This is a genomic window from Flammeovirga sp. SJP92, assembly GCF_001583495.1.
Classification (GTDB): Bacteria; Bacteroidota; Bacteroidia; order Cytophagales; family Flammeovirgaceae; genus Flammeovirga.
In genome coordinates, this window is the sequence record NZ_LQAQ01000042.1 from 115,343 (window position 1) to 173,013 (window position 57,671).

Consider the following 57,671-nt stretch of genomic DNA (forward strand, 5'->3'; position numbering starts at 1 on the left):
CCTATCGAAAATAACCTTTCAGAATTATGGAACCTCTTCCAATTCATTAATCCTGGGTTATTAGGTTCATGGGAGTCTTTCAATAAAAACTTTGTTTTGAGAATTGATTCTGGAGATCAACATCATTCCAAATCAGCTAAAAAAGTATTGCGTAAGCTGATCACTCCATTTATTTTAAGGAGAAAGAAAAGTGAAGTATTGGATGAACTTCCATCAAAAACAGAATCAGTATTAAGCGTGAATTTATCTGAAGATGAAATGACGCTTTATGAGGCACACAGAAGAACAGCCTTGGAGGAAATTGAAGGGGTATTGGAGAAAAATAAAGATCAGAATGTACAGCTTCAAGTACTTGCCGAATTGACGAAGTTACGTCAGTTATGTTGTCACCCAAGTTTGGTGGATCATGAATTCCAGCTGATGGGAAGTAAAATCAGTTTACTTTTAGAAACGCTTCATGAATTAAAAGAAGGAGGGCACCGTGCTTTAATTTTCAGTCAGTTTGTTGGCTTCTTAAGTATCATAAGAAAGTATTTAGAAAGGGAAGGTATTTCTTACCAATACCTTGATGGATCGACCACTTTAAAAAATAGAGAGAAAGGTATCAATGCTTTCCAATCTGGTGAGGGTGACGTATTCTTGATTTCACTAAAAGCAGGAGGAACAGGATTAAATTTAACAGCAGCCGATTACGTGATTCATATGGACCCTTGGTGGAACCCGGCTGTAGAAGATCAGGCCACTGACCGTGCACATAGAATGGGGCAGAAAAGACCCGTTACCGTTTACCGCTTAATTTGTAAAGATACATTGGAGGAAAGGATGATACAGTTGCACGCTGACAAACGTGAATTGGCTGATGATTTATTGAGTGGTACAAATCAAGCAACGAAACTGAATACCAGTGAATTGTTGAAGTTGTTACAGAAAAACGAGACAATATTAGAACCTTAAGAAAAATCAAAGAGAAATGGATGAAATCTATATTCAGTAAAATGATTTTTCTTAGTAATTTCTTGAATATAAAGTGTGTTTTTGAGGTATTTAAGAAACATTTAATATCTTGTAAATACACTTTATTTTGAAGTCAAAATTAACTTAAAACACCCAAAACTATATGGTCACTATTGATAGAACCAAGCCAGTGATGATTACAGGTGCTACAGGTTATGTGGCAGGACGAATTGTTGAAAGACTATTGAAAAAAGGACTAACGGTACATGCCCCTGTAAGAAATCCTGATAATACAGAAAAACTCAAATATTTAAATGCTATTGCAGATCAAACAGATGGCGTAATAAAATTCTTTAAGTCAGATTTGCTGACTCCCGGTTCTTATGATGAAGCGATGGAAGGATGTGAATTGGTCTATCACACAGCATCTCCCTTTGTAACTTCCGTCAATGATCCTAAAAAAGACTTGGTGGATCCAGCTTTAAAGGGAACTCAAAACGTATTAAATACTGTCAATAAGACGTATTCTGTGAAGCGTGTGGTGCTTACAAGTAGTTGTGTTGCTATTATTGGTGACGCAAAAGATTTGTTAGAAGTTCCTAATCATATCGCAGATGAGAGCATTTGGAATTCTACTTCATCAGTCAATCATCAGCCTTATAATTATTCCAAAACTGTGGCAGAAAAGAAGGCTTGGAAAATGAATAAAGAACAAGACCGTTGGGACATGGTGGTCATCAATCCTTCCTTTGTTCTTGGACCAGGTATTAACCCAACAAGTACTTCTGAGAGTTTTAATATTATGAAACAATTAGGTGACGGCTCTATGAAGATGGGAGCACCGGGACTTCATATTGGAATTGTTGATGTCAGAGATTTGGCCATCGCTCATTATAATGCTGGTTTTATGCCTGAGGCAGAGGGCAGACATATCATTTCTAACGATAGCTACACTATTTTACAAATGGCTGATTTTCTGAGAGAAAAATATGGAAAAGCATTCCCTCTTCCTAAAAAACAGTTGCCAAAATGGTTGGTATGGCTAATTGGGCCAACACAAGGGATACCTCGGAAAATGGTTGCCAAAAATTTCGGCTATAAATGGTTAGTTGATAATACGAAAAGTAAAGAAAAACTAGGTATGAAATACCGTGATCCTAGTTTAACGCTAAATGACTTTTTTGGACAATTAGTAGATGCAGGTGTTTTTGCTAAATAAGTTTAGTTAGTCTTCTAACACATTGTAAGATACATTAATTAACAAAAAATCACACATAACTGATATTCAGTATTGTGTGATTTTTTATTGATAAATATTACCAAAATATCACATTTTGGCGTGTTTGTTGTATTTAATAAAGTGCGAATACTTACTTTCATTATTCAATGCAAACTGTGATGATGAAAGTAACACTGAATACTCAAATCATATATTCTCTCTTCAATCTATTTCATCTTTCCTAAATTATTTTGTATTCCTGAATGTTGCTTGGAAAAGCATATCCAAATAGTTTTGTATAAAATTTAAAGTTGATATCGTACCCAAATACAAAATGTTCCTGCTTTACGGTAGAAATATCAAATTCTTCTCTTTTTATCAATGAAAAAGGTGTTGGACTGTCGTATGTGGTAACGGCAGATGGAATAAGGAAATTTTTATAGATACCTAACGACGTAATTTGGGCTATTGCTCCAGCAAAACCATACCCTACAATCTGAATACTTTCAAAATCATTTATAGCTTCATCAATGTAGCGGTATAGATCGTTTTTAATACTCTGAAAACATTTTAAGTAGCCCAAGTGAATACCATTATGTTGCTTGAAATCAAGGCGGATCCTAGTCATTGAAACTAAGGAGTTTGTAGGATTGATTTCAATAAATAGAGTATTTTGTATGACATTGATTTTACAGTTAATGCCTTTCCCGAAGATTAAGTATTCATTTATATTTTTTATCATTGTATCAGCTCTATTGTGGTCATTTGGCGTATGTGTACTTGATGGGTATATAATAGTAAGTTGTCTTCTTAGAAAAAGCTCATTCAATAGGGTGCACCTTTGCTTTATATGGTCGAATCCTAAAATAACGAAGTTAAAGTTCCTGCTGAAGAATTATCAAGCACTTACGAAGTATAGGACTTATATAAACTGGAATCGTCAGTGTAATTCTGATTATATAAATCTGGTACTTATTTATTTTACAAAGTTATTTTAGGAATGTGTTATCAGCGTAAACTATAGAGCAATCTTTTTTTAAATAATAAGTGAATTTCTATCAAATTTTGTGTTTTGAATAACATTGAGTTTACTTTGCATTTTTATTGGGTAATTATTGGAAGAAAATAGAATGAAGAATATTAAAGTAGTAGCCTTTGATGCAGATGATACCCTATGGGTCAACGAACCGTTTTTTAGAGTATTTGAAGAGGACTATTTTAAGTTGATGTCTCCTTACATGGAGCGAGAAGAGTTGAAGGAAAAGTTATTCCATTTGGTCATCAAAAACCTGCCAATGTATGGTTATGGGACTAGAGGGTTATCTTTATCAATGATTGAAGGAGCTAATTTGTTTTCTGAAGGGAAGGTCAAAGCTACTGAAATTGCACAAATTTTGGAATTCGGCAAACGAATGCTAAATAATCCAATTGAATTACTTGATGGTGTTATTGATACTTTGGAATATTTGAAAACAAAAGAGTACCGTTTAGTAGTGGCTACAAAAGGTGATCTTTTAGAACAAGAGAGGAAGATTGAAAAATCAGGCTTAGACAAATATTTTCATCATACAGAAATTGTTTCCGAAAAGAAAGAGGCTGGATACAACAAATTATTAAAACATTTGGATATTGAACCTGATGAATTTTTAATGTTAGGAAATTCACTGAAATCAGATATTGTTCCTGTTTTAAATATTGGCTCCCATGCATATCATATCCCATTCCATAGTACTTGGGAACATGAAATGGTAGATCATAAGGTAGAAGGAGAGAAGTTTAAAGAGTTAAAAAACATCCGAGAAGTGATGAATTATCTTTAATTCACTATCTTAATCAATAAGGAAAGCAATGTAATGCAAGATGGAAGAGGTTTTAATACTTCTTCTATCTAATTTTCGCAACTTTCCCTCAACTTACACTCAGTCCACTATGATTAGAAAAATACTATTATTCCTTGTCGCCTGTTTTGAAACTTTCTTTATGTTGTTTTTTATCTGCAGTATGTTTGCAAGTAGTGCCTTTTACTATGCAATAAGAATCATTACATGGCCTTTTCGTTTCTTGCAAAACTTGTATAATAAAATTACAGGAAAAAAAGCGAAGTCCATTTACAGATTGGAGCGTTGAAAATGTCTTCAAGTTTATATTGAAGTATGAAGCATTATCAAATTAAAAAGAGGTAAGTACTAAGTCAAAAATAAATCATAGTTAATTCTAATTTATTTTTAGTGTTTTTTAATCTACCCTTTTTGCCCAAGCCAATGCTTTTCTTAGATCTTGAAAATACAAAGTAGAAAGCTGATCCGATTGGGCTTGACTTTCATCAAAGGTTTGTTCAATTGAGAGGTCTCTGATCAGATCACCGCTCAAACAAAAAGCAATTTTCTTTATCCCAGAATTCAAGTAACGCGGAATAATTTCCTGATCATGCCATTCTTGAATGTTCAAATTCATCACAAAATGATAGGCTCTTGTATCCACAACAAATGATTTTACATCATAAGTGGCACCATCAGTTTCGATTAAATTAGCAAACGAGGTGATGTGTTTTTTAAAGGACTGATCATCCATATCCCGACCACTATCTTTCCAAATAATTAAATAGGTTTTTTCAATTCTATAAACTGACCAAAAAGTAGTAGTGAGGAGTTCAGTTTTAGAAATTTCTATACTGTTTTCCATAGCATTGTAATTTTTATGAATAGACTCAAAAGTCTATCATGGCGTAGTGTTTTTTAGAAAGTACCTCAGCAAAATTGTACCTTTGAATTATTTATGATAATGAAGAGCTAGTACTTAAAAGTTGATGAGATGAATAAATTCTTAAGTTACATTATAGAGAAATACGTTACTTAAAATCATCAATTTATGGGAGTATTCCAAATTTAGTCTATCAATTAACAAGCCTTTTATTGATTATGAAACTGTATTCCATAAACCTTTCAATAACTACTACTTGATATAATTTTTATTCAATTTTCACTTCAAAAGGGAAATATAGATTTTTAATACCAAAAGAGTAATTATTGTAAAGTTTGCGATAATGTGATATAGGCCTTTAACCTCACAATACAATCCTTTTAGGTGTTCTTATTGTCTTGGATTTAATCTAAATAGAGTATAAATCTTTTAATGAGGAAATATATTCTGTATTTAGGTCTATTTTCTTTAAAATGTTCATTAATACTATTGCTACTAGATTTTTATTTTCGCATAATTGTAATCGTGTAGGAGCATGTTCAAAATCTACATTCTGGAAGTGAAAAATCTCATTTTTAGGTATTGAGAGCATGAATTTTCAACAAGAACTTTATTCTTCTGAAGATCAGCTTGATAATCAATTTACTAAAGGGTAATAGTCACTTCTAATCGGAGGTTTTTAACAAGCTCTTTGAGACATCATTTTTTAATACTTCCTTTTTATTACCATGGCAAGATTTAAGTATATCTCAGAGTTCGAATTCAAAGCACCATTGCACAAGTTGTATCCCTATTTTATTACGCCGAACCTTTTGAAAGATTGGTTTGCCGATAAAGTGACTGAAAATGCTGAGCAGAAGATCATGTCATTTGTTTGGGGAAATGAAGAAAAAATTGGGAAAATTGCAGTGAGAAGACAAAATCAACATGTCAAATACGTTTTTGAAAAAGAAGAAGATCAAAAGTCAGCGTATTTGGATTTCAAATTTGATTTTAGCGAATTGGCTCAATCCACATTTGTTACTGTAACAGATTATTCGGATATGGATGATATGGATGAATTGAAGGAGCTATGGGAAGAATTCTTCGGAAGATTACATGAGATAGTGGGCGGTTAAAAATAAGTACAATGTCATACGAGTACTCAGCGAAGTATATCAAACAGCTGTCTAGAGCTGTTGAGCAAAAAGAAGATGCGTATCTTGAAAAGGAATTTGAAGATATGCACGCGGCAGATATCTCTGCTGTTATGGAAGGGCTTTCAGCTGAAGATTGTAAGTACATTCTTGAATTGTTAGATCCTAATGTAGGGGCTGATGTGATCAGTGACCTTGAGGAAGATATTCGAAAAAACTTTATGGCTCTTTTTGAAGCCGGAGAGTTATCAAAATATTTAGATCAGACGGATTCCGATGATGCGGCGGATATTTTAAATGAACTGCCCGTCAAGATGAGGGAAGAGGTGCTAGGCAGTATGCAGAATCAGGAAAAGGTGCTGTATATTGTGGATCTTTTGCACTATGAGGAAGATTGTGCTGGTGGTCTGATGGCAAAGGAATTGGTGAAGGTAAACATCAATTGGAACGTACATCAATGTATTGAGGAAGTTCGCCGTCAGGCTAAGAAGGTAGATAAGGTTTATACTGTTTATGTAGTAGACGATCATGATATTCTATTGGGTAGAATCTCTATGAAACGTCTATTGATAGCAGATGAAGAGGATAAAGTAGCGGATCTATATGAGCCTGAAATAGCCAAAGTACATTCTTATCAAGAGGATGAAGAGGTAGCAGAATTGATGCAACACTATGATTTGGAAGTGATACCAGTTGTCAATGTACAAGGTCGTTTGATTGGTAGAATTACGATTGACGACGTGGTCGATGTGATTACGGAACAAGCGGAAAAGGATCAGCAAGCCATGTCAGGTCTTTCGGAAGATATTGAGGAGAGAGATAGTTTGTGGGCAATGGCAAGAGCTCGTTTGCCTTGGCTGATTGTTGGAATGTCTGGAGGATTATTAGGCGCTAATTTCTTAGGTGGCTTTGAAGACGAATTACGTTTAGTGCCCGCAATGGCCTTCTTTATTCCATTGATTACTGCAACAGGTGGTAATGTTGGAATTCAATCATCGACTATTGTTGTACAATCATTAGCTAGTGGAGGTTTTCAAGGGTCTGTTTTTGACCGATACTTTAGAGTGCTGATTGTCGCCATATTAAACGGTTTGACTCTTGCACTTTTAGTATATGCTTTCAATTTTCTTTTTATAGAGCATGCTTTGGCAGTTGTGGTTTCAGTAGCTTTGTTCAGCGTAATTATGATTGCCTCCTTTATGGGGACTATCACCCCAATAGTGTTGGATAAGTTTGGAATCAATCCCGCACTTGCTTCCGGGCCTTTTATTACCACTTGTAATGATTTAATAGGCCTTGGAGTGTACTTTACAGTAGCAAAAATGCTTTTACATAGTTAAATTTGCAAAATGTCAGAAAATAAAAGAACAGAGATAGGTGAACTAGGAGAGTTTGCTTTAATCGATAAAATAACGGAAGGAGTAGAAATTCATCATAAAACAACTGTAAAAGGCATTGGTGATGATGCCGCAGTTTTTGATTATGGTGGAGATGAATATACTGTTTTATCAACGGACATTTTATTGGAAGGAATTCATTTCGATTTAAGTTTTATGCCTTTACAACACTTAGGGTATAAAGCAATTGCTGTCAATGTATCAGATGTTGCAGCAATGAATGCTATTCCAGAACAAGTAACAGTAAGTATTGCTATCACAAACCGTTTTTCAGTAGAGGCGGTTGATATGATTTACCAAGGGATTAAAGCAGCTTGTAAAAATTACAAAGTAGATTTAGTTGGAGGTGATACTACCTCTTCTCGTCAAGGACTTTGTATTTCTGTTACTGCCGTTGGTAGAGTAAAGAAAGATAAAATTGCCTACAGAAGCGGAGCGAAAAAGGGTGATATCCTTTGTGTTTCTGGTGATTTAGGTGGAGCATATATGGGACTTCAAGTACTTTTGAGAGAGAAAAAAGTTTTTGAAGCGAATCCTGAAATGCAACCGAATTTAGAGAATTATCAATATATAGCAGGTAGACAATTAAGACCTGAGGCTAGAACAGATATTATTCATGAATTTAATGAGTTGGGAATCGTACCAACTTCCATGATTGATATTTCTGATGGATTAGCCTCTGAGGTTTTACATATCTGTAAGGATTCAAAAGTTGGAGCTGTGGTTTATGAAGATAAATTGCCAGTAGATCACCAAACGTTTGATGTATGTCATGAGTTCAAAATTCCTTCAAAAACACCAGCATTAAATGGTGGAGAAGATTATGAATTATTGTTTACGATCAAGCAGGAAGATTTCCCTAAGGTAGAAAAACACGCTAGTATATTCTTTATCGGATATATTGATGAAGCAGAGAATGGTGCACGTTTAGTGACGGAAGGACAGCAAACGCTTCCGCTGACAGCTCAAGGTTGGAAACATTTCTAGAAATAATTTATGGCAGGGCATAGTAAATGGGCCAATATAAAGCATAGAAAAGGAGCTCAAGACGCAAAGAGAAATAAACTTTTCACAAAATTAGGAAGGGAAATTACCGTTGCCGCTAAGGAAAGTGGTATCGATCCCGATATGAACCCTCGTTTACGTTTAGCTATTCAGAACGCAAAAGGGGCAAATATGCCTAAGGATACCATCGAACGTGCCATCAAGAAAGTGGCTGGCGGTGAAGATGTAACTTATGAGGAATTAACTTATGAAGGTTATTCTCCAGGTGGTATTGCTATCTATGTTGAATGTTCTACTGACAATACAAGGAGAACAGTACAGCAGGTGAAAAGCTACTTTGCAAAATTGGGTGGATCTCTAGCAAAAAATGGTTCGTTGGAATTTTTGTTTGACCGTAAAGGTGTTTTTGTTGTCAATAAAACAGAAGAACTTGATATTGAAGAGCTTGAGTTGGAGTTGATTGATGCTGGAGCAGAAGATTTTGAAGTAGAAGAAGAGTTTGTAACTATCTTCTCTCAAATGGAAGATTTTGGTGCAGTAAACAAAAAGCTAGAAGAGTTGGGTGTTGAAGTATCAAGTGCTAACCTTCAAAGAATTCCTCATGCTACCAAAGAAGTAGATGATGAAACGCTTGAAACTGTGATGAAATTGATTGACAGATTGGAAGATGATGACGATGTTCAGAATGTATTCCATGATTTAGAGATCACAGATGCTCAAGCAGAGAAATTGTAATGTTTTTCAAAGTACTGATTTAGTTCATCTCTTAAACTAGAGAAAATATATTTTTGAGTTTTCCTCAAATTCTAGCGAAAGCCCATGACAAATGTTGTGGGCTTTTATCGTTTTTAGCCTTGCTTAATTAGTGTTTTTTAAAAACAATTATTCTGTCTGAAAGTTATAACACTTGTGCTTACAAGAATTTGTTATTATGGTACATATTGTAGAAATCATGTAAATGAATAAATAATTATTGTAAGATGTTATAGGGTTCGTTAATTCGTGTATGTAACATTGTGTAATATGTATTATTTGTTCGTTAAAATGGGTTTTTTAAGGGTTTTAAGTTGCAGATAATGAGATTGATGTACTCTTTTTTGTTGATTGAATCGATTGATAAGTTCAACTTTTATTAAAAAATATTTAGAAATACTTTAATAATTCAAAAAAAAACAGGATTATTGTAATTACTAGAATTTAGAGAAAATAAAAAATTAAGTTTCAACAGTATAACTAATCTATGTAATTTATGATTGGTTTTGATAAATTAACCCACTGTAATTATATACAATAACCAAGGAGTTTTTGGACTTCTACTATTTGAAAGATTTCTATTGACTGCTGAAAACATCAATAGGTCTTCATTCTACATTAAGCTTTTGTGAGGAAGCTTTGTTTACTATGTTAATTAACCTATTTCTAAAATATTATGTGATGTATTTCTGTTTTCAAATTTAAATCAGGTATAAAAGAAGACATGTACATTTGTTCTGTGCAATTGTGTAAATTTCTGTTTATGATTCAACTCAATATTTAATGTTTGTCTTCTAAAGTACAGTATTCTTTACAACGAATAATCCCATTGAAAAATACTAATTATTATAGTTTCAAAATAAACCTTTAGGAGTGCTTTGAAAGCTTCATAATATACCAGCTATGGTTCTTTCCAACACTCTAACGACCACAAACATCTATCACAAAACTTATAATTTCAAAATGCTAGTTTTGTTTTGATAGTTCTACACTAAATAAATATGCGACAGATTACCATTCTCAATTACTGCTTTAAACACCCCAAAAGTGTTATACCTCTATTATTATTCTTGATAACAACCTTTGAAATCTACGGCCAAAATGACATTCCAACAGATGGTTTAGAATTATGGTTAAAGGCAGATCAAATTACCGCCTCGGATTATACTGATATTGGAGGAGGAGTTTTAAGATTAGATAAATGGGTTGATCAGTCCGGTAACGGCTATTATGTTAATAATGACAACAGCGAAAACGGCATTATCTACCAAACTGGACAAGTTAATTCATTGCCTGCTGTACTATTTCCTTCTACAGCTCATGAAGGACTTATTTTAAAAAATTCTTCTGATAACACTGTAGAATTGCTATTAGAGAATTATGAAGTTTTTATTGTGCTAAAAGCAAATGCAACTACAGGAAATGTAGGTTTTTACGCCGGAGGTAATGCAACAAGGTCTTTATATGGCAAATGGAACGGTGCACAATTTTACTTTAGAGGACCAGATAATAACCTTGCAAATACTGATAATGCCCCTTGGCCAATCAGTGATAATTGGGGCTTGATTTCCTTCCAAAGAAATACAACTGATCAAACAAGTTATACATCCAATGGTGGTTTACTCACGAGTTTACCCAACAATACATCCAATACAGATACGCACAAATTTGGTAGTGTAGGTGGTGCAAATCAATCCACCACATTAGGATGGGACGGCTATATAGCAGAAGTTATTGTTTATAATAAAACGGCTGCTGGAGGAACTGATTTAGATCCTGTAACAAGATTAAGAGTCAATGATTATTTGACCAATAAGTATGGTTTTACACACGCTGAATTTTCGGATACCGACGAGCTTTTTAACAACAACACTACACCCAACCAGAATATGGTTGTTTATGGTAATGATGGAGGAAATTATACACCAGACAGAGTCAATCCATCGACTTCACTTGGAGTGGGTATTTCAGCAACTTCTGATGGAGATTATATCATATTAGGAGAAACTAACGAAGGCGGTTTAACTTTTGATTATGCACCGAATGATTCACGTATTTGGGCTAAGAAGTTTTACCTGCAGAAAAACGGTAACCTTACTGTGAATTTGAATTTCAATGTTCAAAATTATGAGGGTAAACCAAATGATTATGACACGGGAAGTGGGCCAGAAAGGACAGAGGCAGATTATTATTTAGTTTACTCCTCTGATAATAGTTCTACTTATACTGTTGTTCCTGGACCAACAGTTTCTTTCATTGGATCCAATATTGTTTCAGTTTCGATAACTGATGCTCAATATGATATTAACGGAGATGGTTTTTATACTTTGGCTTCAACTGCACCTGATGCTTTTTATACCAAAAGTACAGGGAATTGGACAGATACAGATATTTGGACTAAAAACCCATCAGGATTTGCAGATGGGACAAATACATATCCATCTGCTACAGATGATGTATTTATTCTAGCAGGTGGAGTAATTACTTTAAATTCTAGTAATATATCAGCAGGTATTTTAGAAGTTAATCAAGGGGGGACATTAGTTGTTGGAAGTACAACTGGTCATAACTTTTTAGAAGTAAAAGGTAAAGGAACCATAAAAGTAGATGGAGATAATTTCCCTTCCCCAGGTAGTGCTACTGCAGTTGGAGGTTTCTTAACAGCAGATGGTGGAACAGTAGAGTTCAATGGAACAGGAACAGTATTGACCAACAACTACGCCTATCATAATGTGAACGTCGAGATGGACAATGCAAGTGATGAGTTGATTATAGCAACAGACTTAACACTGACGGATTCACTAAAATTGTCAAAAGGAAAAGTGACGATAGGAACAAGTGACAATTCGAATCAAGCAATTGATCTAAACGTTACGGGAAATGTAAGAGTGCTGTCAGAAGCAACTTTAGGCGTCGGTACCGATGATGTTATTCATAATATTGTATTGAAAGGTAGTCTTTTTAATACAGGTGAAATAGCATTGACTAATAGAGCAGACATCAAAGATTCCTTCACGTTTGGTTCACCCGGCTACCTTACTGAGTTAGAAACCTATTTTTCTAATAATCTTTCAGGTGAATATGCCATTATCACTTTTGATGCAGATCAGAAAGATCAAGATATGGTGTGTAATGGTTCTACAATTCTTTATCAAATTGTAGTAGATAAGGGAGCTTCGGATTACTATAATCTCAATATTAGTGCAGATACGGAGGGACGGTTTGAAATGTATGGTTACAATACACACAGTAATGGAAGTACAGGAGGCACAGACGGATCCATGACCACTAGCAATGGTATGTTTGTAATGAAATATGGGACAATTCATTTTGGAAACAATATTTATATTCCAAGTTATGCCAATACAACAGGAAATTATGATTTAGGTTTTGGTTGTAGATTATGGGTAGATGATGGTGCAGATGTAAACTTTGGCCCTGTCAATGCCCTGACAGTGTATGGTAATGTATTGGTGACTGGAGGTAGATTGAATATTGGTTTAAATAGTGATGGTACAAGTAATGGTAGACAAAATAGTATCACATTAAGGGAGAAAGGCTTCTTAGTACAAGAAGGAGGAAATGTATTTTTAAATCAAATAAAAACGTCTATTCTAGGAGAAGATCACCAAGGTTCTGTAACCATGTCAGGTGGTGAGATGACTATCTATGGTTATGTTCCAAGTAGCGATGTAGCCGCGTTATCTTTGCCTTATAATACCAATTCATTTAATATGTCTGGAGGTACAATTACAATTCATAACCAGGATAGTGATATGAACTTACTGACAAAATTTGCAATGGACGACGGTTTTTATAGTATCACTGGCGGTGAGATTATTTTTGATATCAACACTGATAGAGATGTTAGTTTTGTCTCATCAATACCTTTCTATAATTTGACTGTTACTACTGATTTCCCTGCAAGAAACGTCACACTTTCTGATGGAGTAGGATCATTTGGTGATCCAATTTCTAATGATGGAGATTTAAAAGTACTCAATCACCTTGTAGTAGAGGAAAATAGTAATGTTCAGGTAGGGAATTTTGATGTTACGATCAGTGGAGATCTTACTTTATACAATGACGCCCAATTGAATATAGGGAGTAGTAATACATTAACTTTCAATGGTGATGGACTAAGCCATTATCTTGATGTCAGAGATACAGATACACCATACAGTGTCAATAATTTGGTCATAGATTTGCCCAATTCTTCAGACATTTTTAAACTCAGAGATTTTAGTGATAATTCGTCGGTAGGTGATACAAGACTTAAAGTGTTAACTTCTTTATCCCTGACTCAAGGAACATTCGATTATTCAAAGTTTGTAATAGAAGTGGAGGGTGATTTAGATTTTCAAGGTAGAATTGGAGCGTCTAACGCATTAGGTCATATCAAGCTCAACAATTCATCAGGTAGTACTCAAAATATTACAGCAAGTTATGAGTTAGTAGAAGAGCAAATTGCTGATACAACCAATGTTGGAATTACACATCTTTGGTTGAATAATACAGATGGTTTTAATCTTAATAAAAACCTTTACACCACAAAGTTAACCTGGGAAGAAGGAACGATTAAAACTAATGAATATGGTGTGGTCATTGGTGCATTGGGAATGAATGATCAAGGCAGTAATGCTATTGGAACCAATAATAAAGTGATATTAGGAACAGGAAACTCTTCAGATGGAGGTTTGTCTTATTTTATTCATTCTAATGGAACGTACAACTATCCATTAGCCTCTGAATTTGATACACCTGTTGTTGGGTCTTATAAATATACACCCGCTTCCATTACAACAAGCGGAGTCTCAGAACAAGGTTTTATACAGTTGGCCATTAATAATGGAAGTTTGGTAGAGTTTGCAACTGACCCTGATGATGCGTCTAACATTCTGGATTATTATTGGCGATCTAATGTATATGAGTATACAAGCGATGCCAATAAGCCTGATATTACGTTGACTTTTAATTATAATGATGAGGATTTGATAGGCACTGAATCAGATTACGTTGCTGGACGTATTTTATTGGAAGGTGATTATTCAAGGTCGGTTTTAGGTACAGTGACGGAAGCTTCAAATACCATTAATTTTTCTACTGCTTCTAAACCAAATAGAGGTATGTATTCAGCTGGAGATACGGATCAGTTTACTGGGCAAATACAAGTTTATTACTCTTTTAGAGGAACAGGAGCAGATGGTAATGACGTTTCTAATATTGCATTTTGGAATGAAAATCAACGTTGGACAACCAATGCAGATTGGAAAACAACAGGACCAGGTACAGTAGCTCAAAATTCTGGTGAGCCTGGAAAAGGTGATATTGCAGTCATCGGTTTTGGTTCTTGGAATGGTTCCAATTATGTGAATGGAGCAGGTCATAGAGTCAGGTTGAATGGTATAACAAGAGAGGTGGCGTTACTACGTTTTGAGGAAGGTGATGAATCAAGTACTTTTTATGTGGAAGAGAATAGTAATGGATTACCAGAAGTAAGGATTCAGAATAATTCAGAGTTAACCGCTGAAGTGGTAGAAGATATTGGTAGATTTAGAATTTTTGGAGGTACTGATACGGATGGTACCGATAGAGGTGTTCTGAATGGAAATGACATGAATGATTTCCTAAGTGAAGAAAAAAGTGAGTTGATGATTCAAAACCAATCAGGCAACAATGGAGGTAACCCTTTTAATGATTTTGTGATTCCTATTTTTCCAAAATATCCTACATTACGCCTTTATGGCGGTTCAACAGGAGGTGAGTATGTTTTTGACGATGCTATTACCGAAGCTGTGCAAATCAAAAGAATGCTTGTAGAAGGTCTTGTATTGAGATTGGATAAAAGCCTTGATGTTGAAGGAACTATTAATATTGGAGGTTTTCAAGAGGGGAATCTAATTTTTGATGCCTCAACAGCTATTCAGGTGACTTGCCAGAATATAAAAATGGAAAACATCTATTCTGCTTCAAACTCTGCTGAAAATAAAATATTAACAGAAGGCACTGATGATGTTGAACATCGATTGATTGTAAAGGAAGGTATATCAGTAGAAGAAATCACTGCCGGAGATCAGAATAATATAGAATTTGACCTTTACAATGGAGCAACAGGAAACCGTGTAATTTTAGAATTAAGAGGAGAAGATAATGGAAGGTTCATTAACTTTTATCCATCAGAAGTGATTCCAGACTTATATAAAATTGTTATGAATAAAGGGGCATCTCAAACGCCTACATTCACAATGAGTACCAACTTCACATTGCCTTCTAGTACAACCGAGGAGTTAATTACACTTTCAAACGGTACATTAATTCTTGACAATAGTTCAATTAATATTACTCCTTTTGCTGTGCCAAGTTCTTCTTGGAATCTAGCATCAACTGCTGGATTGACTTTAAATCAAGGGATTGTAAACGTGGAAGGAGATGAAGCGAATTTATTATTAGGTGGAAAATTAATGGTATCTGGTGGTACTTTAAACTTGTCAAATTCTGGTCAAGAAAATTCTATTATATACGCTGCGAGTGGAGAAATTGAAATGACAGCTGGGGCAATTAATATAGGTTCTGAGTTAAGAAGAGATTTAGCAGGGAATGATGCTTCTATCACTTATAAACAGTCGGGAGGTGTATTTAGTGCAGGCTTGATAGGAAATCCTAATAGTGCAACAAGAGGAACATTTGAGGTAGTTGGTAGTTCATCAACATTTGATTTTAATGGAGGTGAAATCATTGTATCCTCAGGGAAAGTTACGATAAACGCTGCGTCTTCTTCAGTTAGTGAAAGTGCCGAACTTAAATTAGGAAATAATATTACAACAGAATCTATAGATGCAGAATTGGCTAATGAAGTAGGGAAATTAGAATTGATCAATGATGTGACTGTAGAGGTAGTGATCAACGATGTTCAATTATCTGGAGACCTAGAAATTCCAGCGTCAGCTACTTTGAATTTCAATGGTAAGAACCTTTCAATCAAAGGAAGTATTACCAATAATGGTACAGTTGAGGCAACTTCTACTACTTTAAACTTAATCAGTTCAGATGATCAATCTATAGGAGGAACCAATGCTATCACAACTCAAAATATGGTAGTTTTCACAGATGGTTCAACAGTCAATATGAATGCTGATATTAATATTACTGAGGATTTGACAATTTCTTCGGGGATTCTAGCTGATAATGCTCAGACTATCTATGTAGGAGGTGATTTATCAGTGGTTGGTACGCATTCTACTACAAGTACGGGTAGAATAAAACTGAATGGATCTTCCTCTCAAGATATGAATATTACAGGTAGCTTAGGACGCCTTGAAATTGATAATGTGGCCGGTATCAATTTAACCAACAGTTTGAATTTGGTGGCCGATGAAATAGTATTTACCAATGGTGTACTCAACATAGATCAATTCAGTTTGAACTTAGGAACGAATGTAATTCTTACTGCGACCACAGCTTTTGATGAAAATAATATGATTCAGCTGAGTGGAAGTAATAGTGCACAAGGTGTAAAGATTACATTGCCAAGTACGGAGATTGTAAGTGAGAAACTGTTGCCGATTGGGTATTCAGGAATTTATGCTCCGATAGGGATCATTGGTGATTATAATGAAGCTGAGTTAATTGTAAAACCTATCAATACGAGGCATACAGTTGCAGAAAATCAAGGAGACAATAATGAGGCATTGAATCAATATTGGAGATTAGAATTCTCAAAAGCCGATGTGACAGTACCTGGAGATAGATATATTTCGATTTATTACAGTGATATTAATATCAATGGTACAGAAGCTGATTACATAGGTATTATCATCAATGATGCAGCTGAAATACAAAAGAACGTGCAGAAAACGTTAGATGTAGCAAACAATAGAATTGATATTGATTTGGCATCGAGTTTAGTGACAGGAGATTATTTTGCTGGAGATGTACTTTCTACTCCAGATGATATCATTCGTTATAGATTAGCCTCAGGCATTACGGATGCGGTACTGAATGATGTTTCTACAGATAAGTGGGAAATTTCTAAAGACAATGGTTCAACTTATTCAAAGTTAGAAAATGAAGCTTCACCTTCATTAACTTCAGGAACTATTATTGAAGTTCCGTTAGGTACAAACCTTACGACAACCACAGATGGAACTTTAGGTTTTAAAACTTATTATAAAGCCATTATTGAAGGTACCTTTATTATAGAGGTGAACGATAGACAGATTAATTTTGATGCTGTAGAAGGTGCTGGAACAGTAAAGTATTTTGTCAATAATGATAAAGTAGGACAGATGCCAAATGCTAATTGGGAGTCGTTCTATAATTCCGGTGGATCTATCATTGTGGAAGGAAATGCCAGCAATGCGACCTTAAGTTTAAATGCTCCTTTAAATAATAATAAACTGACGATCGGTGGATTATCCTTGATAGGGACAAGTACGGGGCAAGTTTGGGAAATTCCTGTAGGAAATGGTTTGAATATGCCTGCTGGTCAGCTGTCTGTTGATAATGTAGAATTTGATCTTTCAACATCTTCAGATATCAATACAATAGAAATCATCAATACAGGTAAATTAACGGTTACCTCCACTACAACTGTAAATGGCAACGTTAATGTGGATGTAGGTGATGCAAATGATGGAGTAGGAGCAACGCTTAATATCTCATCTAGTACAATGGTAATCAAAGGAGATTTAACCGTTGATACTGATGGAGGATTATCTATGGTAAACTCTAATCTTGATGCTGAAAATAACATTACATTCAATTCAGGCTCAACGATAGCCCTTTCAACAGGAGCTAAATTGGCCGTAGGAGGTAATTTTACAGATAACGGAACGACCACTGCGACCTTTACAGGTTCTACTTTATCCTTTAATGGAGCTTCTGGAAATCAAACTTTCACAGGGACTTTTACCTCAGGTAAAGCCATTAATAACCTTGAAATAAATAAAGCAAGTGGAGAGGTGATTTTAGCAGGAGGTAATACCAAAGAAGTCACGAATCTTACTTTAAATTCAGCATTGAATAATTCAGGGAACGATGATGGTTCATTGCTAATTCTAGGAAATTCTATTTCAGGAAGTTCATATGTTTCTGGTCCTCTTTCTAAAAAACTTGATGTGAATGACAGCTTTATTTTCCCTGTTGGATCAGGAGGTGCACTCAGAACATTAGCCTTAATTTATACCGAAAATGTACTAGACGAAGGTGATAGTGAAAAAACATGGACGGTAGAGTATGGTAGTTTGTTACGCCCGGTTGGAGATGATAATATTGATGATGCCTCAGGAATAGCCAATGTTTCAGAGGAGTATCAATGGAGAGTGACAGATATTGATGAAGGTGGTAATGCAACAACAAAAAAGAGTAAAGCAGAGATTTATGCATATTACAGTGGTTTAGGCAAAGACCCTAACTATATTTTGGCCATTTGGGATGACCTTGATTTTGGAACACCTGAATGGAAAAAAGCAGGAGATCCACTACATAACGCTGAAACGTATTTTGAGACTGAAGATGTTTCTTTTAGTGAGAAATTCCTTGCTATTGCAGCCGTAGATGAAACAACAGAATTACCAGTGGAGCTTATTGAGTTTAATGCGTATGCTGAGGAAGAGCAAGTGCGATTAGATTGGTCAACGGCTTCTGAAGAGAACAATGATGAGTTTGAAGTACAACGTTCATTAGAGGGCAAAAGCTGGAATTCAATAGGTCTGATTCAAGGTGCAGGTAATTCCAATGTACGTTTGGATTATGAGTTTTTTGATACTAACCCTGTGATGAATCAAATCACATATTACCGTTTAATTCAACGTGATTTTGATGGGACGGAAACAGTTTATGAGCCTGTTCAAGTTTATATGGAAGGAAAAACATCTGTTGCAGATATAGCTGTTTACCCAAATCCTACCCAAGGTGAGAAAGTCAATCTATTATTGAAATCTTGGACTGGAGAAGTTGAAATAGGACTTTTTAATACATTAGGATACAAAGTCTTAGAAGAAACTTGGACGTATGAAGATAGTCAATTAACAGAATTAGAAGTAAATAATCTACCTAGAGGAGTTTATCTTTTAAGATTAAAATCAGGAAAAACAATTAAATCAAAAAGAGTAATTATCGAATAATAAGACCATTTAGTTTCAGAAACACCTTGTACATTTTATATTTGGCAAGGTGTTTTTTTATATCCTCTATTTTTATCGAACTCATAATCATCATTAAGATTATCATCCATGTATAATAATGAAATAAGAACCGTCAATATGACGAGATACGTGACGCCATTAAGGGAAGGTGGTTCATTGCCTGCAATTGTTGAAGCAGATGATGGCTTTGATTACGTCATCAAATTTAGAGGAGCAGGGCAGGGTGTCAAAGCCTTGATTGCAGAGTTGATTGGAGGAGAAATGGCCCGTCAGATTGGGTTGAATATGCCTGAGTTAGTCTTTATACACCTTGTAGATACATTCAGTAAGTCAGAGGGAGACGAGGAAATTCAAGATTTACTCAAATTTAGTGAAGGCCTAAATTTAGGGATGAGCTACCTTAGTGGTGCCATCACTTATGATCCTTTGGTTTCAATTGCAGATCCATTGGCCGCCTCAAAAGTTGTGCTTTTGGATAGCATTATCACTAATATTGATAGAACACATAGAAACACTAATTTATTGAACTGGAATAAAGCACTGTGGGTGATTGATCACGGAGCAAGCTTGTATTTTCATCATTCATGGAATGGGTGGGAAGATCACGCTAATAGAACTTTTCCGATGATAAAAGATCATGTTTTGTTGTCCAAAGCTACAAAATTAGATGAAGCCAACACTTTATTAAAGGAATTATTAGCCCCTACAATTATTGAGGGAATTGTATCTTTGTTGCCTGAAGATTGGTTGTCGGATCCAAGTATTGATGCAAGTGTCGAGGAAAGAAGGAACGTCTACACCACCTTATTAAATACAAGAATTGCAAATTTAGATCAACTAACAAAAGAAGCGAAGAATGCAAGATAAACATGTTTATGAATATGCGGTCATCCGCTTTATGCCAAAAGTGGAAAGAGAAGAGTTTATCAATGTGGGTGTAATACTTTTTAGTAAACCTTTGAAGTTTCTTGACCTTAAATACCAAGTCAATGAAAAGAAACTCAATGCTTTTGATTTAGTTGATATTGATAAAAAAGGTATTGAAGCCTATTTGAATACATGGAAACTGATTTGTGAAGGAGGAGCCAAAGGTGGAGTGATTGGTGAGCAAGATTTGCCCAGCAGATTCCGTTGGCTTACTGCTACAAGATCAACATTAATTCAATCTTCAAAAGTACATCCTGGTTTGTGTATTGAAGAACCAGAGGAGATTTTGGAAAGGTTATTTGAGAAATACGTTTTATGATTCGTAAACGTCATACGTTTTCCACCAATCTTGTGCATTATGCTTAGTCCACTGGTGCTTTTGAGCAATTTTTTCCAGTTGAAAGATCAAATCATCAATACTTTGAATTCTTTTTTTAGGGTCAAACTGAATACATTTTTCAAGTAATGCATATAGGTCTTCAGGAATATCTTCACGTTCCACTAATTTATGAATATCATTTTGCTCAATAGATTCTTGTCCTGATAGTACTTTTTGAGAGAGAATTTCAATCATCAGTCGTCCATTAAGCATGTAGAATCCTAGGATTCCTAAAGAATAAATATCCACTTTACTGTCACTGTTGTTGGGGTCTCTCAATCGCTCAGGTGCCATGTAAAGTGGAGTGCCACCTACCTTATGAAAGGCCGTATGCTCAGTGTTTGGAGCCAGTTCCTTCACCAATCCAAAGTCCAGAAGTTTTACCTGATCATAAGCTTCTCCTTGTTTAGAGAGGATAATATTCATCGGTTTAATATCACGATGAACAAGGTTTTTATGGTGAGCTTCTCTTAAACTGTAGGCTACCTCCAAAAGAATATAAACGGCTCTGTTGATAGGGAAAACCTGATCGCGGTCAATGATTTTTGCAAGGGTCACTCCATCAATATATTCCATTACATAATAGAAATACCCCTCATTGGAAGTGCCATAATCATAAATTTTTATTGTATTAGGATGTTTCAACGCAGAAGTAGCCATTACTTCTCTCTCAAATCTTTTTACATTGTCATCTGTAATAAAATCCTTTTTTAAGAGTTTGATGGCAACAGGCATTTTAATCAGAGAGTGTTCTGCTTTGTAAACCACACCAAAACCACCTTCGCCAATTTTATCTACTACAGTAAACTGTCCTAGTTGTTTGATTTTTGAGTTGAATCGGAGGATGCGAATATTAGAATGATATAAGAGAAAGCAAAGTACGCAAATAATGAAATACAAAATGCCTAAAACCCAGTCCATTTTCCTTATCATTTCTAGTGCATCTGAAGCATCTTCCTTATTGACAATTCCAAAATCCAAATCGTCAATCCACTGCCATACTCCAATGACATCCACCCCTCTGTAATCTTTATAAATATGATCTATTTCTCCGTTATTTACCTTCGAGTTGCCTTTTAAATATTCATAAAACTTCATAGAAGTAGCAGTAAGAGGCCAATTGATTTTCTCTAAATCAGGTGATTCACCTTCCATAACGTTTACTTCAGGATTTAAATCTTCTAAGTGGTAAATAGAAGATTTATGTTTCAAAAATCCACTTTTCTGAAGGTCTTTTGTAAAACGGCTTTCAGAAATAATATATCCATCTTTGTTGACGGCATAAGATTCGGAAGATTGACCATAAAGAGTCGCTTTGAACAAATTAGAGAACTGTTTTTTGGCTAAAGTCACAGTCAATACGAAACCAACGATTTTATTTTCATTATTATAAACAGGCGTACCTACTGCACAATCGGAATCTGTATTTAAAGTACTGTCTTTTTCAAGCAATGATGCGGAGATATGAATTGGAGGAATAAAAATAGTATTTCCTTTTTTCAGCTCATTATGATAATCAAAAAGGTGTTTACTGAGTTTTTTATTAATGAGTGGGGAGTTAAACTGTTGCTCTGATTGAAAGGTATTATAAGTAATTTTTAATTCATTTTTATGGATGAGGCTGATGTATTCAAAGCCCATAATGTCTTTCATCTTATTAATCTGAGCATTATAAGGTTGAATTTTCTGAAGATAAACTTCATGTGGTAATTCCAGCCTTTGAAGGCTGTCAATCACAATAGCAAAGTTTCTTAAGGTTTTAGTAGAAGCAATTTCTTTTACCTTTCTTTTTTCATCATTGACCCAATCTTGTATAATGGTGGTAGTAGCATTAAGCTGTGCTCTTTTTTCTTCTATTTCTTGATAGAAAACTACGTTGTAAATATGTTTTCTTACCCAAAAACCTAATACTAACAATACTGCTAGACTCGATACTATCACAATAAGTCTTGTGTGTTTGTTTTTGAGAAGATGATTAGAAACTTTTCCGAATAAGCTTTTAGTGTGATCTTCCTGATCTAGCTGAATGTGCGACTGATGAGTAGCAACTTTGCCAGTAGGAGTGTAAGTTGTAAATTCTTGATATAAACTTAAAACTTCTTGGAGCAAAGCCTCATCATTTTGACATTTTTCATGAATTACTTTTATAGCCTTTTCCTTTTCTAACTCCATAACAAGCGCTAGAATATTTGAGGCTTTTTCGTGCAATGATTGTGACATATAATTTAGAGGTCGCTCTTCATAAATTTCTTTAACCAAGCTTTGGCCACTTTCCAGTCTACTTCAATAGTTTTGATGGAAACACCCAATTCATCAGCAATTTCTTGCATTTTCAAACCTCCAAAAAATTTTAATTCTACAACCGTTGCTTGTCTATCGTGTACCTTTGCTAGCTGTTCTAACCCTTCATGAATATCTAGCACCATACCTTCTTTTTCAGGCGTAAAAGCAATGCCTTCTTCTAGTTCGAGCATGTGCTCTCCACTTCCTCTTTTAATAGCATTTTTTGATCTAGCATGATGCACTAAAATACGACGAATTGCTTGGGCTCCAACTGCGAAAAAATGAGTTTTTCCTTGCCAGTTGATTTGATCCTGATCTACTAAATTAAGATAAGCTTCATTGACTAAAAGTGTAGGCTGTAATGTATGATCTACTCTTTCTCTTCTAAATAGTTTTTCTGCAATATCATGTAAATTATCATAGACGATAGGGTAGAGTTGTTCTTTTGATTTTGGTAAATCAAGCTGATTGAGCAATTGTGAGACCTCTGTTTTATTCATGTGTGAGAGTTATAATAGTATGAATATCTAAAAATAAAAAAATCCTTTTGAAGAAAAAAAAATAGATGTGTCGGTGATATTTTATAGAACTTGATATAATAGGATGTAAACGATAAGATGAACGATTACTCTTGTAACATCGAATAAAAAACTAACAACTCTGAAAAGTGTAAATGTTAGGTAGTAATTTAGTTAGAGAAACAAGGGAGGTGATGCCTCCCTTTTTTATGTATTTCTATTTTTTCAACTAAGACAATAATTGGTATTCAAACAAGTCGTACTTAATCAAGTTTTTCAATAAATGAACAGCTGCTTCTTTGACAATTGTTTCAGACAAATCAATGATAAAGTCTAAAGTTTCCCCATCACATTCTACTTTCACATTATCGAAAAATTCTTTCGGATAATTTCTTAACAATGCAAATTTTTTCTCAAAGGCATAAGCAATAATATATTCTATTGAAAGAAAATCATGTTCTTGCTCATTAAGTGACGCTTGGTAAAGAAGATGATCTATTTGCTGGTGGAGTGCATTGGACTCTTCTTCAGGTAGATCAATAATTTGGAAGAATTCCCAGCTTTGGTGGATATCGAAGTGTACAATAATATAAGTGTGATCTGCTGTGATTTTCATATTCAATAATCTATAATTTTGCCCTTAACGATCTTTAAGGATTATTATATTTCTTTCTTCAACCCTTTGTTTCAAACAATCGTTCAATATATCAAAAGTAAATACAAATAATTGTATTTATCTAACTTTTAAAAGTTGATTGCTATGATACATCAAAATATAAATAAAGAAACTACTACCTATAAATTAATCTATAATCAATACATTAAAGAATTAAATTCGATGTTAGAGTTTAATAAAGGTAGATTAACAAAACGTTTTTTTGAACCACAGTGGGCATTATTACCATTTCATTGGTTCATGAAAGATTTTAGAAATTTAAAAAATACAGATATAGAAATTACTGCAGAAGGTTTTGTAATGGAAACAGCTGTGGCATTAAAAGATAAATATGGGATTGTGTTAGAAGAGAGAGAAGTTTCTAACTTAATTGCCGGTTACAATAATATATTACAACAACAAACTCTTTTTGAAACAGTTATTGAAATTGAGGAAGAAAGATTTTTTGAAGATTATGATCAATTGAAGAAAATGAAAGCGAAAGAACAAAAAATTGAAGAAGCAAAATTACAGGTATTGAACTTGTATGCTTCAACTAAAAATATACTTAATTCTAGTGTACTTAATGTGTCTTCTTATTTGGATACAATCCAGAAGAGACCAAAGTTGCACAAAGGTTAAGATCAGTAGTTAATGACAATTGGGCACAGTAAATACTCATTGCTTTAAGCCCAGATAAGTAAAAATGAAAGCCCTGATTCTGTTATTTTAGAATCAGGGCTTCATTGTCTATAAGTCTAAATGAGATCTATTTCACTACAAATTTGTACACTGTTTTTTGAGTGTACTCTTCATTTGGATTTAAAATCACTGAAGGGAAATGAGGTTGATTTGGAGAGTCAGGGAAATGTTGTGCTTCCAAGCAGAACCCTTGACGCTTAATATGAGCGGTTTGATTTTTTCCTAAATCACCTTCAAGCCAGTTACCAGTGTAGAATTGAACACCAGGTTCAGTAGAATATACTTCCATGCTACGACCTGTAGTTGCTTCATAAGCAATACCTACCAATCCATACTCACCAACTGGTTTGTTGATCACTAAGTTGTGATCATAGCCAATACCAATTTGAGTTTGGTCGTGATCAGCATCAATTTCGTTACCAATTACTTTTTCTTCAGTAAAGTCAAAAGGAGTACCTTTTACAGAAACAATTTCACCAGTTGGAATACAAGTTTCATCTACAGGAGTATAGTACTTACAATTTAACAGTAAAGAGTGGTCCGTAATTTCACCTTCCCCTTTAAGGTTGAAATAAGGGTGAGAAGTAAAGTTGACAATTGTCTTCTTATCTGTTGTAGCACTGTAATCTAAAACAATTTCATTTTCGTCAGTCAATGAAATCTTCAGCTTCAATGTTACATTACCAGGAAGATTTTCAAAACCGTCAGGGCTTGTATGTGACAAAACCACTGAGCTTACATTTTCCTCTGAAATTTCTTCCACAATATCAAATACATGGCTATCAAAACCTTTGTCACCACCATGTAAAAAGTTAGGACCGTTGTTGGTTGCCAATTGGTATTCTACTCCATCAATAGAGATTTTACCTTTAGCGATTCTGTTGGCAAATTGACCAACAGTTGCACCAAGATAACAGTCATTTTTTAAGTAATCTTCTAAAGAATCTTTTCCAAGAAGAACGTCAGCCATTTCACCGTTTTTATCAGCAGTAACAAAGCTAACAAGAATGCCTCCGTAAGTTGAGACTTTAAGTTGGGAACCTTTTTGATTAGTAAGAGTATACAAGTACACGTCTTTGTCGTCGTGCTTGCCCCAAGCAACTTTTTCTATTTGTTTAATATCTATCATTTCATTAAAACATTTAAGGTTTGCTAGTAGTAAAGTAGTAAGTACCAATACTTTTAGTAAAAAAAGTTATTTACTTTCCTTTTTCCTAGTACTTTAATAGATAAATTAAAAGCCTGTTTGAAATATCAGTTTTCAGCAAATTGTGTTTTCAAACAGGCTCTTACACTTCCCTTATAAAAGAGAAGTGTAAAGAGCATCTATTCATCTGAAATTACCTGTACAATATGATGCTTTAAGTTGTTTGTTGTTAAGTCAAAAAAATGTTTAGTTTTTTTGCCGTACACACTATTTATTATGCTTTTGATAAAGCTTTTTCTTGCAATTGTTGTTGCCATTTCCAAGCAGAACCAGTCATATCATCCAATGTCTTTTCGGATTGCCATCCTAACTCTTGGTTACCGAAAGTGGTGTCAGCATAAATCTTTTCGATATCACCTTCACGACGTTCTACCAACTTGTAGTTCAGTTTTACACCTGACATTTTTTCGAATGATTGGATTACCTCTAAAACAGTGGAACCAGTACCAGTCCCTACGTTGAAGAATTCGTAATCTTCTTTTTGCTTGCTTTCGATCATTCTGTTTAATGCAACAATATGAGCTTGTGCTAAATCTACTACGTGGATGTAGTCACGAATACAAGTACCATCTTTTGTATTGTAGTCATCACCAAATACACTTAATTCGGCTCTCATACCCACACCTGTTTGTGTGATAAACGGCATCAAGTTTTGAGGGACACCCAAAGGTAATTCACCAATCAATGCAGAATCATGTGCACCTACAGGGTTGAAATAACGTAGAGCGATCGCTTTCAATCCGCTTTCTGCTTTTACGATATCTCTGATGATCTCTTCACCTACTTGTTTTGTATTTCCGTAAGGAGATAGAGCAGGTTGAACTGGCGTTTGTTCAGTTACAGGCAACACGTCTGGTTGACCGTAAACTGTACAAGATGAAGAGAAAACAAAATTACTTACCTCATGTTTTACCATTAGGTCTAAGATGTTTAATAACGACTGAAGGTTATTTCTGTAATAAAGGCTTGGCTTATTTACAGATTCACCCACTGCTTTTGAAGCGGCGAAGTGAATAATACCATCAATCTTCTCCTCTTGGAATAATTGATCTAATTTATCAAAATCTAAAAGATCAAACTCATAGAACTTAGGCTTTGTTCCAGTGATTTTTTCAATACCTTCCAATGCACCAATCTCAGAATTTGATAAGTTGTCAACGATAACCACTTCAAATCCTTTGTTGATTAATTCCACTGAGGTATGTGAACCAATGTAACCTAAACCTCCTGTTACTAAAATCTTCATTTTGTTTATTTGTTATCTCTATTAATGAAAAATTATAGACTAGCAATTATCATTTATTACTAGTCTACAAATCATCTAATGTTATTTTTCTTCTTCCAAAACAGCACTTTTATAGTGTACTAAAGATTGCTCTCTAATACGTGCAGCCGCTGTTTCAGCAGTAATATCTCTTTGAGCATTAGCAAGCATTTCATAACCTACCATAAACTTCTTCACTGTAGCAGAGCGAAGTAGAGGAGGATAGAAACACATGTGCATGTGCCACTCTGGGTGATCCTCTCCGTCTGTTGGAGCTTGGTGGATACCCGCAGAATAAGGGAAAGAAACTTCAAAGATGTTGTCATACTTGATCGTTAAAGATCTGTACGCATCCGCAAAAGCATCTTTTTCCTCTTCCGAAAGATCAGTAATTCTGCTTACTGCTCTTTTAGGAACAATCATCGTTTCAAAAGGCCAAACAGCCCAGAAAGGAACGATAGCAACAAAGTGTTCATTTTCATAAACTACTCTTGTTTGTTGCTTGATTTCTTGTGCAATGTAATCAGAAAGCAAAGTCGTACCATTTTTGTCATAGTATGCTTTTTGATTTTCTTGCTTTTTGGCAGGCTCTTGAGGAATAGATTCCTGAGCCCAGATTTGACCGTGAGGGTGAGGATTTGAACAACCCATCACAGAACCTTTATTTTCAAAAATCTGAACATGGTTGATGTAATCTCTAGCACCTAGCTCAGTATATTCTTTTGCCCATAGGTCAACTACTTTTCTAATTCCTTCCGTTTCCATTTCAGGAATAGTCAAATCGTGACGAGGAGAGAAGCAAATTACTTTACACAAACCTCTTTCACTTTTTGCTCTGAAAAGACCATTACCTTCATTCATTTCGCCTGTAGGAACATCTTCCAATAAAGCAGCGAAATCATTTTGGAATGAATAAGTATCAGTATACTGAGGGTTCACTTCGCCATTGATACGAGTATTACCCGCACATAAATAACATGATGGATCATGTTCAGGACGCTTTTCCTCTTCAATCTTTTCTACTTGTCCTTGCCAAGGTCTCTTCGCTCTGTGAGGAGAAACTTGTACCCATTCATTTGTAAGTGGGTTGTATCGACGGTGAGGATGATCCTCAAAATTAAATTCCATTGTTGATTCTTGTTTTCCTAGTCAAAAAATTTCTTTAAAAGCATGTTTAGTATCATGTGAACTAAACATGCCTTCTATAGATATAAATTAAGCTTCAACTGACTCTTCAACTCTTGCTCCGTCGCCGATAACAACTACATAAGCAGAAAGATCTTTACCCATTCCTTCTTTATATGCTTTCGTCATTCTTTCTACAAATGCGTCAACAGCGTCTTCTTTTACAAGGTTGATCGTACAGCCACCGAAGCCGCCACCCATCATTCTCGCACCAAGTACATTGTCATCTTCTAAAGTTTGCTCAACCAAGAAGTCTAACTCTGGACATGATACTGCATATTTCTTAGAAAGACCTTCGTGAGAACCATAGATCATTTTACCTAAGTTCACTAAGTCTCCGTTATCCATAAATTCACATGCTTTCGTTAAACGGTCGTTTTCTTCAACCACATACGAACATCTGTCATAAATTACCGGATCCATTTTACCGTCAAACTCGTGCATCATTTCTACAGAAACGTCACGTAAATTGATGATATCAGGATAAGTTTCTTTGATTACTTCAACACCCGCTTCACATTGCTCTCTTCTTGTATTGTACTCAGAAGAAGCCAAAGAGTGTGTCACGTTAGTGTTACATAATACCAACTTGTGACCAGTGATATCTAAGTTATGGTACTCATACTCTTTTGTACGGCAGTCTAACTTGATTACTTTGTTGGCTTGACCGAAAGTTGAAGCAAATTGGTCCATGATACCACACTTCACGCCAGCATAGTTATGCTCAGACATTTGTGAAGCTAAAACGATATCTAATTTAGATAAATCGCCTTCGAATAATTTATTTAAACCTGTTGCTAAAGCACACTCTAAAGCAGCAGAAGAAGACATACCCGCTCCTAGAGGTACATCACCAGCAAAAACAACATCAAAACCTTTTGGTTCTAAGCCTTTTACAGCTGTTTCAGCAACAACACCTTTAATGTAGTTGATCCATCCTTCTGAAGGAACAATGTTTGATAATTCAAAAGAACCAGACTCTTCTAAATCTAATGCATAAGCGTTTACAGTATCAGTACCGTTTAAAGCTAATGCGAAAACCATTTCTTTGTCAATTGACGCAGGCAATACAAAACCGTCGTTGTAGTCAGTGTGCTCACCGATGATATTTACTCTACCTGGAGCTCTAGATACCATTGGTTCTTTCTTAAATAGCTCTTCGAATTTTGCTACTACAGCTTTAGCGTTCATGTTGCTTTATTTTTTAGTTAAAAAATTTCTTTAATTCATTTCGATGGTTCAAACATGACGTGTTTTATTTTAAAGGACAAATAAACACTTAATGATTTTTAAAAATAGCGTTACCGGTAACGTTCTCGGTAATTTTTGACGTGTTTATTTTCGAGTTTTTTTTAATTTTGAGTATGAAAAAAAGAAAGCCAACCATAAAGGATATTGCACGACGTTTGGACATTTCCGTCTCAACGGTTTCAAGAGCAATAAGAGGAGCAGAGGATATTAATCCTATGACCAAAAAGAAAGTACTGGACCTTGCAGAAAAAATTGGGTATAAGAAAAGTGTGCTGGCGGCAGGTTTAGCAAGTAAAAAATCCTATTTGATTGGAGTGATAATTCCTGAATTGACCGTTCCTTTTTTTGGCAGAGTTATTTTGGGAATCGAGCAATTTTTGAAACCTTTGGGCTACGATCTGATTATTGTACATAGTGACGAGCAAGAGCAGAAAGAGAAAGAATGCATTGATATCTTATTAGACCGACAAGTGGATGGCATTCTAATTTCCCTCTCTTTTAATACAAAAAGCGACCTCCATCTGAAAAAAGCTATGGAAGAGGAAGTGCCCATTGTAGTTTTTGATAGAATATTACCAAAATCGGAACTACCAATTCCAAGAGTAATTGTTGATGATTTTGAAGCGGGCTATCAGGCTACCAATCATCTTATCAATAAAGGATATAAAAGAATAGCATTTATTTCTGGCCCTGAAGATTTATATATTTCTCAACAAAGATTGAAAGGATACAGAACTGCAATGGAAAGGAACGGATTTGGCACTTCAGCCGATTTAATTGTACCAACACTGGATTTAAGAAGGTCAGTAGGGCAGGCATTGGATAAATTAATGGTATTGAAAGAAAAACCTGATGCTATTGTTGCTTTGAATGATCCCATTGCTTTTAGAGTGATGCGACTTTTGCAAAAACGTGGAATAGAAATACCGGAGAAAATTGCTGTAATGGGAATTTCCGGTGATGACATGGGAGAACTTTTCAATCCTTCACTAACAACAATTAATCAACCAGCACAAGAAATGGGTTTTGTGGCAGCCAATCTTTTAATAGATAGAATGAATGCAATGAAGGACGCCAAAAATCAAGGAAAAGTATTTATTCCAATGGCCATCTTAAAAAAATTACCTATATCACTGATTGAAAGAGAAAGTACCTGATCAAAGACAGCACATTAGAATAGATTTGAGTTTTATTTCATTTAAGATTTATTTAGATTTGGTAAGTACCAACAATAACACCAATGAAGAAATACTCAATAATTCTATTCTTTTTACTCGGCATTTCTTTAATTTCGAATGCACAGCAAAAAATATTAGACTTCTACTTTGAGGGAGGGCGGTGTCAAATGAATGAGAAAATAGTAGAGGTGATCGATGATGGGATTAATATACCAGCAAGACAGGTCGTTTTGCATTATAAGAAAAATGAGGAAAGTATGACCTTGAATTTCGTTGATGAGAACTTGAGGTCTTATGAGGAAACGATTGAAAACTTGGAAGCTTACACCGTAAAAGGTAAAACGCAGTTGATTTGGAGAAGCAAGTCCAACAAAAAATTGGAAATTATTGTAATTGAAAAGGCTGGTAGTTTGACCTTTATGTGGAATGGGGCAAAGTATAAAACAAACTAAAGTAAAATAGGCATAATTTTTAAACACAAATTTATATTTAAGTCAACTTCATACAAATTAGAAACAGATGAAACTTTTATTTATTCTTACTATACTCTTTAACTTATTTGTAGAACCTTCAGTAAAAGAAGTGAAAGAAACGCTACAGAAATCTTCTTCAGATAATTTACCCTACAACGTTGATGTATTATCAACTGCTTTCGGTTCACAAGATTATGTTAGCATAGACGCTAGAATTGTACATGCCAAAGACGATTACTTTGCGATTGAATTCCTAAATCAGGATTGGAACATGCAAGTTTATCATGTTGATGATGATTATTTAGGATTACCTTATTTCAAAAGTAAAATCAGAAAAGATGTTTTAGAGTATTTGGATGATTCCTCAAATGATATTGAAATCACAGAAAAAACATATTTAGGTTTAGCTTCTTATAAAGTGAAAATTCATTTGCAAGGAACTTCTTCAGATATCAAAAGAACAAACAAGTGGATTGAATTCATTGTTTCTAAAGAAGGATTACTTTTAAGATACGAATCACATAGTCTTTCAGGTGGAAATCAAGATATTAATAAGCAAAGAGAAGTAGTTCGTTTTTATATTCAAGAGAATTAGAAAACCTCTTTTCTAAAGAAAAACCTCTTTCACGACACAATTGAAGAGGTTTTTTTTATGTAAAAAATATTCTTGTTTAATCGTGTTGTGAAGAGGAGGGATATTGAAAAATGGCTTAATAAGTGTGTCTAAATGTGATAGTAAATTCATCGAAATTCAACCTGTTAGAAATTATATCCTATTCCATTGATGATTGTGTAGTTCAATTTATCAATAGGAACATAAGGTTGATTTTCATACCATAAAGTGAAATTATTATTGAAATAAAGCTTTTTTGAGATTTTGAAATTCAAATTGGCCACCGTACTGATTCTATATGCGTCCATGGTTGAATATTTTGATTGGAAATAAGTAGTGAAATTAAAGAACACATGATCCGAAATATCAGATCTATAGGTGATATAAAGGTTCCACCTTGCAATAGACGGTTGGGCCTTTGTGACTATGGTTTCATTGTCAGTAACTTCTTCCCAATACCAGTTTTCATTTTCGTAAAAAGACCCTAATCCAATGGCTAAATGATCTGTATCATTATCAATAGGGTTGTACCTGAAATTACCCCCAATCAGAAAACGCTCATTCATTCCTTTTACCTGATCATATTGGAGCTGGGAAAATACCTCATAAGAAATCTTTCTATTCTTTAAGAACTCAATACGACCATGAATGAAGCCATTTTGAAGTAGATCAAAACCTTCTGAGTTTAAAAAAGACAAATCAGAGATGAGTACCAAGTCGTTGACTTTACCCACTCTAGCAAAGTTTGTTTTCAACCCGCCTCCTTGGGTTCTAATTTGTTGATTGATGAGTCTATAGTTTAAAGCAATATTGCCCACCCAATGTACAGAATCGCCTTGATCAAGTCTGGCTTTTTCTACATTTAAGATTTGAGCTTGAAGATGATAGGAATAAAATATGGTGATAAGGAGTAATAAATAACGCATTGAAGTCTTTGTTCTGTTTAGATTAAAGACCAAAATTAGAGAAGTATTTTGCAAATTAAAAAACTTCAAAAAGAACTATTTATAAGTGAATAAAATTCAGGTATTTAAATTAAGAGATGTTTTAATTAAGCTCTAAAGAAACCATTTATTCAACTAAAAAATAATCACATTAAATAAAGAGTAACATCTTTTGTTGCGGTTGTTATTGTTTATCTTTCTAAAGAGTGAGAATGTATTCATTTAATTATTTTGGTTAGGTAAAAGTGTGTTACATTATTCATTTCTAAGATCTTTTTTGAACATTTTATGGATACGTAATCTATTTATTTGTTTTTTTCTGACTTAAGAAAAGATATGCACTAAGGATTTTTATTATGGCGTTATAAGAATTATTGAATTTTCTGAGGAAACAGGTTTGAAATCTTTTTGCTGAAAGGGGTCGAAAAATAGATAAAAGGAAATAAGATTACGGAGTGACTTTGTCACTTTATGTTGGTTTTCAAACTTTTGAACGATGAGTAGGAAAGTGATACAGATATATATAGGCTTAAATTCAATCATTAACCTTTATTATCAAGTTTGGTGAGGTAATTCTACATTGGACTTTTTCATATTTTTAGGATCTAATTTGTGAAAAATTTAATTATAGTGAAAAGATTTTCTCTAAAATTATATATAATTTACAGTGTTATCTAAAAATATGTTAAAATCATGCAGGTAATATTATACACATTATTGAGGTGATTAAAATATCATTTACATTAGTGGTATAATAAATCTTAAAAGGAGGACAACGTTTCGGTCTGAGTTTTAAGTTTAATGAGTACGCTGGAAATTTTTTTATTACCTCAAGTTTTTTTTAAAATGCTATACACTTTCATGCACAAATCTTGACTAATCCTCCTCATCCATTTTATGTACGACTTTCTCCATTTTTAAAGCAAAAAAGGAGATTAGATAGAAGGTTACTATGTAGTGATAATAGTACTATTGTTAATCATTTTATTTATTAGATAAAATTACTCTATTCTAAATTGTCATCCCGGTATATGTAAAGTGGGATGGCTTTTTTGTGTTAAATCGTTATTGAAAAAAGAACAAAAGCAAGAGGAAGAGGAGCCAATTTATGTTGACTCCCCTTTATTTGTTTTTAATACTTATTCTTATTTAGCTCGATATAAATCGCCACTGGCCTTTTCAATATTTGTACATGCTACTTTATATTTCACCTTTGCATCAATGTATTCAGCATAAGCAAGTTGCCAGTTTACTTGTGCATCAGTAACTTCTAGGATTGGAGATAACCCATCTTTATAACGGTCTATGATCATCTTCAAATTTTCATTTGCCTTCACTAACGAGGCTTTGGTCAATTCGACTCTTTTGGAAGCTTCATCTAAAACATACATTGCTTCATTGATATCCAAAATCACCTGATCTGTCATTTTTTCTTTGTGTAATACAGCAATTTCTGTTTCTATTTTTCGGGCCGCCATTTCTCTTTTCTTTTTCCCTGAATGATAAATGGGAATTGAAAAGCCAGCTCCAGCATAGTAATTTCCCTCTGGGGTATTGGCTAACTGTGGACTTGGAGCACCGTAAACCCCTTTAGCAAAAACATGCAAATTACCTTTGTATTTTGATGCTGTAAGGTCAGCATTTGCATGAGTGGCCTTTACTTCCGCTATAGATTGTCTGATTTCTGCTCTTTGATCCAAAGCTCTTGAAACTACATCATTGGTATCAAAAATGAACTCAGAGAAGTCCACAGTATCTTCAACTATTGTAGTGGAAATGATTTCTTTTCCCATTAATCTATTTAAATTCATGATTGAAATGTTATAATTATTTTGAGCTTTTAAGACTTCTAGTTCAGCTTCATTAAGCTTCACTTCTGCCATTAGAAGATCATTTCTACTTACAATTTCCGCTTCATATTTATTTTTAGCTACATCAACTAAAGTTTTCACAGAGTTTTGATATTGGTGAGCAAGTTCTAAAGCCTCTTTGTCGCCAACACTTTTCCAATACAATTGATCTGCATAAAACAATAATTCAGAACCAGTGAAATCACGATGTGCAGAAGCAATTTCTTTTTTCATTTGTGCCAACTTGATGGAACTTTTGATTTTCCCACCGGTATAAAGATTTTGTTTGATTGTGACATTGGCGTTATAATTATGATGTACTGGCAACCATTCACCAATAGGAGCGTCACTAGGTTTGAAACCAGTAGGATCAAATGGACGGCCGGTATAACTGTAGTTTGCACCTGCATCAATTCTTGGTCCTTTATCACTGTGTGCTACTTTTATATATTCTTCAGCCGCATTGATTTGCATTTGTGCAGACTGAATATCTTGATTGTATTCCAATACTTTTTGTCTGTAATCCTTCACTTTCAATACTTCTTGTGCATTGATGTTGAATGAAAAATAGAAAGTAGAAAAAACGAATATGATATATTTTTTCATGACAATTAGGCCTTTTTTAAGTTGAAGAAAATCGCGTAGAAAATAGGTAGTACTACGAGAGTGGCTATTGTAGCGGCAAATAAACCTCCCATAATTGCAGCTGCCATACCTCCGAATAATGGATCAGTTATGATTGGTGCCATACCTAGAATGGTAGTTGCCGCTGCCATAGAAACCGGAATTGTTCTTGAAAGTGCCGCCATGATCAAAGCGTCGTATTCATTCAAACCATTTTCCATTTCAATTTCTATTTGTTCTACCAAGACAATGGCGTTTTTGATGACCATTCCAACAAGGCCGAGCAAACCAAGGATAGCCATAAAACCGATGGTCTGTCCAAATACTTTCATTCCTAGTATGATACCCACCCATATCAATGGCAAAATGGCAATTATGGCTAATGGTTTTCTAAACCCTTTGAACAAGATGATTAGTACCCCCAGCATCAAAACGGCAGCAACAGGAAGGGGTGCCGAAATGGCCTCATTAGATTGTTGCTGATATCTTTTTAGGCCGTCCCAGAATAAAGTATAACCTTCAGGAAGTTCCATTGCTTCAATAAGAGGTACAATCTCATTTTCAACTTCAGGGCTTTCATAGCCTAAAACCACATCACATTGTACTGCAATCATTCGCTGGCGATTATATCTCCAAATCCAGTCTTCTTCATATTTGTATTCGTAATCGTCTACAATTTGATCAAGCGTAACCATTTTACCTTCATCAGAGAAAACAGGCATTGTACCGAGGTTGCTGTTATCATAATTCTTTCTAGAAATCTCTTTTACAAGAATAGGCATTCTCTTATCTCTTTCTCTGTATTCACCTACTTGTACACCTTCTCTAAGCATTCTTGTTGCAGTAGCAATATGTTCTTTTGTAACCCCTAGTCTTCTTCCTTTCTCCTCAGAGTAAATAGGTTTCCAGATTGGTGTTTTTTCACGCCAGTTATCTCTTATATTTTTGGCTGTTTGAACATGAGCAATTCTTTCTTTGGCTTCTTCAGCCAATGCTCTCAATACCTCAGGGTCAGGTCCTGTAAAACAAGCTTCTATATCTGCTTTTGGTGTAGGTGCCGCTTTGAATAACTGAAATACACTTATAGCATGCGGTAAACTGTCTTGAGCAAATTGCTGTGCTCGTTCCATTACTTCATTAGACATAGATGGATCTTTTACTTCCACCAAGAAAGAGGCTAGGTTTCTAGTACTACTCCATGAAACAGAAGCTAGATAGTACCTTGGGGGAGTACTGCCCACTGTAATTGATACTTTTTCGACTTCTTCTTGTGCCAATAAGAAATTCTCTAGCTTTTTAGAATCTTCATAGGTAAAATCAATGGGTGTGTCTGCAGGCAACCAATAATCTACTTTGAATAGAGGTTTGGAAACGAAGGGAAAGAAACTTTGCTTCACAGTATTTCCCCACATAACAAAGCCAGTAAACACTAAAACTACTCCACCTAAACTCAACCATCTATGTTGAATTAATTTTTCAATTAAACGTTTGAATGATTTAAAAAACACATTATCATAAGGATCACCCGTTTCTTTAGGTTCTTTTAGTATGAAGTCACCATAAACGACCGTTTGTGTCAATGCAAATACCCAGCTTAATAATAATGAAATAGAAAGAACATAAAATAATGGCTGAATAGTCTCTGCAGTATCATCAGTGGCCATGGCCAACGGAAGGAAAGAGAAAATGGCAATAAAAGTTGCTCCAAATAATCCCCATTGAGGAATTGAGGCTCCTTTGATTAAAGCATCTTTTTTCTTTTCCCCTTTTTTCATGGTATTTATTGCATTGTCTGCCACAACAATGGCATTATCAACTAACATACCCATTGCAATGATAATGGCGGCAAGTGTTGTTCTATTCAAAGTCAAGCCGATTTGTTCCATGAAAACCAGTGTGGTTACAATAGCAAATACTAAGCTGGAACCGATCAGTAAACTTGGTCGAACACCCATAGCAAACATTAGAATTAAAACTACAATCACTACAGACATTACCAAGTTGTCAATGAAATCCATGTTCGCTTCTTGAGCTACTTGATCTTCATGATAGAGGCCCACAAGCTCCAATCCAACAGGAATTGTTGCTTTTAATTCATCTAGTTTTGCATCCACCTTTTCACCAGTTTCAACAATATTTAGTCCAGCTTCATTAGATACCGCAATACCGATAGCAGGTTTTCCGCTTACCCTCATTAGTACATCGGCAGGGTCTTGAAAACCTTGTTTTACGGAGGCAATATCTTTCAGACGGAATTGCTGTCCATTTTTTCCTTTGATAATTAAATCTTGAATGTCTTCTATACTTGAAAAAGAATTGGTGGCATCTACTTTCAATGACGTTCTACCAGAATTAAAAGTACCGCCTTGTACAATTTTGTTGTGTCGTTCAATGGTTTTGAAAACATCATTAGGACTAACTCCAAGATTGGCTAATTTTGTTTGTGAAATTTCTACATCAATCACAGGGTTTTGTTCACCATACAATACCACTTTTGCTACTCCTTTGAGGGGTTTTAAATTCTTTTGAATATAAATTGCATAGTCTCTTAATATGCTTGGATCTACACCTTCTTCAGCCTTCAAAGCATAATACATTCCTAATACATCACCAAAATTGTCATTGATGTTGATAGGGCCGGCTCCTTCCGGAAGGTTAATCTCAGCATCTCTCACTCTACGTCTGATTTCATCCCACTTTTGCTGCAACTGATCTGGATCATAGTTAGGAACAATTTCAACATCAATCTGAGATAAGCCTCTTCTCGATTCAGATTTAATTTGTTTTAAATAACCAACATTCTGAAGTTCCTTTTCAATTACTTCTGTCACTAATTCTTCTACTTCCCACTGCGTAGCACCAGGGTATTCTGTAGTGATAATCACTTGTTTGATGGTGAAAGGAGCATCTTCTTGTTTTCCAAGGTTGAAGAAAGACTGAATTCCTGCTACAAGCAATACAACAAGAAAGAAGTGTATTACTTTTTTATTTTCGATTGAATACTTTGCAATACTCATAATTTATCTTTTTGAAGTGGAGGATTATTTTGAAGTAGTTGGATTAAAATCAAGCACTCTAGCTTTTTGTCCATCATGAAGTAAATTAGCACCATATTCAACCACCAATTCACCTGATTTTAGTCCCCCAAGTATTTGTATTTTGTCTTTATCGACGAGCTTACCTAATCGTACATTTCTTTTGGAAACTTCTTTTTTGAAAGCATCAAAAATCATTACTGAAGGTTTATGATCCGCACCTTTTTGTACTACTGAATAGACGGGCAACAAAATTACATCTTCATTGGATTGGTCATTTTGCTCCATTTCTACCGTTACCTGACATGCCATGCCAGAACCAACAGGTGTTTCACTTTGCATATCTTGTGTGGTATTGAGGTATAGAAAAACAGGAAATCCTGTAGCACCTTCAGATCGGGCGCCAATTTCTTTGAGGGTTGCATCAAAGATTACATCAGGGTAGGCGTTTAATTTTACTTTAAAACTTGTTACATGATCAAAATAGCGGATAAAGTTTTCAGGTATAGTGAATTTTACTTCTATAGCTGAGAAATCTAGAAGGCTAGCAATTGGTTGTTTCGCAGTAACTTCTTGATAATTTTCAACTAATTTTTTTGCTACAATAGCATTAAAAGGAGCATATAATTTTGTGTCTTTTAAAGCATTTTCTGCATCTTCAAAATCAGATTTAGCAATTAAATACGCAGCTAATTTTTGGTCATATTCATTCTGTGGAATTGATCCTTTTGCTAAAAGCCCTTCATATCTAATTTTTTCTGATTTTGCTTGAATAAAGCGAGCTTTTTTTGCCTGCACTTTAATTTTAAAGTCACGAGGATCAATTTCTGCTATTAAATTTCCTTTTTTAATGTGTTGCCCTTCTTCAGCATTTAATTTGATCAATGGACCACCAACTCTAAAAGATAGACTAGACTCTTTTGTTTCTTTTGTTGTTGCACTAAATGTTTTATTTGAAAGATAATCTGCTGTTGTAGTGGTTATAACTTTTACAGGTCTAATAATTTCTTCTTTTTGTTCCTCTCGTTCAGAACAAGAAAATAATGATGAGAGCACAAAAAGTGATGAGATAGATATTGTTACTATTTTTTTCATATCAATTAAGTGAGTTATCTGTAATAATGATTATGTATTCTAATACGATACAGTTCGAACGAATGATTAGTTTTTAGTGTTAATAAATTTTATTCTGTTATTTCACCCAGTTTCTTTTCAAGTCATTCCAATAAGAATGAAACTACTGGCACATTATTCATTATCTTGAAGAGCATAAAGCAATCATCATTTTTGATCGAAAAGCGATTATTCTTTCAAGAGTAAAATCTAATTTGTATCATTGTGTGATGATTATTTAGATCAATTCTAATTTAAACTAAACATGGCAAAGAAAAATACAACTGCTTACTGGATGAGGATTATCCATCGTTATCTAGGATTTTTTTTAGCAGGTATCATGGCTGTCTATTCATTCAGCGGCATTATTTTAATTTTTAGAGACACTGATTTTCTAAAAAGAGATTATTACTTTGAAAAAACGGTAGATGCAGGTTTACCCAAAGATCAAATTGGAAAAGCAATTGGCGTCAGAAGACTTAAAGTCGGTAAAGTAGAAGGGGATGTATACCATTATAAACAAGGTACTTATAATGTAAAGACAGGAGAGGCAAAGTATACTTTAAAGAAGCAACCGTATATGATTGAAAAAATGAATCATATGCATAAGGCAACATCAGGTGATCCACTTTTCTTTTTGAATATCTTCTTTGGAGTTTCATTATTCTTTTTTGTGCTTTCAACATTCTGGATGTTTGCACCAAAGACAAAAATCTTCAAAAAAGGAATTTATTTTACGCTAGGAGGTATAGCATTGACATTGTTTGTTTTATTTTTTGAGTAAAAAAATAATATTCCGATAAAATGTTCCCCAATTGATTTTGTAAGATCGATTGGGGAATTTTTATACATAAAAAAATCCCTCCAAGAATTACTTCTCGAAGGGATACACTTCATTTATTAGATAAAGTAGTTATATGTATATGCACTATTACAACAAACTATTCATTTATAATAGCATTGACCATTTCAGTGCTTTTCCTATCTAATGGTAAAAGCACCATTGATTTTATAATTATTTTCTACCGTAAACCAAGACTTTTCTTTGGATACTATCTCTAAGATCTTTTTCAATTGTTGTGATGTCCGTAGAAAGTGCTTTCATATAAGTTTCTAAAGCTTTTTCAGTGTTTCCTAATCTTACATAGTAATCACCTAAAACTTCTAAGTTTTCTGCGTTTTCATCAATTGAAATTGCTGTGTCGATCCATTCTTTTGCTAATTCTAAATCAGCATTCCAGTTGATTGCTAGTGATGCAGCTTTTGTATAAGTAGCCCAATCATTGGCATCTGCATTTGCAACCATTTCTGATAACTTTGATGTATTTGATTCATCTGAATTTTCAATGTTAGAAGCAAAAGAAACAACTGAAGATAATGCAATAACTAAAGAGATAAATAACTTTTTCATAAGAGTATAAATTTTAAGTTTCTGTAAATGTTTACGTTATGTTTTACGCTTAACTTAGATTCCATCTTTGTGCCATAAAATCATAACTATCAGTTATACAGTTGTTTATATGTTTATTGAGTGATTTTCTCTTTGTTATCAATGTTCAATTCCGAACATAAAATACTAAAACAGCACATTTTCTGACACATTTTTTGAGAATGGGCATTTATAGAAATATTAAAGTTTCAAGATGTACCATAATGCTTCTTATTCTAGATTAAATGTTTCTAATTGAATGGTTTTATTTTAATAAAGTTTCTCTACCCTTTTGCTGACTTCCCTTTCCAAGGTTTGCCCTTAATAATGAAACATAAATGACAGCAGGTAGAACACATCTATCGCTAGGGTTTTCTTTGATCTCATCAATCATCCCTTCTTTAACCAATATTTCGAAAGGGAGTGAAGTCATTCCTGAATTTTTGATACCTAACGCTTTTTCATGTAAACCATTTAAAAGCCTTTGTTCTAAATTCAGACAACTCTCATGTAACGAAAATTGGATGGATAATTTATTTAATAGATTTTGAAGTATTTGTTGATAAGGCACTTTCTCTTTACGTAAGAGCCCTGCTAGTGTGGTGTTACCGAGAATTTGTAATTCTTTCCCGATTCGATGTGAAAATTTATAGTAATCTTCTTCAAATACTTGTGCTTCTACAGAATGAAGCAACCGACTTCTTTTTCTTAAAGTCTGATCTTCCTCAAAACATAAAATATTAAATAAAATACCTAATTGTTCGTTAGTACATTCGCCTATAAATTGTAAATCTCTATCCAGGACCATTGTTCATTATTTTTGTTTGACTATTAACTTATACTGTTAAAATGAAGGAAAGATTAATTTATTTGACTATGTTGCGGGAGGTTAACGTATGATTACATTCTATGGCTTTTGAATTCATCACATTATGTTATATTCGCATCCTCTTTCTATTTTCGGGGGAGTGAAGTATATTCCATAAATCAATATTAAAGCACCATGAAAAAGCATAATCAATCTTTAGATCAAATACAAAAACATCTTGGTTTTCAATCTTTTAATACTATTCAAAAGGAAACGATAGAGCATTCTAAAAAGAGTGAAGAATTGATTTTGCTTTCACCAACAGGTTCAGGTAAAACACTTGCTTTTTTATTGCCCTTGATTGACAAAATCAATGTTGATTTAAAAGAAGTGCAATGTGTTATTATTGCTCCATCAAGGGAATTAGCTTTACAGATTGAAGGTGTTTTTAAAAGTATGGGTACCGCTTTTTCAATTAATAGTGTTTATGGTGGACATTCATTTAAAATTGAAGAGAAAAATTTATCTAACCCACCTCACGTTTTGGTAGGAACACCCGGAAGGTTAGCGGATCATATTGATAAAGAAACGTTTGATTTCAGTTGTGTTGAATACTTAATTCTTGATGAGTTTGACAAAGCATTAGAGTTTGGATTTCAGAATGATATGGAATTTATCATTGAAGAATTGAGATCGATTCATTATAAAATGTTGACTTCAGCTACTGAAAGCGATGAAATTCCTGCTTTTGTGAAAATGGAAGACCCAGTCATAATGAATCATTTGGGAGGGCAATTACCTCCAAAGCTAGAATTGAAATATGTACAAGCTGATGGTGTAGATAAATTGGCAGTTCTTTTTAAATTGATTTGTAGAGTGGCAAGTGAACCTACATTGATTTTCTGTAATCACAGAGCGGCAGTAGATCGAATAAGTGAGCATCTAAAAGAAAATAACATTCCTCATGAATCTTTCCATGGAGGTATGGATCAGGAACAAAGAGAAAGAGCATTGACAAAATTCAGAAATGGCTCTGTACACGTTTTCTTGACAACAGATTTAGCGGCAAGAGGATTGGATATTCCATCAATCAAACATGTCATTCATTACCAATTGCCTCCTAAGGAAGATGCCTTTATTCATCGCAATGGTAGAACTGCCAGAATGGATAAAGAAGGAGTGACTTACCTTGTAATGTCATCAGAAGATGAGTTTCCTGATTATATTGAAGATAGACCTATTCATTTATCGTTACCTTCTATAGAGGAAATGCCACAACTTCCTGTGTGGGAAACGTTGTATATCAGTGGTGGGAAGAAGAATAAAATCAACAAAATCGATATTGTAGGTTTATTGGCCAAGAAAGGAAAGTTACAGAAAGAAGAGATTGGTTTAATAGAGGTAAAAGACTTTATGTCTTTTGTGGCTGTAACAAGATCGAAGGCTAAAAAGGTAGCTGAAATTGTCAATAAAGAAAAAGTAAAGAAGATAAAAGTAAGAGTTGCAGTTGCAAAATAACGGTTTTGGCATGATTCTATACTAAAATAGTGGAGTATTTAATCTAACTATAACCCCTGAGAAATCAGAGTATTTCTTAGGTCATAAACTACTGTTACTATGAATCAAACTAGCACCTTATTATTAGGTATTGCCTTGGCAATTATTATGCTTGGCATGGGATTATCATTGGTACCTGATGATTTTAAAAGGATTCTGAAAAAACCTTGGGCAGTTTTAATCGGATTGGTTTTACAAATTGTTTGTTTGCCAATCATTGCATTTGGCATTGCTTATTATTTAGCATTACCGTCTTTCATTGCTTTAGGGCTTATTATTTTGGCGGCATGTCCTGGCGGGCCAACCTCCAATCTTATCACGCACTTGGCAAATGGAGATACTGCATTGTCGGTGACACTAACGGCGGTAAGTAGTTTTGCCACTATTATCACTATTCCTTTTGTGATCAATTTAGGTTCTTCCTTTTTCTTGAGCCAAGATCAAACTATTCTTTTGGATGTACCAGATACTATCAAGAAGATTATGATTGTCAGTATTATTCCAATCATTTTAGGAATGAGTATTCGAAAGTTTTTACCTGGCTTTGCTCAAAAAATGGCAAAACCTACCAGAATTGCCTCAGCAGTGATTTTGATTGTAATGATTGTCGGTATTGTTGTGAAAGAAAGAAATAATGTAGTGGCCTATTTTGCTCAGGCAGGAATGGCTACACTCTTATTGAATGTCTTCACCATGGGCTTAGGCTATGGAATTGCACGATTAGCTCAATTAAAATCAGCACAAGCCACTTCTATTGCCATCGAAACAGGTATTCAAAACGGTACAATGGCCATCACGATTGCAATTGGTATTATGGGAAGGGTAGATCTTTCTATTGCAGCAGGTGTTTATTCATTGATTATGTTTTTCACTTCAGGAGCAATCATCTTTATTTTTTCTAAGAAAAACAAAAAAGAGGAATCATTAGAGTTGTCGGAATATAAATAATAACTCTAAATAGCTATACAATAGCCCTATGATATTCGTGTCATAGGGCTATTTTTATGTATTTTTACGAAAAAATATGTTATGGCAGAAAGAAGAGAAGTAAGAGAGGAAGAACTCGTTTTAGTAAAGCATTTGATACAATTGGGAGGGGAAAACCCCTCTGATTTTGAGTTGCCAATGATGGTAGATGATTATGAAAATGCGGTAATGGGAAGTATTAATTTTACGGAACCTGAAAAATCACCTTATAAAGGAGATATAGTTCAAGTAGTTTACAGAGATGTAGATAGGGTTCCTGTGGTAATTACTTTGACCAAAAATGAAAACAATGAAATCTTGGATATGGATTTCTGGAAAAAAGATTTTTCAAAACTTCAACAGTATCCAAAGCCTGAAGATGTACAAATCTTCAATAATAATGGATTAGTTTAGAGTGAGTTACAGTACAGGTAAAAAAAGCAGTATTGTATAATGCGTCTTTTTCAGTTTTTTACGTCTACAATCCAAAAGTATAAAATATGAATACAAAGGACATTTGGAATACTTTTCATCAAGAGTTGGAAGGGTTTATTGCTTCTAAAATTAATGAAAAAGACGAGGCAGAAGATATTCTTCAAGATGTTTTTATTAAAATACATGAGAAGAAAGCACTCCTGAAAGATGAGAAGCAATTGGGCAGTTGGATTTATCAGATTACAAGAAACTCAATTATAGATTTTTATAGAAAGAGAAAACAGAACAGTACTTTTGATGTAGAAAAGATTGATTTACCTGCGGAATTTGATGCTACAGACTCTAATCTTCAAGCCTGTGAAGCTTGTGTGAAGCCTTTTATTTTACAACTACCCGAAAAATATCAAGATGTTTTAATGAAAGTGACTTACCAGCGAGTATCTCAGAAGGAATATGCACAGCAGCATCAATTATCTTATTCTGCTGTTAAATCAAGAGTACAAAGAGGAAGAGAACAGTTAAAGCAATCTTTTGAAACTTGTTGTACACAGGTAGATGATGGTTTTGGTAATATTTCATTTCAATGTAAATCAGGTAATTGTAATTAATTTTTTTGTTTTTATACTTTTTTTGCGTCTTTTTTTAAAAGTCTCGTCTATTAGGGTGAAAACGGATTAATCACCTTTAAAAATAGAATAAGATGAACGATAAGGAAATCAAATGCGCAGAAAATAGCCAATGTACTTGTGATTGCAACTGCTGTAAATGTACTCAAGAAGAGAGCACAGGTTGTAAATGTACTTCAACTGATGCTGACTGTTGCTAAGCAAAAAAGTTAAACGAAAAAGGACCATAAGCTGAATTTTAAATCAACTTATGGTCCTTTTTTATAGAAGAGATGTTTCAAGCATGCTCTAATTTAATACCAGCCTAGCGGTTTAATATTTCTTCAAAATCGGCCATAAATCCTGATAGTACAAATGGATCAAGACTTGAGTGATCAAACGTAATAGACAAAGGAATAAACAACAGATCACCTTGTTGATAACGTTTGCCAAAATAGAAGTAAGGCCTTGCTGAATCCAAAGCAGACGCATGAAGCTGAAAGCTTGTGAACTGTAAGTTGGGTAAGTTGCCAATAAAATGTGCTGTAGCCCAAACTAACACAGGTAGAGGAGCAAAATCGCCTTCTCTATTGAAAGCATAGTCTACACACTTTTTATAATTACGGAAATACTCTTCTACTGTAGAATTGGCAGGATCTTCTACAATAATTTCAGTAAATCTTGTTTCACCACCTACAGCTATCGGAGAGAAAACGGGTAGGTTATCAAAGACATACCATTCGTTTTCTAGTTTTCTATACCTAAAATAAGGGTGCTTTTTCATTGCTTCGACCAATGCCCACATTAAGTAAGCGGTAAAAGAAGCTCCTTCATATTTTTTTAAATTGTCTTTATAATATTGGTAGCCCTTTGTAATATCTACTTGAAGGGTCATTTGTAGATTAGGTTCTCTAACAATCTCTTTTTGGTGAAAAAAATTCAACGACCATTGCTCATAAGAACTCACTTCGTCCATTTTTAATTTTTTACCACCGTATTTTTGGAGTAATTCTTCTTTTTCCATCTTATTTAATTTAGTCTGCAAAGATGTTTATTTTTTAAATGATAACACAGTGTATCCAAAGAGATTACTGTAAATAAGTTTAAATAAAAAGAGCTATATCGATCGTGATCAATATAGCTCTTTCAACTATTTTTTTATCTTTTAATTACCAGTGTAAACATGTGTTTGTGGTACCTCTTGGAGTGGATTTGAAGATTGACTTACTCCAAAATGAACGCCAATTAAAATAATGCCTAATGTACCGATAATTGCTGTAGCTCCTTTGATAACTTCTAAAATGTCTTTCATAGTATAGATTTTTTTATTGATTGAAGAGTTGTTCCTTCATTTTTAAAAAACGGCCAAACTATACTTGAGTTCAATACATTGCAGAGTGTTAACAAAAAGGGAGTTAATGCAGTGAAATTAATTATTTTTAAAGGTTGTTGTATTGTAAAATGGTTTGCCCGATGTTGTGATTCCTTCTATTTCAACTTGATAATCTGTTGCTTTGTCATCTGTATAAAAAGAAACGGTAGCTTTTCCGTTTTCATCAAAAATAATATTGGGTTCCCATAAAAGCGTAATTCTATGATCAGGCTTGGCGTGTTCATCTTTTTGAATATCATATTTTGGTTGATAGAAAGTCCTGCTGGTATAAAAGCCAGGAGAAGTGATGTTGTCCAATCCTGCCACTACATAGGAACCACCACCGCCTTGTCGTGTATAAATTGCAATCACTCCATTGATGGAATTACTTGTATAAATACTTCCTTCTGACATATCCAAAACATCAATAAAACCAACTTCTGTCATAGACATGGTTTGCAATAGTGATTTATCCACTTGGAAACCATCCAATATTACAGGTATATCAGACTCACCTGACGGTATTGCTTCACCATCTTCACTAAATGATCCTCCAGCAGATGAAAGGTAACCGGAACGGCGAAGTATTTGAGCTGTTTTCATTTCTTGAGTTAAAAACTCCCACACATTAAAACCAGATGCATAACCAAGTGAATCGGGAATCAGTCTGGCAGTGTAGTTGGAATGTAATTTTGAAGTAGGACTAAATTCATCTATTTCTGCTTCATCCTTAATTTCAATTTCATCAAGAATAATTGTTTTTGTACTGAAAGCACGGTCAATTTTCTCAATGTTCAAGATTTCTTTTTCAAATTGTGCCAACGAATTCCCTTTGGGTAAAATCGCTTTTTTCTCCTCTATAGGAGAGGTGAGAGGTGGCTCTAATTCAAAAATTGAAATTTTGACAGCATTGTTATTTGTAACTTTTTTTCTTCTTTCGCTGTATTTTTTTGCTTGAAAAATAAAGTTGGTAGAATCAAAGAAGACCATTCCCGTAAATGTAAAACCACCTTCATCATCCGTTAAAACAGAATCATGAATGAAACCTTTGTCTATTGAAGTCATTGAGATTTCAGCTTTTTGATATTTTTTTTCATTCCAGAAGTTGCTTGTTCTTCCTCTTAAAGAGATACCCGGTTCTGGAATAAACTGTAAATCTAAACTGTCTTTCGCTTCTTCTATCCAACTGATCTGTCTGAAACCTTGTGTGAGCATAAGATCATCTAAAGCATATTCTTTTTCATTATTATAGTTTTGAAAATACCAAGATGGGTTTTCTATATTACCATTCAATTCATTGGTCATGATCAACTGAGAAATAATATTATTTTTCTTTTGTGTAAGATCCACTAATTTTTGATCTACAATGGCAATGGAAGCATCACCATTTAGAGGTGCTCCGTTTTCGTCTTTAAGATCGATTGACAATTCTACTTTTTCTCTTTTTCTGAAGGTATTTTGATTAAGTTGAAGCTGGACATTTTGTGGTTTGTAATGGAAAATTACTCTTTCTACCACAGGTTGAAGTTTATGATTAAGTAACGTTAGTTTTATGATCCCATTATTCATATCACTTAATGACATTTTGATTGGAACAAGAGCTTTTCCAGGAGGACATTGCCATGAGTACAATACTTTGTTGTCTGAGGAAGCTAATAAATAACCTCCTTCTTGAAGGGCTCCATCATTCGAAATCACTTTTATAAATAAGTCGTCTCTTTTTACAACAAATAACGTTGTGCCTTTTTCTTTAGCGACTGGTAGCTCATACTTTTTGGGTGATTTGTCATGCTCATCCCAATCAAGTACAGCATAAAAACGATCTCCTTTTTCGGCATGAATATAAAAACTCCCCATTCCCAAAGTATTACTCTCTACTTTAGTGACGAGATAATCATTCTGATTATAAATTTTAGCTGAAAAAGCTTCACCATAACCGTTTTGATTGACCAGTTTAACACCCATTTTGGTCGATAATTGTTCAATAAACTGTCCACTTTCAGGGAAAAACTGAAGGTCATATTTTTTCTTTCTATTTAAAACTTGCTCATTTGTAGCACCCTCTTCCAGAACAATCTTTTCTGTTCTTAAAGAGTCAGGATTGATTTGATAAACTTGAATTTCTTGACTGAAAAAAGTGCTGTCACCAAAATTTCTCATCCAATTAGTGTAAGCACGGAGTCTGTATCTTCCTTCTTCTAAGTCAGTTCTCAACTTAAAGTCGCCATTACTGTGTTCCCCTTGTCCAAAGATTTTTCTTTCGTCTATAATTTCACCAGCAGGAGAGAGCAATTCGACATGTACCGATTTGCTCCATTGGTCGTTAGTAAGAGAAGAAGCTTTTCTTAGATAAACTTTAAACCATAAGTTTTCACCGGCCATATAATATGGCTTATCAGTATGGACGTAAAGGGCATCATTAGTTTTCAATCGGTTGTTGGTATTGATCATTTTTATTAATTGATCAATAGTAGATATGTTTTCCCAACTCGATAATATAAATATCGGGACAATAATTAGCAGGGAGAGTCGTAATAATCTCATTTCAGTAGTCACGTTTAGTTTGTTATTTAAAAAGTAAATGTACTATCATTTACTTCAAGTACTGTGACAAATTGATTTAATACAAATTCTAATTATTGTTTTGTAGTTATCCCCTTTAAAAAAGAACAATAGCACCACTGTTTATACCTTTTTTTGATGTGTCTACAATAAATATTAAAGAATTAATAATCAATTATTTTGGCCTTTGTACTTCTGAATTTAAAAATAAGAGAATGAATATTTAAGTACAAATTCAAAATTATCTAATACAAATTCTATTTATTGTTTTATGATTACTTCCTTCAAAAGACTTTTAGTAGAACCACTATTAATACATTTTTTAGCGTTGTACTCACAAAAAATAAATTAAAACTAACTATGATTTATTTTTGACTTAGTACTTAATTCAAATAATAAGTAATTGATGTCGTAAATAATTTTGTCTTACGGCTACATTATAATCTATATTTTTAAATGAAGAAAATTGGGATAACACAAAAAAAGCTACCTTAAGTTTTCACTTAAGATAGCTTTTTCACTGATGATTGATTCAACTATTTCTAATTTTTCAACAGTTCATCTACAGCTTTACGAAGTTGCTGGTCAATTCCTTCAACAACAACGTCTTTATCTTGAGCAATTTTTATATCTGGCTCGATTTGCTGGTTCTCAAGGAAATTGCCATTCATATCTTTGACACCCACTTGAGGAATACCAAATACTAATGATGGATCTTGGAGTCTTTCCCACCAAACAGCTGTCATTGTACCTGGTACAGGCATACCGATGATTTTACCAATTCCTAATGTTTTGTAAGCATATGGGAAGGCATGAGCATCAGAATAGTTGCCTTCAGATGCTAGAACAGCAGAAGGTTTTGTCCATTTGTTGATAGGTTCAGTACCGAATTTTTGATTATTTGGTGCAAATTGAGCATAAACCTTTCCACTCAAGAACGTAACAAGGTCATCATGTAACCAACCACCGCCATTGAAACGTGTATCAACGATTAGTGCTTCTTTATTATAATTCTTTCCTAAGGCTTCGGAATATAATGTTCTGAAAGAAGAACTGTTCATTCCTCTAACGTGAACATAACCGATTTTACCGTTAGAAACCTCTTCCGTTTCTTTCTCTCTTTGTTTCACCCATCTCTTATAAAGAAGGTCGCCTAGGGTGCCTTGAGAGACAGGCTTAACTTCAGTCTTGAATACTTTACTTTTTGTAGGGTCAAGAATAGTAAGGTAAGTAGAAGTTCCTTTTTTATGGTTGAGTAATTGGAAATAATCTTGGCCTGAAGTAATCTTCTGACCATCAATTTCAGTAATAATCATACCTGCTTCAATATTATCCTCAACCTTCGTCAAAGGACCACCTTCAATTACTTCAAGAATTTCTAATCCATCATTCTGATATTCTGGGTTGTAGAAAGCACCCAAAGTAGCAGTTTGATCACCATTACGGCTTGAAGGATAATAACGGCAACCTGTATGTGAACCATTCAATTCACCCAGCATCTCACTCAACATTTCAGAGTAATCATAATTGTTAGTGATATACGGTAAGAATTTAGCGTAAGAAGTTTTGTAATAGTCCCAATCTAAACCATGAATATTAGAATCGTAAAACTTCTTTTTCACTTGTCTCCAAACGTGCTCAAACATGTAATCTCTTTCAGCCGAACGATCTAAATAATAGGAAGCACCATATGAAATTCCTTTTCTTTTATTCGACTTTACGTCCATTTTGGCAAATTTGCCATTTGAAATAAAGAACAGGTTTTTGTGGTCCTTATCAAATTGTAAGTTTCCACCGTAACCTGATAATTTCAAGACTAATTTCGTTTCATTTTTACGGATGTCTTTTGACCATAAATCAAATCCACCTTCAAAACGAGACATATAGTAAAGCTTGCTGCCGTCTTTGGTCAGTAGCATATCAGAAGTAAATGAAGAGTTGATTGTCAACCTTAATACGCGGTCATTAAGACCATCAAAGTCAATTACTAATGCTTCTTCTTTTTCTTCCTCTTCCTTATCGTCACCTTTCTTTTTCTTCTTTTTAGAGTCGTCTTTTTTTGCTTCTTTTTCCTTTTTCTCTTCTTCCTTGCGTGCTTCTTCTAATAATTCAAATTCTTCCTTAGAAAGTTGGAACTCATCGTAAGCATCTTTAGTTAAGAATAAAGCAAAAATATCGTCTTCAGCCCCCCAGCTACCATGACTTCTGAAGCCGTAGCGGTCATTGGAGAAGATGATTGCTTTGCCGTCCATAGCAAACTTCGGCTGACCACTATTGTAACCGCTTTCAGTCAGGTTGATGATGTTTTGATTACCAGAAGCATCCACCAATCCAATATCTGAGCTAGTCCATTGATTTGGAGAATATTGAACAGCAAACCATTTTCCATCAGGTGACCAGTCATATGATTGATCTCCATCTGAGTAGGAGTAATTATAAGTTCCAGGAAGGATTACTCTTTCTTTTTTAGAATCAAGGTTGATGACTTTCAATGTAGTTCTCTCTTCCAAGAATGCAATTTCATCACCTTTAGGTGACCACATCGGCTGGAATTCCTCCTCAGCTTTATCAGTCACTACTTTTTCAACAAATGAAGAAGCTGATATAAAATACAAATCTTCTTCATTTTCAATTTCAGAAGTATAGATATTCCAAGAACCGTTTCTCTCACCAGCATAAACTAATTTTCTGCCATCAGGAGAGAAGCTTACCGAACGTTCTTGCTCAGGTGTTTTTGTAATTTGAACAGTAGTATTATAATCTACTGAAGTAACGAATACATCTCCTCTTAATATGAAAGCCATTTCTTTACCATTAGGAGAGACTGCAATCTGATTACCACCGCTCGACTTTCGTTCAAAAGTGACATTGTTTACTTTCACATCATTTCGGATTTCAATATTTACTTTTTTAGGTGTTTCACCTTTTATGAAAGTATAGATTTCACCATCATACCCAAAACACATTTTTCCATCTTCAGCTACAGTTAAGAAACGGATTGGATGTTTTTCAAAAGAAGTCAATCTTTCTTTGTCGCTTCCATCTAATTTTGTAGTCCAAACATTGAAAGAACCTTCTTCTTCGCTTAAATAAACAATAGTTTGATCGTCTTTATAAAACTGAGGATATTGGTCCTCACCTTTAAAAGTCGAGATTTGTTTATGTTTGTTAGAGGCCACATCATAAACCCAAATATCTCTTGTCACTGAAGAAGTGTGATGCTTTCTCCAGTTGTCTTCATATCCTTTTACATCTTGATAAAGGATTGTTTTTTGGTCCTTACTATAAGTGGCATTTACGGCAGATGTACTTAAGATCTGTTCAGGTCTTCCACCTTTAATGGAAACACTGTACAATTCTGGTAATCTGAAATAAGGAAACTGAGCACTTTTTTGATCATCTAAAATCGTTGCAGTAAATAGAATTGATTGGCCATCAGGCGTAAAAGAAGAGGGGATTTCTTTATTTGAATGATAGGTTAATCGTTGAGGAGTACCACCTTCAGCATTCATTACAAATACATCAAAATTCCCGAATCGATCTGAAGCAAAAGCAATTTGTTTGCTATCGGGGCTCCATACTGGTGAAAAATCATGTGCTACATGATGCGTAATGGCTTGTGCTTTGCCTCCTTCGGCTGACAAAACATATAAGTCACCTTGGTAAGAAAATGCGATTTTTGAACCGTCAGGAGAAATGGATGGATATCTCATCCATAATGGAGACTGAGCTAAGCTTGAAAACCCTAATAGACACAATAGGGCAAAACTGAATAGTCTTTTCATAAATTGAATTGATTTAATTTAAGTTGTTTGTTTTGACACTTACGTGAACTTACTAAAAAAATGCTAGTAAATAGCCTTTTAAATGAATTTATGTATTACAACGTATGCTTTTAATGCAATACAGTTGCAATAATAAAACTTTTCCTACGATTTGACAACTCTTAAAATAATGTAAATCAATATTTCATTTAAGATAATTTTTTGGAGTGTAAGGTGCTAGATGAAAAATCGTTCTTTGCTTGATTTAAGTTGCTGAAAATCAAATTATAACATTTCAATGTAATGTGTGAATAATGTTATAGGTAATTTATTGTGATGATGTTACAATGCAGATAATCAGTGTAATAACTAGGTGTGTTCCTTGTTTTTATAAAAGTTAAAATGTTTTCAATTCCCAAAATCCTTTCTTAGAATTGTACTAGCAAATAACATAAAGCACAACCTAATTTATTATTTAAACCTAGTTCAAACATTAATTTAATGAGATACATCATCTTATAACACGCTAAACATTTATTTCGCTTCATTAGTGAAGAAAATAATAAGCAGATTTATATACTTTTTTGATAATGTTGAAATTGAATAATCTTTATTCAGTACAATCATTAGTCAACATTATAGCCTTTTCAGAAGCTATAAGTAGCTTGCTGGTATTGTCTATAGCAATTAGACAAAGGTAGTCAGTATATCTATAGTTTTGAAAATTCATTTCGAATTCCACTTTTTTGAGTAGAATACATATTTCTGTATTAATAGCAAGGCTATTAATATTGGTATAACAATATACACCTCTTTTATGAAAATTGAGGCTTAATTTGTATGTCAAAAAATAAAGTGAACTATAATTCCCTTTGATTACATCAATGGGATGCTGAATACTTATGTTCAACACAAATATCCAATCAATCAATTATTAACTTAACATGAAAAAAAGAGTACTTTATTTCCTCTTTCTTTTCTTGGGGGTGGTTGCTACAGCCTTTTCTCAAGAAAGAATTATTTCAGGTGTCATTCGTGATGCCAATGGAGAAACGCTTCCGGGCGCTACTGTCATGATTGAAGGAACAACAAACGGTTCTGTATCAGATTTTGATGGAAATTACACTGTTGCTACAGAAGCTACAGATGCCGTTTTGGTGGTTCGACTTATCGGTTATAAAACGCAGAATGTCACGGTAGGTACAAAATCAGTGATTGATTTTACCCTGCTTGAAGATGTGGAACAGCTTGAAGAAGTGGTAGTTACCGCATTAGGTATTGAAAAAGATAAAAAATCACTGGGTTATTCTGTTTCAGAAGTAAAAGGTGATGACCTGAAAGGTGCTGACAATGGAGTTTTAAATAACTTAAATGGTAAAGTAGCAGGTGTACAGGTAAATACATCTTCAGGTGCACCTGGTGCATCATCTCGTATTACTATTCGTGGTAACTCTTCATTGACAGGTAACAACCAACCGTTATTTGTAATTGATGGAGTGCCGATGGATAACACCTATAACTCAGGAAATACATCAAGTGGTGGCACTGACTTCGGTTCACCAATCAATGATATCAACCCAGACGATATTGAGTCAATGTCAGTATTGAAAGGTCCAAACGCAGCCGCTTTATATGGTTCAAGAGCACAAAATGGTGCTATCGTAATCACCACAAAATCAGGTAAAGGATCAAAAGGATTGGGTGTTACACTTTCCAACACTACTACATTCCAAAAGCCATTGGTTTTACCGAATTACCAAAACGAATACGGTCAGGGTTTGAATGGTCAATTCTCATTTTCAGATGGTAAGAACGGTGGTACTTATGATGGAGTGGATGAATCATGGGGTCCTAGACTAGACCAAGGAACAAACATTCCTCAGTTCTACTCTAATGGTGAGCCAGTGCCCTGGGTATCGAATCCCAATAACGTAGAAGATTTCTTTGAAACAGGTCACGTTTCTACAACAAACCTATCCATCCAAAATGCGACGGATAAATCAAATGTTCGTTTCTCTATGATGTACTCAGATCAAGAAGGTATGGTGCCAAACACAGGCTTAGAGAACTACTCGGCTTCATTAAACTTCGGTCATAAAATCAATGAGAAGTTACAATTAGATACTAAAATCACGTATTCAAGAAGATCTTCAGATAACTTGCCTCAGCAAGGTTACGGTGAAAATAACGTCATGCAACAGTTTGTATGGTTTGGTCGTCAAGTAGATACAAATATGCTGAAAGACTACAAAAAAGCTGATGGAACGCCTTACAACTGGAACTACAACTACCATGATAACCCGTATTGGATCTTGAATGAGAACACAAACTCACAGCTAAGAGACCGTGTAAATGGTTATGCCTCATTGAAGTGGAACATTACAGATTACTTAAATTTCAAAGTGAAGGGTGGTACTGATTTGTATACTGAAAACCGTTTGTCGAAATCAGCAATGTACTCGATCAATGACCCTGACGGTGGTTTCTATGAATCCAACTACTTTGTCAATGAGACCAACTTTGATTTCTTGTTCTCGTTCTCAAAAGACTTCGGTTCAGACTGGAATGTGAATGCCAACTTTGGTGGAAACAACATGTACAGAGTGTATAAATCGAATTCAATGGAAGCATTTGGTTTAGCTTCACCGGGCGTTTATACACCAGCCAATGCAACTGGCCAAGTGGAATCACAGACTTACTTCGAAGAGAAAATCATCAACTCATTATATGGTACGGCTTCGGTAGGTTTCAGAGATTATTTATTTGCTGATGTAACTTTACGTAATGATTGGTCTTCAACATTGCCGGTACAAAACAACTCGTTTATGTATCCATCAATCAACCTGTCTTATGTATTCTCAGAGCATATTGATTTGCCATCATGGATCTCTCAAGGTAAGATTAGAGGTGGATGGGCCGAAGTAGGTAACGATACAGATCCTTACAATACAATGAACGTTTACACAAGTGGATTGCCTTATAATGGTTATCCGATGTTTAAATATGAAACTACTCAAGCGAATCCTGATTTAAGATCAGAAAGAACACAATCATGGGAAGTTGGTTTGGATATGGGATTCTTCAATAACCGTTTAGGATTTGAAGCGGCTTATTATGAAAAAGCAACTTACGATCAAATTGTTCCAGCAGACGTCTCAGCAGCATCAGGTTATAGATATTCTTATATCAATGCAGGACAGATTGACAACAAAGGTTTTGAATTAATGGTATTTGCCACTCCTGTACAGACTGATGAGGTGACTTGGGATGTATCATTCAATTTCTCAAAAAACAAAAACGAAGTAGTTGAGCTTGCAGAAGGTGTAGATTCATTTGTATTAGGTGAATACTGGGGCTTAACAACAGAGGCTCGTCCAGGTGAAGAGTTAGGAACGTTTTACGGTTATGCTTACCAACGTGATGATGCAGGTAATGTAATGGTCGATGAAAATGGTTTCCCAATGAAAACAGAAGAGAAAGTGAAGTTAGGTTCTATCAACCCAGATTGGAGAGGTGGTATCCGCAACTCGGTTTCTTATAAGAACTTCACATTATCAGCATTGATTGATATTTCTGTTGGAGGCGACATCTTCTCTGTAACAAACATGTTTGGTCAATATGCAGGTGTACTTGATGTAACAGCTGTAAATCGTGAAGCTGGCAGAGTAACTAATGGTGTAGGTGTAGACGGTAATCCGAATACAATTGTAGTTTCTTCTCAAGATTACTACCAGTCGCTTTACGGAATTCATGAAGAATTTTTATACGATGCTACTTATGTGAAATTGGCTGAACTGTCAATCGCTTATAACATTCCATCTACTTTCACTAAGAAATATGGTATTCAAGGGATGAGCGTAGCATTTGTAGGTAATAACCTTTGGATGATTCATAAAAACGCTCCGAACATTGATCCACAAGCGGGCTTCGGTTCTAGCTTAGATGGTCAAGGTTTTGAATTTGGTCAGTTGCCATCACCACAAAGTTTTGGTTTCGACATCAAAATGAAATTCTAATTTCTGAGCAAGTGAATTATTAAAAAGTTGAGGGAAATTTCCCTCAACCTAAATTTGAAGAAGAATGAAAAAATCAATTATATATATAGCATCAATCTTGATGACTTTGGGGATGACTTCGTGTTTCAAAAACTTTGAAGATATGCAGACCAACCCCAATTATCCTACAGATGTAAAACCAGGTAATTTATTTGCCAATGCCACTTTCTCTAGAATTGGAGGTATTTATGGTGTGCAAGCTGAAGATTTCAACATGACAGGTAGCGGTCTTTGGGCACAGCATTTTGGTAAAATCCAGTACATTGATGAAGATTATTATGAGTACAGATCCAATGTAATCGACTTATACTGGAAGTATATGTATGCAGGTTCATCATCAAATGGTACAGCTTCATTGTATGATTTAGAATTAGGATTGATGAAAATCCGTGAATTAAAAGAGGCATTGCAAGCAGAAGCGAATCAAGATGTGAAAGCGATTGCAGATGCTGAAGCAATGGAAGGAGCAATGTTGGTCGTTCGTACTTATCTTTTCTCTGTAATGACTGATGTTTGGGGAGATATTCCTTATTCAGAAGCTTTGAAAACAGTAGCATTAGGTTATGAATCGACGATCACTCAACCAAAATATGATGCTCAAAAAGACA

General features: G+C 34.5%; 40 protein-coding genes (2 of these 40 running past the window's edge). 21 read left to right on the forward strand and 19 right to left on the reverse strand.

Features of this window, described 5'->3' with window-relative positions; all coding sequences use genetic code 11:
* Both AVL50_RS10785 and AVL50_RS10790 read left to right on the forward strand, forming a co-directional pair.
* Positions 1 to 954 carry the 3' portion of a DEAD/DEAH box helicase gene (locus AVL50_RS10785; protein ID WP_062616504.1) on the forward strand. The gene continues 3,312 nt to the left of window position 1, outside the view, so the window shows 954 of its 4,266 coding nt (coding positions 3,313–4,266); the start codon falls outside the window, past its left edge; it ends in the stop codon at positions 952 to 954.
* Positions 955 to 1,117: 163 nt separating this feature from the next.
* Positions 1,118 to 2,173, forward strand: a complete 1,056-nt coding sequence (locus AVL50_RS10790) for an NAD-dependent epimerase/dehydratase family protein (RefSeq protein WP_062616505.1) — start codon at positions 1,118 to 1,120, stop codon at positions 2,171 to 2,173.
* A 241-nt stretch (positions 2,174 to 2,414) separates the two neighbouring features.
* Here AVL50_RS10790 and AVL50_RS10795 read toward each other — a convergent pair whose 3' ends face one another.
* On the reverse strand, positions 2,415 to 2,915 hold the full coding sequence (locus AVL50_RS10795) for a hypothetical protein (protein ID WP_157491268.1): 501 nt from the start codon (positions 2,913 to 2,915) through the stop codon (positions 2,415 to 2,417).
* 388 nt (positions 2,916 to 3,303) lie between these two features.
* Between AVL50_RS10795 and AVL50_RS10800 the strand changes: the two genes are divergently transcribed.
* Positions 3,304 to 3,993: an HAD family hydrolase gene (locus AVL50_RS10800; RefSeq protein WP_062616507.1), complete on the forward strand. Its 690-nt coding sequence runs from the start codon at positions 3,304 to 3,306 to the stop codon at positions 3,991 to 3,993.
* A gap of 415 nt (positions 3,994 to 4,408) precedes the next feature.
* Here the strand turns inward: AVL50_RS10800 and AVL50_RS10805 are convergent, their stop codons facing one another.
* Positions 4,409 to 4,855: a hypothetical protein gene (locus tag AVL50_RS10805; RefSeq protein WP_062616508.1), complete on the reverse strand. Its 447-nt coding sequence runs from the start codon at positions 4,853 to 4,855 to the stop codon at positions 4,409 to 4,411.
* 746 nt (positions 4,856 to 5,601) lie between these two features.
* On the opposite strand from AVL50_RS10805, the gene AVL50_RS10810 reads away from it, so the two are divergent.
* The 7 genes from AVL50_RS10810 (at position 5,602) to AVL50_RS10840 (ending at position 20,555) form a co-directional block, all read left to right on the forward strand.
* A complete protein-coding gene (locus tag AVL50_RS10810; protein WP_062616509.1) occupies positions 5,602 to 5,991 on the forward strand; it encodes an START-like domain-containing protein in 390 nt (129 codons plus the stop codon).
* 11 nt (positions 5,992 to 6,002) lie between these two features.
* The gene (gene mgtE, locus AVL50_RS10815; protein ID WP_062616510.1) at positions 6,003 to 7,349 is read left to right on the forward strand and encodes a magnesium transporter; all 1,347 of its coding nucleotides are present in this window, start codon (positions 6,003 to 6,005) and stop codon (positions 7,347 to 7,349) included.
* Between the two features lie 9 nt (positions 7,350 to 7,358).
* Entirely contained in the window at positions 7,359 to 8,393 is a 1,035-nt protein-coding gene (thiL, locus tag AVL50_RS10820; RefSeq protein ID WP_062616511.1) for a thiamine-phosphate kinase, read from the forward strand.
* Between the two features lie 9 nt (positions 8,394 to 8,402).
* On the forward strand, positions 8,403 to 9,146 hold the full coding sequence (locus AVL50_RS10825; protein WP_062616512.1) for a YebC/PmpR family DNA-binding transcriptional regulator: 744 nt from the start codon (positions 8,403 to 8,405) through the stop codon (positions 9,144 to 9,146).
* Between the two features lie 1,019 nt (positions 9,147 to 10,165).
* On the forward strand, positions 10,166 to 19,288 hold the full coding sequence (locus tag AVL50_RS10830) for a T9SS type A sorting domain-containing protein (protein ID WP_157491269.1): 9,123 nt from the start codon (positions 10,166 to 10,168) through the stop codon (positions 19,286 to 19,288).
* 108 nt (positions 19,289 to 19,396) lie between these two features.
* Positions 19,397 to 20,176 (forward strand): HipA family kinase, encoded by a 780-nt coding sequence (locus AVL50_RS10835; RefSeq protein ID WP_062616514.1) that lies wholly within the window; start codon positions 19,397 to 19,399, stop codon positions 20,174 to 20,176.
* Positions 20,166 to 20,555 (forward strand): DUF3037 domain-containing protein, encoded by a 390-nt coding sequence (locus tag AVL50_RS10840; protein ID WP_062616515.1) that lies wholly within the window; start codon positions 20,166 to 20,168, stop codon positions 20,553 to 20,555. Before AVL50_RS10835 ends, AVL50_RS10840 begins: the two co-directional genes overlap by 11 nt.
* Here AVL50_RS10840 and AVL50_RS10845 read toward each other — a convergent pair.
* From AVL50_RS10845 to AVL50_RS10855, 3 genes are all read right to left on the reverse strand, one after another.
* Complete coding sequence (locus AVL50_RS10845; protein WP_157491270.1) at positions 20,550 to 22,835, reverse strand: serine/threonine protein kinase; 2,286 nt, start codon at positions 22,833 to 22,835, stop codon at positions 20,550 to 20,552. The genes AVL50_RS10840 and AVL50_RS10845 overlap by 6 nt on opposite strands.
* Positions 22,836 to 22,840: 5 nt before the next feature.
* Positions 22,841 to 23,398, reverse strand: a complete 558-nt coding sequence (locus AVL50_RS10850; RefSeq protein ID WP_062616517.1) for a sigma-70 family RNA polymerase sigma factor — start codon at positions 23,396 to 23,398, stop codon at positions 22,841 to 22,843.
* Between the two features lie 247 nt (positions 23,399 to 23,645).
* Positions 23,646 to 24,032: a hypothetical protein gene (locus AVL50_RS10855; protein ID WP_062616518.1), complete on the reverse strand. Its 387-nt coding sequence runs from the start codon at positions 24,030 to 24,032 to the stop codon at positions 23,646 to 23,648.
* Between the two features lie 144 nt (positions 24,033 to 24,176).
* Between AVL50_RS10855 and AVL50_RS10860 the strand changes: the two genes are divergently transcribed.
* Positions 24,177 to 24,713 (forward strand): hypothetical protein, encoded by a 537-nt coding sequence (locus AVL50_RS10860; protein WP_062616519.1) that lies wholly within the window; start codon positions 24,177 to 24,179, stop codon positions 24,711 to 24,713.
* Between the two features lie 127 nt (positions 24,714 to 24,840).
* Here AVL50_RS10860 and AVL50_RS10865 read toward each other — a convergent pair whose 3' ends face one another.
* The 4 genes from AVL50_RS10865 to galK all read right to left on the reverse strand — a co-directional run bounded on the left by AVL50_RS10865 (position 24,841) and on the right by galK (position 29,620).
* On the reverse strand, positions 24,841 to 25,902 hold the full coding sequence (locus AVL50_RS10865; protein WP_062616520.1) for an aldose epimerase family protein: 1,062 nt from the start codon (positions 25,900 to 25,902) through the stop codon (positions 24,841 to 24,843).
* A 292-nt stretch (positions 25,903 to 26,194) separates the two neighbouring features.
* Entirely contained in the window at positions 26,195 to 27,226 is a 1,032-nt protein-coding gene (gene galE, locus AVL50_RS10870) for a UDP-glucose 4-epimerase GalE (RefSeq protein WP_062616521.1), read from the reverse strand.
* Positions 27,227 to 27,307: 81 nt separating this feature from the next.
* On the reverse strand, positions 27,308 to 28,372 hold the full coding sequence (locus AVL50_RS10875; RefSeq protein ID WP_062616522.1) for a UDP-glucose--hexose-1-phosphate uridylyltransferase: 1,065 nt from the start codon (positions 28,370 to 28,372) through the stop codon (positions 27,308 to 27,310).
* Between the two features lie 87 nt (positions 28,373 to 28,459).
* Entirely contained in the window at positions 28,460 to 29,620 is a 1,161-nt protein-coding gene (galK, locus tag AVL50_RS10880; RefSeq protein ID WP_062616523.1) for a galactokinase, read from the reverse strand.
* Positions 29,621 to 29,793: 173 nt separating this feature from the next.
* Between galK and AVL50_RS10885 the strand changes: the two genes are divergently transcribed.
* From AVL50_RS10885 to AVL50_RS10895, 3 genes are all read left to right on the forward strand, one after another.
* Positions 29,794 to 30,837 (forward strand): LacI family DNA-binding transcriptional regulator, encoded by a 1,044-nt coding sequence (locus AVL50_RS10885; RefSeq protein ID WP_062616524.1) that lies wholly within the window; start codon positions 29,794 to 29,796, stop codon positions 30,835 to 30,837.
* An 83-nt stretch (positions 30,838 to 30,920) separates the two neighbouring features.
* A complete protein-coding gene (locus tag AVL50_RS10890) occupies positions 30,921 to 31,310 on the forward strand; it encodes a hypothetical protein (protein WP_157491271.1) in 390 nt (129 codons plus the stop codon).
* Between the two features lie 67 nt (positions 31,311 to 31,377).
* A complete protein-coding gene (locus AVL50_RS10895) occupies positions 31,378 to 31,926 on the forward strand; it encodes a hypothetical protein (protein WP_062616526.1) in 549 nt (182 codons plus the stop codon).
* 164 nt (positions 31,927 to 32,090) lie between these two features.
* Here the strand turns inward: AVL50_RS10895 and AVL50_RS10900 are convergent, their stop codons facing one another.
* The 4 genes from AVL50_RS10900 to AVL50_RS10915 form a co-directional block, all read right to left on the reverse strand.
* On the reverse strand, positions 32,091 to 32,870 hold the full coding sequence (locus AVL50_RS10900; RefSeq protein ID WP_062616527.1) for a DUF481 domain-containing protein: 780 nt from the start codon (positions 32,868 to 32,870) through the stop codon (positions 32,091 to 32,093).
* Between the two features lie 1,163 nt (positions 32,871 to 34,033).
* The gene (locus tag AVL50_RS10905) at positions 34,034 to 35,344 is read right to left on the reverse strand and encodes a TolC family protein (protein WP_062616528.1); all 1,311 of its coding nucleotides are present in this window, start codon (positions 35,342 to 35,344) and stop codon (positions 34,034 to 34,036) included.
* Positions 35,345 to 35,349: 5 nt separating this feature from the next.
* Positions 35,350 to 38,379 (reverse strand): efflux RND transporter permease subunit, encoded by a 3,030-nt coding sequence (locus tag AVL50_RS10910; RefSeq protein WP_062616529.1) that lies wholly within the window; start codon positions 38,377 to 38,379, stop codon positions 35,350 to 35,352.
* Positions 38,380 to 38,403: 24 nt separating this feature from the next.
* Entirely contained in the window at positions 38,404 to 39,492 is a 1,089-nt protein-coding gene (locus AVL50_RS10915) for an efflux RND transporter periplasmic adaptor subunit (RefSeq protein WP_062616530.1), read from the reverse strand.
* Between the two features lie 283 nt (positions 39,493 to 39,775).
* Between AVL50_RS10915 and AVL50_RS10920 the strand changes: the two genes are divergently transcribed.
* A complete protein-coding gene (locus AVL50_RS10920; RefSeq protein ID WP_062616531.1) occupies positions 39,776 to 40,294 on the forward strand; it encodes a hypothetical protein in 519 nt (172 codons plus the stop codon).
* A 231-nt stretch (positions 40,295 to 40,525) separates the two neighbouring features.
* Here AVL50_RS10920 and AVL50_RS10925 read toward each other — a convergent pair whose 3' ends face one another.
* Both AVL50_RS10925 and AVL50_RS10930 read right to left on the reverse strand, forming a co-directional pair.
* Complete coding sequence (locus tag AVL50_RS10925; RefSeq protein WP_062616532.1) at positions 40,526 to 40,921, reverse strand: M48 family metallopeptidase; 396 nt, start codon at positions 40,919 to 40,921, stop codon at positions 40,526 to 40,528.
* A 283-nt stretch (positions 40,922 to 41,204) separates the two neighbouring features.
* Complete coding sequence (locus AVL50_RS10930) at positions 41,205 to 41,747, reverse strand: DUF3944 domain-containing protein (RefSeq protein WP_062616533.1); 543 nt, start codon at positions 41,745 to 41,747, stop codon at positions 41,205 to 41,207.
* 195 nt (positions 41,748 to 41,942) lie between these two features.
* Between AVL50_RS10930 and AVL50_RS10935 the strand changes: the two genes are divergently transcribed.
* The 4 genes from AVL50_RS10935 to AVL50_RS10950 all read left to right on the forward strand — a co-directional run bounded on the left by AVL50_RS10935 (position 41,943) and on the right by AVL50_RS10950 (position 45,313).
* On the forward strand, positions 41,943 to 43,265 hold the full coding sequence (locus AVL50_RS10935) for a DEAD/DEAH box helicase (RefSeq protein ID WP_062616534.1): 1,323 nt from the start codon (positions 41,943 to 41,945) through the stop codon (positions 43,263 to 43,265).
* Positions 43,266 to 43,364: 99 nt separating this feature from the next.
* Entirely contained in the window at positions 43,365 to 44,252 is an 888-nt protein-coding gene (locus AVL50_RS10940; protein WP_062616535.1) for a bile acid:sodium symporter family protein, read from the forward strand.
* An 81-nt stretch (positions 44,253 to 44,333) separates the two neighbouring features.
* On the forward strand, positions 44,334 to 44,684 hold the full coding sequence (locus tag AVL50_RS10945; protein ID WP_062616536.1) for a hypothetical protein: 351 nt from the start codon (positions 44,334 to 44,336) through the stop codon (positions 44,682 to 44,684).
* A gap of 86 nt (positions 44,685 to 44,770) precedes the next feature.
* On the forward strand, positions 44,771 to 45,313 hold the full coding sequence (locus AVL50_RS10950; protein WP_062616537.1) for a sigma-70 family RNA polymerase sigma factor: 543 nt from the start codon (positions 44,771 to 44,773) through the stop codon (positions 45,311 to 45,313).
* Positions 45,314 to 45,635: 322 nt separating this feature from the next.
* On the opposite strand, the gene AVL50_RS10955 is transcribed toward AVL50_RS10950, so the two are convergent.
* The 4 genes from AVL50_RS10955 to AVL50_RS10965 all read right to left on the reverse strand — a co-directional run bounded on the left by AVL50_RS10955 (position 45,636) and on the right by AVL50_RS10965 (position 53,029).
* Positions 45,636 to 46,334, reverse strand: a complete 699-nt coding sequence (locus AVL50_RS10955) for a CatA-like O-acetyltransferase (protein ID WP_062616538.1) — start codon at positions 46,332 to 46,334, stop codon at positions 45,636 to 45,638.
* 141 nt (positions 46,335 to 46,475) lie between these two features.
* Positions 46,476 to 46,622, reverse strand: a complete 147-nt coding sequence (locus tag AVL50_RS32955) for a hypothetical protein (protein ID WP_157491272.1) — start codon at positions 46,620 to 46,622, stop codon at positions 46,476 to 46,478.
* Between the two features lie 117 nt (positions 46,623 to 46,739).
* Positions 46,740 to 49,226 carry a hypothetical protein gene (locus tag AVL50_RS10960; protein WP_157491273.1) on the reverse strand — a complete coding sequence of 829 codons (2,487 nt, stop codon included), beginning with the start codon at positions 49,224 to 49,226 and terminating at the stop codon, positions 46,740 to 46,742.
* 560 nt (positions 49,227 to 49,786) lie between these two features.
* Positions 49,787 to 53,029, reverse strand: coding sequence for a S41 family peptidase (locus AVL50_RS10965; protein ID WP_062616540.1), 3,243 nt, complete (start codon positions 53,027 to 53,029; stop codon positions 49,787 to 49,789).
* A gap of 923 nt (positions 53,030 to 53,952) precedes the next feature.
* On the opposite strand from AVL50_RS10965, the gene AVL50_RS10975 reads away from it, so the two are divergent.
* Positions 53,953 to 57,024, forward strand: coding sequence for a SusC/RagA family TonB-linked outer membrane protein (locus AVL50_RS10975; protein ID WP_062616542.1), 3,072 nt, complete (start codon positions 53,953 to 53,955; stop codon positions 57,022 to 57,024).
* A gap of 64 nt (positions 57,025 to 57,088) precedes the next feature.
* Positions 57,089 to 57,671 carry the 5' end (the start) of a SusD/RagB family nutrient-binding outer membrane lipoprotein gene (locus AVL50_RS10980; RefSeq protein WP_082795755.1) on the forward strand. The gene runs 1,157 nt beyond the window's last position, so 583 of the gene's 1,740 nt are visible here — the first part of the coding sequence; it begins with the start codon at positions 57,089 to 57,091; its stop codon lies beyond the right edge, outside the window.

Coding starts and splice junctions, on each gene's coding strand:
- AVL50_RS10790 (WP_062616505.1), top strand. CDS start 1,118: ATGGTCACTATTGATAGAACCAAGCCAGTGATGATTACAGGTGCTACA.
- AVL50_RS10795 (WP_157491268.1), bottom strand. CDS start 2,915: ATGATAAAAAATATAAATGAATACTTAATCTTCGGGAAAGGCATTAAC.
- AVL50_RS10800 (WP_062616507.1), top strand. CDS start 3,304: ATGAAGAATATTAAAGTAGTAGCCTTTGATGCAGATGATACCCTATGG.
- AVL50_RS10805 (WP_062616508.1), bottom strand. CDS start 4,855: ATGGAAAACAGTATAGAAATTTCTAAAACTGAACTCCTCACTACTACT.
- AVL50_RS10810 (WP_062616509.1), top strand. CDS start 5,602: ATGGCAAGATTTAAGTATATCTCAGAGTTCGAATTCAAAGCACCATTG.
- mgtE (WP_062616510.1), top strand. CDS start 6,003: ATGTCATACGAGTACTCAGCGAAGTATATCAAACAGCTGTCTAGAGCT.
- thiL (WP_062616511.1), top strand. CDS start 7,359: ATGTCAGAAAATAAAAGAACAGAGATAGGTGAACTAGGAGAGTTTGCT.
- AVL50_RS10825 (WP_062616512.1), top strand. CDS start 8,403: ATGGCAGGGCATAGTAAATGGGCCAATATAAAGCATAGAAAAGGAGCT.
- AVL50_RS10830 (WP_157491269.1), top strand. CDS start 10,166: ATGCGACAGATTACCATTCTCAATTACTGCTTTAAACACCCCAAAAGT.
- AVL50_RS10835 (WP_062616514.1), top strand. CDS start 19,397: ATGTATAATAATGAAATAAGAACCGTCAATATGACGAGATACGTGACG.
- AVL50_RS10840 (WP_062616515.1), top strand. CDS start 20,166: ATGCAAGATAAACATGTTTATGAATATGCGGTCATCCGCTTTATGCCA.
- AVL50_RS10845 (WP_157491270.1), bottom strand. CDS start 22,835: ATGTCACAATCATTGCACGAAAAAGCCTCAAATATTCTAGCGCTTGTT.
- AVL50_RS10850 (WP_062616517.1), bottom strand. CDS start 23,398: ATGAATAAAACAGAGGTCTCACAATTGCTCAATCAGCTTGATTTACCA.
- AVL50_RS10855 (WP_062616518.1), bottom strand. CDS start 24,032: ATGAAAATCACAGCAGATCACACTTATATTATTGTACACTTCGATATC.
- AVL50_RS10860 (WP_062616519.1), top strand. CDS start 24,177: ATGATACATCAAAATATAAATAAAGAAACTACTACCTATAAATTAATC.
- AVL50_RS10865 (WP_062616520.1), bottom strand. CDS start 25,902: ATGATAGATATTAAACAAATAGAAAAAGTTGCTTGGGGCAAGCACGAC.
- galE (WP_062616521.1), bottom strand. CDS start 27,226: ATGAAGATTTTAGTAACAGGAGGTTTAGGTTACATTGGTTCACATACC.
- AVL50_RS10875 (WP_062616522.1), bottom strand. CDS start 28,372: ATGGAATTTAATTTTGAGGATCATCCTCACCGTCGATACAACCCACTT.
- galK (WP_062616523.1), bottom strand. CDS start 29,620: ATGAACGCTAAAGCTGTAGTAGCAAAATTCGAAGAGCTATTTAAGAAA.
- AVL50_RS10885 (WP_062616524.1), top strand. CDS start 29,794: ATGAAAAAAAGAAAGCCAACCATAAAGGATATTGCACGACGTTTGGAC.
- AVL50_RS10890 (WP_157491271.1), top strand. CDS start 30,921: ATGAAGAAATACTCAATAATTCTATTCTTTTTACTCGGCATTTCTTTA.
- AVL50_RS10895 (WP_062616526.1), top strand. CDS start 31,378: ATGAAACTTTTATTTATTCTTACTATACTCTTTAACTTATTTGTAGAA.
- AVL50_RS10900 (WP_062616527.1), bottom strand. CDS start 32,870: ATGCGTTATTTATTACTCCTTATCACCATATTTTATTCCTATCATCTT.
- AVL50_RS10905 (WP_062616528.1), bottom strand. CDS start 35,344: ATGAAAAAATATATCATATTCGTTTTTTCTACTTTCTATTTTTCATTC.
- AVL50_RS10910 (WP_062616529.1), bottom strand. CDS start 38,379: ATGAGTATTGCAAAGTATTCAATCGAAAATAAAAAAGTAATACACTTC.
- AVL50_RS10915 (WP_062616530.1), bottom strand. CDS start 39,492: ATGAAAAAAATAGTAACAATATCTATCTCATCACTTTTTGTGCTCTCA.
- AVL50_RS10920 (WP_062616531.1), top strand. CDS start 39,776: ATGGCAAAGAAAAATACAACTGCTTACTGGATGAGGATTATCCATCGT.
- AVL50_RS10925 (WP_062616532.1), bottom strand. CDS start 40,921: ATGAAAAAGTTATTTATCTCTTTAGTTATTGCATTATCTTCAGTTGTT.
- AVL50_RS10930 (WP_062616533.1), bottom strand. CDS start 41,747: ATGGTCCTGGATAGAGATTTACAATTTATAGGCGAATGTACTAACGAA.
- AVL50_RS10935 (WP_062616534.1), top strand. CDS start 41,943: ATGAAAAAGCATAATCAATCTTTAGATCAAATACAAAAACATCTTGGT.
- AVL50_RS10940 (WP_062616535.1), top strand. CDS start 43,365: ATGAATCAAACTAGCACCTTATTATTAGGTATTGCCTTGGCAATTATT.
- AVL50_RS10945 (WP_062616536.1), top strand. CDS start 44,334: ATGGCAGAAAGAAGAGAAGTAAGAGAGGAAGAACTCGTTTTAGTAAAG.
- AVL50_RS10950 (WP_062616537.1), top strand. CDS start 44,771: ATGAATACAAAGGACATTTGGAATACTTTTCATCAAGAGTTGGAAGGG.
- AVL50_RS10955 (WP_062616538.1), bottom strand. CDS start 46,334: ATGGAAAAAGAAGAATTACTCCAAAAATACGGTGGTAAAAAATTAAAA.
- AVL50_RS32955 (WP_157491272.1), bottom strand. CDS start 46,622: ATGAAAGACATTTTAGAAGTTATCAAAGGAGCTACAGCAATTATCGGT.
- AVL50_RS10960 (WP_157491273.1), bottom strand. CDS start 49,226: ATGAGATTATTACGACTCTCCCTGCTAATTATTGTCCCGATATTTATA.
- AVL50_RS10965 (WP_062616540.1), bottom strand. CDS start 53,029: ATGAAAAGACTATTCAGTTTTGCCCTATTGTGTCTATTAGGGTTTTCA.
- AVL50_RS10975 (WP_062616542.1), top strand. CDS start 53,953: ATGAAAAAAAGAGTACTTTATTTCCTCTTTCTTTTCTTGGGGGTGGTT.